The following is a 57,671-nucleotide window of genomic DNA, read 5'->3' as shown; positions in this document are numbered from 1 at the left end:
CTTCATCTTGCCCACAGCCTGACGATTTGTGATGATATACCATAAGAAGAGCAGACAGGTCTGGTTACCATTAATCAGTACCCACTCGTCAGCGCTATTCTTACAAGCCATACCTACGCGGTCAGCATCTGGGTCAGAAGCCATCAGGATATCAGCATCAAGTGCCTTTGCATCTCGCAAACCGAGTGTCAAAGCCTCAGCAATCTCTGGATTTGGACGGTCAACGGTTGGGAAATTACCATCCTTAACCATCTGTTCTTTTACACAATGAACATTGTCAAAGCCCCAAGAAGCCAATGCACGAGGAATCATTACGCGACCAGCACCATGCAATGGAGTATAAACAATCTTCAAATCGTGCTGATCCTTAATTACCTTTGGATCAATACTGATGGTTTTTACCTTCTCAAGATAAACCTTATCAATCTCCTCACCGATAATTTCAATCAGTTGCTTGTTGCCTTCAAACTTGACTTCCTCAATTTTAACCTTGTTTACTTCATCGATAATGCCCTTGTCATGTGGTGCAAGCACCTGTGCGCCATCTTCCCAGTATGCTTTGTAACCATTGTATTCACGTGGGTTATGACTTGCTGTAATGTTCACACCAGCCTGTGCCTTCAAATAACGAATAGCGAAAGAGCACTCTGGAGTAGGACGAAGATCGTCAAAAAGATATACCTTAATGCCATTTGCTGAGAAGATATTTGCAACTGTTTCAGCAAAGAGACGAGAATTATTACGGCAATCGTGGCATACGACAACACTAATCTGTTCCTTATCCTTGAAGCAAATCTTCAGATAATTTGCAAAACCCTGTGTTGCCATACCAACAGTATAGATGTTCATACGATTAGAGCCAGCGCCCATAATACCACGAAGTCCACCTGTACCGAACTCTAAATCTTTATAGAAACTTTCAATAAGGTCGGTCTTATCCTCATTGTTAATCATAGCCTCAACAGCAGAACGAGTCTCTTCATCAAAAGCAGGAGACAGCCACTGTCTTGCTTTGCCTTCGCATTGTGCGATAAGTGTTTGGTTATTGTCCATAATTTAAGCTTTTTCTTATTTACTACTTGTATTTGCAAATGTAATCAATTATTCTGAGAAATTCACTTGCAAGTAGAGTTTTTTTTGTACTTTTGCACCATTATAAATTGAGGTCTTGCTAAGAATTATTGGTTTAATGGTATATTTCTCAATATTAAGAATTAGATTTAATCTTAAAACATAATTGTAATGGAATTGAATTTTGAGGGCATATTACTTGCAGTATGCACATTTTTAATTATCGGACTTTGTCATCCCTTAGTCATAAAAACGGAGTATTATTTCGGAACAAAACCTTGGAGGATATGGTTGATAGCAGGTATTTCTTGCTGTATTGGAGCCTTGTTTGTACAAAGTATTTTTTGGTCAGAACTCCTCGGGGTGCTTGGAGCCTCATTCCTTTGGGGTATTGGCGAGCTTATCTCACAAGAGAAACGAGTTTTGAAAGGATGGTTCCCAATGAATCCAAAACGCAAAGAACATTACGAAAATATTAAAAAAGACAAGTCTGTATGCCCTACTTGTAAGGATGAGAAATAAAGCATTTCTATTTAGTAGCTTATCTGTTTTAGGCGGTTGAGATAATTATAATCTTAAAGCATATAGCGTTTATTACCTAATTAAGATCGTCCATAGCAGCGTTTTGAAGTCTACTATGGACGAATATCACAACCATAAACCATGAAAAGCAATTCCTGTCTATGGAAAAGGTTTGCTTAGATACTTACTTCACGGTCACCCGACGCTCACGAATCAACTTTATTTGACGCAGGAGGTCATTATAATGAAGGAGATTTATGCCTTCACTCTGTGCTGCCTGAGCCTTACAGAACTGCTCAATAGTATCTAACTGTTGCATAAGATAGAGCATAATGTCTGAATTACCTGCACGATCTACAGCAGTAGGTTTATCCGTCTTAACAGGATTCAGAAGGTTATTAATCTGTTCTACATAATGACGTTCAAGCAAACGACGTGTGCGTACCTGCATGTCATTAAAACCTGTCAATGGCTTCCAAACACTGTGGAACAAATCATTAAGATAATCCTTAAACTGATAAGCACCTGCAACACGCTGGTCCTTATAAATCTTATCCATAATAGTTCCGTTCATCATCACTTTCAAAATACGATCCTGATAACTGCTGATTTCATCAACAAGATCAGTACCTGCAATATCAGTCATTGATGAAGGATAAAGCCAAAGCGGTGCCTCAAAAACCTGACGACCGATATAGTCTACCGCATCTCTGCCCTTCTTAGCTGGTGCAACCTCATAAGGTTTCTGGCCAGGCATATTGTTTATGTAACGACCACCAATGTTCTTCAGTACATGATTCGTATAACGTCCATACTGACCAACAACACTTCTCCACATTTCCATGCGGTCTTCGTACTGATCATTAGGCTGACGTGTCCACTCTGGAAGTTTTGCAACGATACGTTTTAAGTTCTTAATACCATAATCACTCGCCTTCACATTGTCATCACCAAGGTCTTCCGTCTGTGCACGTGGGTCTTCATTCTTACCCTCACCACCAAACCAAAGACGTGGATTCTTAGCAAGAATGGCTGTTGTCTCAGTCATCAACTTTTCTTTCTCGTCCATCTCATCTTTGAACTCTGGACGATACTGATACCCCCAACGGATTGCCCACTTGTCGTAATCGTTCACACGTGGGAAGAGACCACGCTCTGATATACCGTCTTCTGGCTGTGCTACGTAATTGAAACGAGCATAATCCATGATGCTGGCTGTATGACCATGCTCTTCAACCCACTTCTTATCACGCAGTTTCTCCACTGGTGTAGCATGGCTGGCACCCATATTATGACGTAAGCCGAGTGTGTGTCCCACCTCATGACTTGACACAAAGCGCACCAACTCACCCATAAGTTTATCATCCATGTGTGCCGTCTGTGCTCGTTTATCCAATGGGGCGCACTGTGTGAAGTACCACTTTGTCAAGAGATTCATCACATTATGATACCAACAGATATGACTCTCGATAATTTCGCCGCTACGTGGGTCGACAATACGAGGACCGTATGCGTTTTCAATCTCAGCTGGGAGATAACGGAGTACATTAAAGCGAGCATCGTCAACACTCATGGTTGGATCGTTAGGCCATTCCTTTGCCCGAATAGCATTTTTGAAACCAGCAGCTTCAAAAGCAACGTTCCAATCCTCAATACCCTTCATCAGATATGGAACCCACTTCTTTGGTGTTGCTGGATCAATATAAAACACGATAGGCTTGATAGGCTCTACAAGTTTTCCCTTTGCGTATGCTTTCTTATCTTTAGGCTCAAGACGGAAACGAGAGATGAACTGCTCACGGTCAGTCTTGGTCTGGTCATCGCTAAAAATAGTATATCCATTTGTGAAATAACCCACACGTTTATCCCAAACACGCTTACGCATAGGAACCTTCGGAAGAAGAACCACACTCGTATTCAATCCGATAGTCATTACACCCGTCTGTGAAGCAGGTGTAGTAGAAGGTTGACTGGAGTAAGTACGTGTCGTTGCAATCTCAACATTAATAGGATAAACTTTCATCGTATCAATAAAGGTGCGGTCAGATATCAGTCCTCCTAACTTCAACTGCTTGGAATCATTTGAAGACACACTAAGGACAGCATTGTCTTTTGAGAACAATGACGTTACATCAATCAGCTGTGCCTTTGTTTCCTTGTTATGCCCAATCACCTTAAAGGAAGCTACAATAGGATCAGCCGTAGAAGCTTTCAGTGTACGCGAGATATTGCTCTTTGGATCAGCTTCCTGTGAAAGAACGTAGGCACGAAGCAACATTGTCTTATCGTCGCGCTGTTCAAAATAAACCGTTTGCTTGTTTACTGCCTCACCAGCAAACTTTCCAAAGCTTTGTGGAACAGCAGTAAAACGAGTCACAGCAAGCAGATAACGACCAATAACAGAATCTGGAACCTCAAAATACCACTGATCATCTATATGTCTTACAGTAAAGAGCCCATTCTGAACACTTCCCTTTTTCTTTATAAGCTGTTCGTAAGCTGATGGTTTTTCTTTCTCTTTCTCAGGTGCTTTCTCTTTCTGAACGTTCTGCTTTGTAGTGTCTTTACGCTGTGTAATAGTGTCGTTTACAGTACGGTAGACGAACCTGTTTCCTGCCACACCTACTCCACTTCCGAGCATAAGCGCAAACAGACAGGCTGTTGCTTTTTTGTTAATTGACATAGATTTATAAGTAACTTTATTTGATATTTATAATAGAATAAATAAAGACAACCCTATTTCAAGACGATTGCTTTACGAATACGAACATCAGCAAGTGGACGATCATTTGCATCAACTGGTTGTTTTTGAATTCTATCAACAACATCTAATCCATCCAAAACCTGTCCAAAAACAGTATATTGTCCGTCTAAATGGGGTGTACCACCCACCTCCTTATATATATTACGCACCTCTGGCGTCATCTGCACCGTACTGTCAGTATGGGCATTAAGGCGTTCTTGCGCCCAATCAAGCTGTCCGTCTGAGAACTTTATTCCCCAAACAATATAGAATTGTGAGGCAGATGACTCACGCTTTGGGTTGACATCATCGCTCTCACGTGCTGCAGCAACTGCGCCACGACGATGTAATAACTTTGGATAATCAATCTCAGCGGGGAGTGAATAGGTCTCTGGCGTATCACCTAATGCCTCTCCAGGCTTTGCATTCTTCGATCCAAGGTCGCCTGTCTGTATCATAAAATCCTTGATAACACGATGAAACAAAACACCATTATAGGCACCACTACGTACCAACTTCAAGAAATTGTCACGATGACGTGGTGTTTCATTATAAAGTTGAATACGGATGTTTCCACTATCGGTTTCCAACAAGACTTCGTGACGTAATGTGTCTGTTAATGACTGTGCTTGAACATTAGCTACGACCAAAGTTAGCAAAAGGAAATACAATAACTTCTTCATCTTTTTTATAAACTAAAAATTGTGTACAAAGATAAACAATAAAGAATAAATATCCTAATTAAACGAAGCAAAAAAACAGTTGAAAGAATAGATATATCAAGGAAAGAACGTACCTTTGCACAACGAATGCAAGTCGAAAATAGTATCACTCTTGAATTATTAGCGTGAAAAGAAAATCTTTTTTCATAGAAATAAAAGTTTCTTCTCATGTAAATAAAGTTTTTTCTTCAAATAAATAATTTGCAATAACATGCTCATCAATATTAAAGAAGAAATAGAGGATAACTTTTATTCTGACTGATATTCACATAATTAACAGCTTTTATATAATAGCATAAATAGTAAATGACACTAACAAAAAGTATATTTCAACGTCCATTATGGGTGACCATTTTTGCCCTCACAGCAGCCATTGCGTGGGGCTGGGCATACCCTTTGATTAAGTTAGGTTTTTCTGAATTTGCTATCACAACAGAGATGACAGGCTCAAAAATGCTTTTTGCAGGTATTCGTTTCTGTCTTTCAGGGCTGATTGTGTTATTGATTGCAGGTGCTAAGAAGCGTGATTTCAAAGTAAGGAAATCAATTGATTGGTGGTATATCTTGTTGTTTTGCATGATGAATACTACACTACATTACGCCTTCTTCTACTTCGGTCTTTCGCATAGTGAAGGTTCACGAGCGGCAATTCTTAACTCGTTAAGTGTTTTCTCTGTCGTTATCTTTGCTTGCATTTTCTTCAAAAGCGACCGTATGACGGTGAAGAAAATCATTGGTTGTATTGTTGGTTTTGTTGGTATTCTATCATTAAACTTAGGTGGAGAAGATAGTGGACAGTTCACTTGGTTAGGCGACGGAATGATTATTCTAAATGCTCTTTGCGGTGCATCAGCATCATTATTAACTCGCGGATTGGGGAAACGAGTAGATGTATTTGTTGGTACTGGCTACAGCTTGGCGATAGGTGGTGCACTACTGATAATCCCAGGATTGCTGATGGGTGGTAAGCTGCCACAGATAACATTCTTAGGTCTTACCTATTTATTATTACTCATCGCTATCAGTACATTAGGTTTTACGCTCTATAACAAACTGCTAACCTGTAACCCTGTCGGTAAGGTCGCAATCTACAATTCACTAATTCCTATTGTTGGTGCCGTCACTTCTTGCCTATGCCTCAACGAAACTTTTTATATTAATATATGATAGCTGGTGCTTTAGCAGCTGGTGGAATATATATTATCAATAAGATTTAAAACGATATTACCGCCAAAGAAGTTATAAAGAAAGAAGTTACTATGATAGGTGTTACTGCATATAAAAGCATTCTACATCATCAGAATGTAAAATAAAATCATAGTGATAAAAAATACTAAGGCTTAATTGCATTTGAATTAAGCACCTTTTATTATACAATTTTATAACATCCTGTTTATAAGTAAGTTATAAGCATAGTAAATATAGATCTTTTAAGAGAAAAAATATGTGATTATTCTGTCATATTTGTAATGATATTTCACAATCATCTACGACCATGATACCCCATTCCATGCTTCTCGTCATGCTTAAAACGAGTTGTAAAGTCAGGCTTATCCATCTCTATCGGGTTAGCATTCAACTCAGGTTCACCCATCCACTCTACAATCTTATCTACCCATAGAGCAGCTCCCTGACGTGTTGGATGTACGCCATCTGCACGCGAAGCAATGACAGAACTACTGTCAAAGAACCGACTTTCACCCGTACAGTCACGGATTACGTCAACGATTGTTCTATCTTTAATCTTCTTCCAAGGGAGAGGTCCAATCCATACGTATGGAATATTCCCAACACGACTCAGAATAGTCTGAATTGCGGTTTCACGTCTACTATAATCTTTATAACCTAAGTCATTGGTACCTAAGCTAATGATAATATATGTAGGGCGCAGCTTCTCTATCTGATATTGAAGGTCGGCAGCTATTGCCCAGTCACGTGTTGTACTACCATACCAAACGATAGAATGAAACTTGAAACCGTTCTTTACAGCATAATCATTGAATCGAGAACCCAAACCATCAGCCATAGAATCGCCAATGAGGAGGACAACCTGATCACGACTTTCTGCAACATGTGACACTTGAGTGGTTGATGCAGGCAGGGGTTCCAGTGAAATCTCTTCTACTGCGGCAGAACTTGTATGAGGAATTGCTGCTTCTGGCATAGCATCAGGCTCTACCGATTTAGCAAGCTTAACCTCTTGTTCACTTATTCCGTTAGCCTCCTGCGCCGAAACAGCAGGTGACAACAAGAACAGAAATAATAATACTATAAAATACTTTATTGTTTTCACAATCATTTGTTTTTGCGTTTAATGGCATGGTCATGCTGCCATATCTCAACGCTGTTAATAATATTCTGCCACAAAATGTAGCAACCTGGTCCCACTGTCGACAGTGGGTTCAGGTAAGTATAGGCTATCCAAATAGCAAAAGCAGTATTCTTCTGCCCTAAAGCTTGCCCCGCATTAATCGTACTGCAGAAGAAATGACCGATATATCTACCAATGGCAAACTGTATCAAGCAAAGCACTAACGCCAATATTGCTATCAACAAGAGGAAGCTCGAAGCGACCTCAGCATGCACGATATTCTTTACTGTTGTGCCTGAAACGATGAGTAATGAACATCCCCAAAGATAAAAACTAAGGTTATTCACATTGATTACCCACTGATAGAACTTGCATAAAGTGTGCCAATGTTTCGTTATATATGCCAAAAGCATTGGAGCAACCAATACTAAACACACCTTATAGAGAATCGCAATGAAGGCACCCCAAAAGCTTATACCTGCTCCAGACTCTATTAAAGGGAAGCAAACTGGTATCAACAGCGCACAGAGAAAATTGGAGAGGAAAGTATAAGTTGTCATTTCCTCAAGGTTTCCACCTAACTTCTGTGTGACCACTGCTGCTGCAGAGGCACAAGGACAAATGATGCTAACAAGGAGTGCTTCAAATAATATAAGCGACTCACCCGTGATATGAAAAATCAGAATTGCCCCAATAACAACCGCAACCATCAACACTTGAGAGAGAGCTATCCAAAGATGCCAACCTACAGGAATAAGCTTGCGGAAGTCTACCTTGCAGAAGGTAACATATAAGACGAGGAACATAAACAATGGAAGAGCTGCATCAAGGATAGGAGCAAAAAAGTTTGCTGCACCATCCAAGGCTGGAATAAAGGCGAAAAGCAGGTATAAAAAGCTACCTGTAGCTATTGACACTGGCAGTGTCCACTCCTTTATAAATTGAATGATTCTCCTCATCTTTAATCATCAAGTCAAACCAATTCTCTCTCCTCTCAGACAGAGAATCGGCTGCAAAGTTACGAAAAAAGACTGAAAATCAGCAATATAATTCAAAAAACGTAAATTTGATTAAGACAAATTCAGAGTTTACAATTATGAAACACGCCCTTTAAACGACAGATTATAACGACAAAAATCCCACCAACTTCGCAGTTAGTGGGACCCGTTTAAGTATATATGAAGCTATAGAAAAGCGATTAGCTTTAATTATCTCTTGCGTAGACCATTTACTGCTCCAGCGCTATTCTTCGCATAGTCGTTCTCTTTAGCAGAACCGAAAGAAGCCTTGCTTGAAGCTCTTGTCAACGCATTTTCAGCCTTTGCATTTGCTGGTTTCTGACGAGCAAGATTGAAGCTCATAACATCTGTTGTGTTTGTACTACGTGCCGTGCCAAAGAATGTATCATACCCCTTTGCCTGCTCATATCCTAAGTGGAAACCTTCATTAGTAGATTTCATATCAAGACGGAAGATTGTTCCACTATTAGTGTACTTGATGTAGATGTCTCCATTATTATCGACATTCCAAGAGAATGCAAGTGTTTGTGTGTTACCTTGTGCATCAGTATCTACCTCAACACCATTTCCCTGAAGAGAATTAGCAGACGAATTGTACTGGAAGAACTTCATATTAGCTTGGAAAGAATTACGCATACGCTGTTTCGTATTATCATCCGTATACTCAATAGTCATACTTCCAGCCCACTCACCAGTCAGTGTCTGTGCCTCCTGAACAAGGCGACTAACCTGTGTATTCTGCTCCTGACGATAGTTATTATCCCAGTTATAATATCTATTACTTCCAACAGCATCCATGAAAGCATAGAACTCTGAGGTTGTTGCTTCTGGATAATTATAATAGAACCAGTTATAAGCTGTATAATAACTTGATCCATTTGGATACTGATATAGATAATTACGTACGGCAGATGTTACCAAATTATTATAGTAATAATAATCATCTCCATCATAAAAATCATTATCACAGCTTGTCAATGTCAAGGGACTTGCAACTATTGCAAGTGCCAAGAATAATTTAGTGATTCGTTTCATATTCATATCCAATTAAGTTATTATTTTCTTTATTTACTGATGCAAAAATAGTGAATAAATAAGATGATAATTGCGTAAATACACTATTTGAAGATAGGGAAATCCCTATTAGATATGATTGACTATGAGAATTAAACCATATTGATAAGACCGCAATTATCAATTACGAGTTAATCGAATAGTAAAAATCTCCTAAACTATGAAGGTAGAAACAAATAAAATTCGTACATTTGCATCACATAAAAAAGTAAATTATACAAAGAGAAGATAAGAAAGAGAAATGAGAACAGTTTATGAATTCTCTGTCAAAGACAGAAAGGGTAAGGCATTTTCACTTAAAGAGTTTTCTAATGAAGTGCTGTTGATTGTAAACACAGCTACAAAATGTGGCTTCACACCAACCTACGATGAGTTGGAGGCACTCTATGAGAAGTACCATGCACAAGGATTTGAAGTACTTGATTTCCCTTGCAACCAGTTTGGACAGCAGGCACCCGGTACAGACGAAAGTATCCATGAGTTCTGCAAACTTACATACGGCACAAAATTTCCACGCTTCAAGAAGGTAAAGGTGAATGGTGAAGATGCTGAGCCTCTCTTCAAATTCCTTAAAGAACAGAAAGGCTTTGCTGGTTGGGACGAGTCACACGAGCTCTACTCTATCCTCGACAAGATGCTTTCTGAAGCTGACCCTAACTACAAGGAGAGCGCAGAGATTAAGTGGAACTTCACAAAATTCCTTATAAATAAGAAAGGACAGGTTGTTGCTCGCTTTGAGCCAACAGAGAAGATTGAGAATATCGCAAAACAGATTGAGGAGTTATTGTAGGATAAAGGCTTACAATTAGTTCTTTCCTAATAAGAATAAAAGCTATTTGTAAGATTACATATAACAAAACGATAAAAGGCAAAGGGTTTAGTGCTCTTTGCCTTTTATTATTTATCATACTTATTGCTATCCAGTAAACATAAGCCTACTTACTTCATACTTTGGATTTACTTGTAGCAGATATGTTTTTTCCTAATGTCTGTTTGCCTTTACTATCGTAAGATATTACAAGGTAATTAGCACTCAGCACCAATGGTGCTTACCAACAACACAACGTGTGCTGAGCAACAGCACATAAGTGAAACACACAAAGTAAGTTTTAAGCTTACTTCATTTCGCAATCCAAGCCCAGCTTTCTTGCAGGAAGAAAGAAGCATGCTAAGAATGTTATCAATCCATTTAACATCAACAGTTCATAGCCAAACTTGTAACCGGTAGTCCTTGAAACGATTGTATCTAAAGCAAAACAAAGAAGCGGACTGGCTACTGCTATGTATGGTGTCAGCCTGTCATTCACAGTTCGCTTTGTGCATAATCCAAATGCAAAGAGACCTAAAAGTGGACCGTATGTGTAAGAAGCTATGGTGTAAATAGCATCTATCAGACTCGTTGAGTTGACATAGCGGAAGATAAGAATAAACAGAATAAACACTATCGACATACCAACGTGTGCCTGCTTACGCAACTTTTCATCCTTCGGACGGTTGCAAATATCCACACAATAAGTTGTTGTCAAGGCTGTTAAGGCAGAATCTGCACTGGAGAAGCAGGCTGCTACAATACCTATCGTAAATAGAATAACAACCAAAGGACCTAACTGTCCACCTGCTACAGCCTGCAACATCAGATTATCTGGCATATCAGGCAAGGTTTGTCCTATACTATTAAAATACATCATTAGCAATACACCCAAGGATAAGAAGAGTAAGTTAGCAGGCACAAAGGCAAAACCATAGCTGCACATATCCTTCTGTGCCTCACGCAAAGTTTTACAAGTAAGATTCTTTTGCATCATGTCTTGGTCCAGTCCTGTCATAACAATAACAATAAAGATACCGCTTAAGAACTGTTTCCAAAAGTTCTGTTTTGATACCCAGTCATCGAATACAAAAATACGAGAATGACTGTCATTGGCTATTGCTTGAGCAGCTTCTGGAAGCGACATACCCAATACCTCTACAACCTTATATATAATAAGAATAAGCGCAAGGAGCATACAAAGGGTCTGAAAGGTATCTGTCAACACCAGTGTACGAATTCCTCCCCTACGCGTGTAGAGCCAAATAAGTGCCACAAGAGCAACCACTGTTACAGGAAAAGGTATGCCGTATGCATCTAAGACAAAACGCTGAAGTATCATACAAACAACATAGAAGCGCACTGCTGCACCTGTCATCTTAGACAATAGAAAGAAAGAAGCACCTGTCTTATAACTATGATTACCCAAACGTGTTTGTAGATAAGAGTAGATGGTAGTCAACTTTAACCGATAATAAACAGGAAGTAAAAGAAATGCCACTGCAAAATAACCAAGAATAAAACCTAAACAAGTCTGCATATAGGTCATATCGCTCAACATTACCATACCCGGAACGCTAACAAAAGTGACACCAGAAATACTGGCACCAATCATTCCGAAGGCTACAAGATACCAAGGCGACTGTCCATTCGCACGGAAAAAGGCTTCGTTATCAGCTTTATGTCCCGTAACTCTACTTATTAACAATAAGATGCAAAAATATGCAAGAATAGTAGCGATTATTATCATAATGGCAGCAAAATTACTAAAAATATAATCATTCCGTGCATTTAGAAAATCTTATTTTGTAACTTTGTAGAACATCATCTTTCAGATAACATTTATCCATTGTTTAATTTAGTAACAGTATGGCACAACAGAAAAGATTTATACTTGACGAGCAAGATATCCCTACACAGTGGTATAATATTCAGGCTGACATGCCCACAAAGCCCCTTCCTCCACTCCATCCAGCTACACGTAAGCCAATGACAGCAGAGGATCTTTCTGAGATTTTCAGTATGGAATGTGCTAAGCAAGAGCTTGATTGTGAGCATGCTTGGATTGATATTCCCGAAGAAGTACTGGACATGTATAAGTATTATCGCTCCACACCTCTTGTTCGTGCATATGCTTTGGAGAAAGCATTAGACACCCCAGCACATATCTATTTCAAGAATGAAAGTGTAAATCCACTGGGCTCACATAAGGTCAATTCTGCCATCCCTCAGTGTTACTATTGTAAAAAGGAAGGTGTTACGAACGTGACAACAGAGACAGGTGCGGGTCAATGGGGTGCCGCATTGTCCTACGCTGCAAAGGTATATGGACTTGAAGCAGCGGTTTATCAGGTGAAGATTTCTATGCAACAGAAACCATACCGTTCGCTGATTATGAGGACATTTGGGGCTATGGTTGAAGGTTCACCTTCAATGTCTACACGTGCAGGAAAGGACATCGTGACACGTGACCCAATGCACCCCGGATCATTGGGAACAGCTATCTCAGAGGCTATTGAGTTAGCAAAGACTACGCCTAACTGTAAATACACCTTAGGGTCAGTACTCAATCACGTTGCATTACACCAAACAATTATCGGTTTGGAGGCTGAGAAGCAGATAGAGATGGCTGGCGAATATCCTGATAAGGTCATCGCTTGCTTTGGTGGTGGTAGTAACTTCGGAGGTATTGCTTTCCCATTTATGCGCCATAATATTCTTGAAGGAAAGAAGACCGAGTTTATTGCTGCTGAACCCAACAGCTGTCCTAAGTTGACACGTGGTAAGTTTGAATATGACTTCGGTGATGAGGCAGGCTATACACCATTGTTGCCTATGTACACACTTGGGCACGATTTCAAGCCAGCAAACATCCATGCAGGTGGTTTACGCTATCATGGTGCAGGCGTCATTGTGAGTCAGCTGCTAAAAGATGGTTATATGTCTGGAATGGATATACCACAGTTGGAAAGTTTTGAAGCTGGTATCCTTTTCTCACGCACAGAAGGAATCATCCCAGCACCTGAAAGCTGTCATGCGATTGCCGCAGCTATCCGAGAAGCTAAGAAAGCAAAGGAAACAGGCAAACAAGACGTTATCCTTTTCTGCCTTTCAGGACATGGACTCATTGATATGACCGCTTACGACACTTATATCAATGGTGATTTGAGAAACTATACGCTCACTGACGAAGACATAGAGAAGAATCTTGAAACTGTTCCGAAGATATAAGAACAAAAGATAACACGCTATTATATTGTACAATAAAGCAACAGGCATTTTGTAGACAATGCTACAAAGTGCCTGTAATCTTTTATAGATAGCGACTATATCTTCTCGATGTTATCTGCTTGTAATGCAGCACCAATTGCGGTACAATACTCTGAATTCTTCGGAATGATAAAGCGAACGTCATAAATCTTCTCCATTACAGGGAAGAGAAGTTCGCATTGTGGTAACAAACTAAGGTTACCAATGAGTACAAAGTCACGGATATCGCTATTCAAAGAACTCAATATTGTTGCAGAACCAATAGACTGTAACACCAAACCAATCAAGCCTAAAGCGATATCCTCACGGCTGGCATTAGCCTGTGCATTGGCAAAGAGAGATGCCGTTGCATCCATTGGCAAACCCGGAAGTGGACTGGTTGAGATATCCTTAATCTGCAGATTGATACGAGAGATATCCCCCTTATTGGCTAAAGCAATGATTTCATTAATATTATCTGTCTGCAAAAGCAAACGAGAAAGACCGCTCAACGTACCGCCACCAATACCAATACCGCCAATATGACGTACTTCATTGCCATCACAAAGCACAAGCGAAGTACCTGTACCCATCGAAACAACTATCATACGTTGCAACTTCGACTCAAACTGAGCACCTAAGCCATCAGCTAAAAATTCATCCGCCTTAGACGTTGGAAGTCCATAAACAGGCTTATTAATATAGTGAGCACCAACGCCCGTAAGCATAACACGCTCAACATCAAACAACTCTATCCTATTGTCATATAGATACTTTCCAAAAGCTCCGTACAAGGATGTTACTGGATCAGTAGCCTTGATACGCAAAGGTTTAATAACCTTACCTTCTCTGATTCCAACAATCTTAGTTGTTGAAATGCCCACATCTATACCGATGGAAATCTTCATACACCTTATATTATTATACAGAAGTTTATGTAAACACCATTTTTAAAAAGACTATGAATTAACCGAGACTTAAAAGAATTTACACCTACATTTCCATCCATAAAGAATCCTCCCTATGCTAATGTTGGCAACAGTGTAACTCTTCATCAATTCTCTTAATCCAATACTCCAAATAAGTATGAAATACAACTTATAATGACGCAAAGGTACGAAAAACATAAGAGTTTAGAACATATACTGTGATATTTTACAAAAAAGACATAAAAAAATTTCTCTATTAAGCTGAAAATGAGTATCTTTGCATTCCGTTATAACGAGAGAATAGAAATAAACATCAATAAAGAACAAAAACAAAATGACGAAAGCAGATATCATCAATGAGATAGCAACGTCTACAGGCATCGCCAAGAAGGACGTATCAGCTGTGGTTGAGTCTTTTATGGAAACTATCAAAGACAGTTTGTTGGAGAAGAAAGAAAATGTATACCTTCGTGGTTTCGGTAGCTTCATTGTTAAGCACCGTGCAGAAAAGACAGCTCGTAACATCTCAAAGAACACGACTATCACTATCCCAGCTCACGATTTCCCAAGCTTCAAGCCAGCAAAGACCTTCATCGAAGATATGAAGAAATAAATAAAACATAAATACAATAACAATTTAAAACAATTTAAAGCTATGCCAAACGGAAAGAAGAAAAAGGGACACAAGATGGCTACGCACAAGCGTAAAAAGAGATTAAGAAAGAACAGACATAAGAGCAAGTAAGCCCCACGGCTGAAAGACTTTATAACTGACTTTCAAAATATGGCGGGGCGTGTCATCGCAATATACTTCTCTTCCCTGGAAGTGCGACGGCAGGTTCCGCATTTTTATTTTATCTATATGTATCTTTTAGCATCATTCATGATAACATATATAATAGCTAAAAGATTTGTATAACAAACGAAGAAGATGACAAGCGAAGTAATTATTGATGCCCAACCGAAAGAGATTTCGATAGCGCTGCTCGAAGACAAGCGACTGGTTGAATACCAGCGTGAGCCAAGAGAAGCCAGTTTCTCGGTTGGAAACATCTACGTGGCAAAGGTTAAGAAACTGATGCCAGGGCTTAACGCCTGCTTTGTAGATGTAGGTTATGAGCGTGACGCCTTTCTTCATTATCTTGACTTAGGGAGCCAATTCAACTCCTATGCGAAGTATCTGAAACAGGTTCAGAGCGACCGCAAAAAACTTTATCCCATTCAGAAAGCCACTCGCCTACCCGACTTGCAGAAGGACGGAACTGTTCAAAACACACTGCAGGTAGGACAAGAGGTGATGGTACAGATTGTCAAAGAACCCATTTCCACCAAAGGACCTCGCCTCACAGGCGAAATATCATTCGCTGGCAGATTCCTGGTGCTTATACCATTCGGGCATAAAGTTAGCGTATCATCTAAAATTAAAAGCGGAGAAGAACGCGCACGTCTCAAGCAACTCATACAGAGTATTACGCCAAAGAATTTCGGTGTAATTGTCCGTACAGTAGCTGAAGGTAAACGCGTTGCCGAGCTTGATGCCGAGATGAAAGTCCTATTGAGCCGATGGAATGAAGCTATCACAAAACTACAAAAGACACAGGAACGCCCTCAACTTGTTTTTGAGGAGACTGGACGTGCTGTTGCTATGTTGCGTGACCTCTTCAATCCTACATACGAAAACATCTACGTCAACGACGACGAGATTTGCACTGCCGTTCAACACTATGTCTCTCTAATAGCCCCTGAAAAGGCGGGCATCGTGAAGAAGTACACTGGTAAGGTACCAATCTTCGACAACTTTGACGTTACGAAGCAAATTAAATCCAGCTTCGGCAAGACTATCAATTATGGTCATGGATGCTACCTCATCATTGAACACACTGAGGCAATGCACGTTGTAGATGTGAATAGTGGTAACAGAACAAAGGAAAAAGCACAGGAACAGAATGCTCTTGACACCAACCTTGGTGCTGCCGACGAGTTAGCTCGCCAGCTTCGACTGCGTGATATGGGTGGAATTATTGTCGTTGACTTCATCGACATGAATCTTGCTGAAGACCGCCAGATGCTGTACGAGCGTATGTGTAAGAACATGCAAAAGGACCGTGCACGTCACAACATCCTTCCACTGAGCAAGTTCGGACTTATGCAGATTACTCGCCAGCGTGTACGCCCAGTGATGGACGTAGATGTAGATGAGAACTGCCCTACTTGTTTCGGTAGTGGTAAGATTCGCTCAAGCATTCTCTTTACTGACCAGTTGGAGCGTAAGATTGACCGATTGGTTAATAAGGTTGGAGTAAAGAAATTCTATTTGCACGTTCATCCATATGTTGCTGCTTACATCAACAAGGGTTTTATTTCCTTAAAACGTAAGTGGCAAATGAAGTATGGTTTAGGTGTGAATATCATTCCTTCACAGAAACTTGCCTTTTTGCAGTATGAATTCTATGATGCGAAACAGCAATTCATTGATATGAAGGAACAGAACGATAAGTCCTGAATGAACTACTAAGTCGTTAGATAAAACGAAAGGTTTACAACATTAGGAGTCCGCTACCTATTATATATAAGGTGGCGGATTTCTTTTTATCCTTACTTTACATATAGCATAAAAACATTGAGTACAAACCTAACCAAAAGTCTATTTGTCAACTTTTTTCGCCCCCTTGTCTTATAGCAGATTTACTTCACATCATTTTAACATTTAAAATTCAAAATGGGAAGTAAACATTCTAAACACAGAACATTCAGTGAGAACTTTATTCTCACTTTACTTCGTGAGTATTACTCATCCGAAGTGTCAATTAATTTCATCTGTCGTAAGTACGACATTAATAGTGCCAGCTTTTATCAATGGCAAAAAAAGTATGATTTAGATGAAAAAAAGCTATCTTTGTCGCATGATATTATTACTAAAGTAAAAGCTATGCGTAGTAAGAAAGCTATGGAGAAAGCCCCTCTAACGCGTGAGGAAGAGCTTGAAGAACAAGTATCCAATTTGAAGAAAGCTTTGGAGTATTCTGAACTTCGCAATCAAGGTTTGATGAAAGTCATAGAGATAAGCAGTAAGGAATACGGTGAAGATTTGCTAAAAAAAGCTGGCGCCAGGCAGTAGACAGCCTTCGAGTCAGCAACCCTCGTTTATCAATTGGGCTGCTGAGTGGACTGTTTGGCAAGACTCGTGAAGGCTATTACTCTGTGAGTAAGGAGAAGAGGGAGCACCGTAAACTTACTGAGAAAATTGTCGTACGTGCAGTAATGGATGTTCGTGCAGATGCTCCTCGAATAGGAGCACAGAAACTTTTGCACATGCTTATGGATATCTATCCAGGCTTAATGCTTGGGCGCGACAGGTTCTACCAGCTAATGCACAAGCATCACCTTATGCTGAAGCCATCCAGATGTCGCCACACCACGAACTCCAATCACAACTATTTCAAGTATAAGAACACGGCAAAAGGAATGGTTCTTACACGTCCTGCACAACTCTGGGTAGCAGACATCACGTATATAGATACTGAGGATGGTGTGGTCTATCTTCACCTCATAACCGATGCGTTCACTCATGAGATAATCGGATGGAAGCTTTCTGACAGTCTGCAGGCTGTCAATACGCTTGCTGCCCTAGACATGGCAATAGAACAGTCACAGGGTATGGATCTCTCGCTGATGACGCACCACTCTGATCGTGGGGTTCAATACTGCAGCAACGCCTACGTGGCAAGGCTGGAGAGTATACACTCAGGCATAAGCATGACTGAAGACTACAACCCTACAGATAATGCAATCGCCGAAAGAGTGAACGGAATAATAAAGCAAGAGTGGCTCTACCACATGAAACGACCGAAGAACCTCGATGATGCACGATGCACTATTGCTGGTATCATAGACTTCTACAACAATAAGAGACCCCATATGAGTAACGGCATGCTTACGCCAAGACAAATGAGAGAAAGGCACTGCAATGTGGCATAAGGCTTTCTGTGCTTTTCATAGTATTAATTTTTGTAAGTTGAAGGAAAAATATTAACTTTGAACATGTGCTACACACGTTCGGACTTCATTGTCAAAGTTTATGATTATGTAAAGCGAATCAGTAAAGTTTCCATGGGGGAGGTAAAGCTGTTCAGGAAGCAAGTAAAAAATGTGTAAACCAATTCAGTAACAATAACCAAAAAAGTGTGAAGTAAATTTAGGCATAGTCACCTTGATTTTTATTAAGGCTTAATTGCATTCAAATTAACGCCCAATTGGCTTCTAAAAGATGCCCTTTTGAAGGCTTACTAACGCCCTTTTGAAGTCCAACTAAGCACCTTTTCTTGCACTATCTTGTAACTATCTCATAACAAAACAGTTACAAAGGCAACTAAAAAGTGATTTTTTCGCATATCTTAAGAAGAAAATTCAGGAAACAATGTAAAGAAAATTCAAACCAACAATAATGCCCTCACCTGCCTAAAAGTAGACAAGTGAGGGCATCTTTTATATGAACTGATAAAACGTTTTAAGATGGAATTACCTTAAAGCGAATACGGAACGTACGCTTCTGCTCATCCCAGTTTGTACCTAACATTACAAAGCGACCTATCTGAGCCGTTGAGCGGACATGCTTACCTATACAAAGACAGACATCAAAGTCACCAATACGAACCAATCGCAACATCTCCGAAGCATCCTCTGGAAGTTTGCCAACATCAACACCTTCTGGAATATTATTACGATCAATCATTTCAAAAGTTACTGGCAAATCTTCTGCTATCAAACGATTCATCTCGTCCTCTATCGCCTTTTCTTCTTTTCGACTCGGCTTATGATCGAGAATGAAAGTCATTTTACTCTTCTTTCGTTCTATGTGAGCATTATTGCTACGCTCTGCTCCAAACATACGCATCATCACCTGATTTAGCAAATGTTCTGCTGTATGAGCAGGAGGGAATTCCTCTTTATTGTGTGCATTTAATACGTAGTCCACTGTCTTCCTCTTTATATTAAACTTGTAAATTCTACCATAGTTTGCAGCTATATCCAATGCAATTTGACCATCACGTTTCAATTCTACGACTTTCGTAAAACCAGAAAGCAAGTCGGTCATTTCTACTTCCTGCTCGGGCAGACCAAGGAAATCATACGCATGAGAGGGAACAGTTACATTGATATATACTCGCTTTTGGTCGAAGTTAGCTACAACCAATAACACTTCACTGTCCGTCTTACGTAAAAAAGCGAACTGTTTGCGAGGATTAAACTGATAGCTCTGATTATTTGCATACATAAGATCAAAAGTCTGTCCTTCCCTAACAGCTTTCTCACGATTGCAAAAACGGAGAATTCCCTGATAAACCAACGAAAGTTTCTTCTCATCTGTTGTCAAGGAATCACGATTAAAAAATCCTTTAAAAACAGCGTCACTCGTCCAGTAATCAAAGATGGTTGAACGTCCATCCTGCCCAGAGAAGCCTTCTTTATCCATTCCTATTTCACCGAACTCTTGCCCTGCATAAACCATGACTGGGTTCTGTTGGAGAAGAGCAGAAACAATCATACCCGGAACTCCCTTCCAAGGATTACCTGCGAAGAAATCAGAAGCAATACGTTGCTCATCGTGGTTTTCAAGGAAATAGAGCATGTGATCGCGAATATCATCAACCTGCTGCCACTCACGTGTGATAGAAGAGGCGGGGCGTTCGTCGCACATAACACCACGAATACAATCGTACATTCCCACCTTATCATAGAGATAGTCAAAACCTGACTCAATATACATACGATATTGATTAGGATCATATACCTCACCAATGAATATCATATTGGGGTAACGATTCTTAACCTGTTGTGTTGCGTATGCCCAAAAATCATGCGGAACCATCTCTGCCATATCGCAACGGAAACCATCAACGCCCTTTGCAGCCCAGAAAAGAAGAATATCAGTCATCTTCTTCCATGTAGAAGGGATGGGATGATAGTGATAGCTTCTGCCACCAGCATCACAATAGTCTACACCATAGTTTAACTTTATCGTTTCATACCAGTCGTTTTGCTGTGGGTGAGAGTCGAAGCGATCGTTACCTGTACACTTTGCAGGAAACTCATAATAAGCCTCAGCATCGTGAGCATAAACATTCTCAACAACTCCTGAAAGGTCAAGCTGTTCGCCCGGACAATAATAGAAATTGTTCTGAGCATCAAAATGCTTCCCTGTATCATCGCCCTCTCCAAGGTCTTCTACGCCCTCTGGCTTGGCGATACTCTTGTATTGACGAGCAACATGATTGGGTACAAAGTCAATAATCATCTTCATACCTTCTGTATGCGTACGGTCTACAAGTGCCTCAAACTCTTCCATACGAGCATCTACATTCACCGCAATATCAGGGTCGATATCATAATAATCGGTAATAGCATAAGGCGAGCCTGCACGCCCCTTTACAATGCGAGGGTTCTGCGTAGGTATACCGAAAGCTGAATAATCAGTACATGTAGCATGACGAATTACACCTGTATACCAAAGATGAGTGACACCGAAATCATGAATGCGACGCAATACATCCTCATCGAAGTCATTCATCTTCCCTGCTCCATTCTCTGCTAAAGTACCATATTCTTTCTTCGTAAGATTCTTATTACCGAAAGTACGGGTGAAGACTTGGTAGATAACTAATTTAGTTTTCATAAACAAATTTAGAAGAAAAAACCTCTTCCGTCCCCTCCCTCAAGAGGAAGGGGACGGAAGAGGGGGTCAGTTGCTTTATAATAAAGTAGGATTATACAGCGTGTGCATTAACAGTCTTGTCAATACGACCAATCATACCCTGTAAAGCTGCACCAGGTCCGCACTCTATGAACTCGGCTGCTCCATCAGCAATCATATTCTGTACGCTCTTTGTCCAACGTACGCTTGATGTGAGCTGAGCGATTAGGTTCTTCTGAATCTCAGCTGGTTCAGTGTGTGGCAGAGCATCAACATTCTGATAAACAGGGCACTTTGGTGCATTGAATGTTGTTGCCTCAATAGCTGACTGCAACTCATCCTTAGCCGGCTGCATCAATGGAGAGTGGAAAGCACCACCTACCTTCAATGGTAATGCACGTTTAGCTCCAGCTTCTTTCATCAATGTGCAAGCCTCATTGATACCCTCTGTTGAACCAGAGATAACCAATTGACCAGGGCAGTTGAAGTTGGCTGCAACACAAACCTTACCTTCCTTTGAAACAGACTCACAAATTTCTTCTACCTTCTCATCAGGCAAACCGATGATTGCAGCCATAGTACCAGGGTTCTGCTCACAAGCCTTCTGCATAGCATTAGCACGTGCAGCAACAAGTTTCAGACCATCTTCAAAACTCAATGCACCAGCAGCAACAAGTGCAGAGAATTCACCCAAAGAGTGACCTGCAACCATATCTGGCTTGAACTCATCGCCTAAGCAAAGAGCTGAAATAACGCTATGAAGGAATACGGCAGGCTGAGTTACCTTAGTTTCTTTCAGCTGCTCGTCAGTACCAGCAAACATAATCTCGGTTATCTTGAAGCCAAGAATCTCGTCAGCCTTATCGAAAAGTTCTTTTGCTAATGGGTTATTGTCATAGAGATCCTTACCCATACCAACAAACTGAGATCCCTGTCCAGGGAATACAAATGCTTTCATATTACTATTGAATTGTTTAATTATTAATATTCTACAGAGTGCAAAGGTACAGAAAAGAAAGGAGATAGAAAAGAAACTAAGTAAAAAACACAACGTGGTTTGCATCACTCTTAGCTCGTAGAAAAGAAATCTTGTTATTTCCACTATGTATTTTGCACCAACAAGACTGAATCCATTAGGTGTGTACAAGAAAAGGGGGTGGTCATAAACTGCCAACGCCAACTCGCATTGTCTGAATTCCCGACACCTTGAGTTTGCCTCTAAGAAAGCACAGATTACCCTTTATAAACTGAATAAGTCTTTTGTTCACCTATTCTTATAAAGTCTGTCACAAGTTTCGAAAGTCATCCTCTCCATCTGTGTTAAGGCTCAGCACATATGGTGCGAACGCCAAACACCATTCGTGCTGTTGGTAGATTGCTCGCTATACATAACCCTGACGGAAGAAAAGAGTTGTATTATCAAAAGGATATAACACCTACGTCATTCATATAAGTAATCATTACCTTTACATCTAAATAGGCCAAACAAGCAATACAGTTACATCATTGAAAAGACATAACAAGGTGGCGACCTGCTAATAAAGCGATAAAGCCTAATGCAAGAGAGGCAATGATGTAAAGGGAAGAAATCATAAAACCATCCCCTCCCTTTAATAACGTTGCATGCTCATTCATAAAGGTTGAGAAAGTCGTAAAACCTCCACAAAAACCTGTTGTAAGCATAAGGCGGACTGCAGGACTAATACCTCCATGATCATTAGTTAATGAAGAGAAGATACCTATAAGGAAACAGCCAAGCACATTGACAACCATTGTTCCCAAAGGGAATGAACCTGCTACGGTAAGTTGTACATATTTCGAGATAACCATTCGAAGACTGCCACCAACGAAACTCCCAATACCTACTAAGAGAATATCCTTTATCATACCGAACGAACAATTATATTTATCTATAAGGCTTAGAAAACCAGATTAAAACCAAATCTGATACCATTCTTTGATATGCCTGGTGCATTCGTATAAGTAAGTCGACGAACATAATCGACCTCCAAACACTTGAAGATATTATGTATTCCGACAACAAATTCCATGTAAGGGTCGTGCGTCATAACACGTGTATCGACAGGGAACTTATACAATTCTGCATCATTAGCATTCTGCGGTAAATATGGATTGTTCTTATCTGTCAAATGTCCCCACATTCCTTTAAATGCAACATACTCACGCCATTTAAGTTTCTTGACAAGAGGAAGACGGTTGAAAATCTTCCCCTCTAAGTCCCAAGCCAAATTAAACATCGCATATCGATCGTTAAGGAATTCAAGTCCGTTCATAAGATTGAAGGTTCCTTGATTCTCAAAATAAGAAGTATTAACAGGAGGAGTGATAAGGAACTGAAATGGTACCTTGTTCCATTGTGCACCACCTTGAATGCGTGTATCAAAATGTCCCCAGCTACCTAACCAAAAACGTTTATAAACAGAAATCTCTGTAAAATTAGTATTAAAATCACTACCCAAGAAATGCTTGATACCCATTGTATGCGTAAGTTTAAATTCTGGTGCATCAAGATTCACCATCATACGCCGTTGTTTTGAGTTAACATAAGATTGCCCAGGACGGTAATTGAGTTCAAGAATAACTTCACTCATACGTAGTTTATCGACCAATGTACCATCCATCTTCTCATATACAAGTTTTCCTGTTGGCTTGTTACTTTCCGTCCGAAGCTCAAAACTGGTAGCCAATCCATAGCTCGTCTCCCACATAAAGTTTATCTTCTGACGATTAACAAAATACATCTGCTCAACCTTTACAGGTCGAAACGTCATGAAAATATTATCCTTATTATGTTTCAGATACTTGTCTGATGGAGACTCTACATCACTTGTTGATTCTATTGAAATAGTACGAATAGGAAATTCTATTGGTTGATACTCTGGCTTATTAAACGAATAAGTTACCTTTGCATCGTAATAATTATGATGTGACTTCGTCCCATAAGCATAATAGCCCTCAAAGAACCAATGAGGATTAAGTTTGGCTGTCGTACGAGCAGAGGCACGCAAGCGAATACCATCAACAAAGTTCTTAGAGATGAAAGTATTGACAGGACCAAGATCAAACTTACTTGGCTTATCCTCAGAACCTGTTTCAATAAAGTTCTCTATCAACGCCTTTGATGCAAACATCACCCACTTAAAATGTTTGGTACTCGCCATACGTTTGATGAATGAGTCCATACCAGCCTCACTCTTCGTCAGTTTTATTGTACGATGTGATGCCCAAAAGTCATTATCACGCATCTTAGCATTAGAATCGTATATAACTTTTGCCTTACCCTTAAACAATTTGTCGTCAATTGGAGCAAAGGCATAGTTTGTCATACCTGTCGTACGGATAACGATAGCACGTTGCAGGAAATCGGTTAGCTTCAATTCAGCAATCATATTGTCTGTTGTCAATGCCCATTCCCCATTACTTAATTTCGTAAACTCCTGCTGGAATTTCATTGCATCAACAAAGTTGACACCCGTATTGGCAGGTAACTGCATGTCACACTTCTTCACATGAAGAGAGCTATCATTCAAGACATACAATTCTCCACGAAATCCGAAGTCCTGCTGATTGGCTGGCATAAACTGCAAACGAATACACTGGTCCTGATTTACATAAACCGTATCATCTATATAAAAATGATAGAAAGAGATTGCCGTTGAACCAATTGGTGAAGGAAAACGCTTCTGAAGAAGATCTATTTGGTCATCATAGAGGTCGATATCCTTAAAGAGATCCTTGACAATCGTATTCAATGCTTCACCCGTTTGTATCAGTTTTGAAATACCTTTGGTAGATTGTCCCAATACAATATCTTTTACATCACGGGGATTCTTACGATAAAGATGCTGCGTAAGCGTTTCATCTACGGAGATAGGAAGGATGAGTTTATTATTATAAGAACAAGTCTCAACTTGATCGAGAAGCCACGGTGCTTTCTTAAACATAGTGCCTTCGAGATCATCAGGTGTAAGGTTATTAAAAGCAATCGTCACCTTCTGGTACTTATCATACTGATAGTAATCATGGTTTTCCAAATGAGTTTGTTTCTTCGCAGCAATAACACGCTTCATCAACTCTACCGCAGGATTATTCTTTCGCGAATACTTATGGCGTCGCTTAGCCTTCACCACAATCCCCTGAAGTTGCTTTGAGTCTGCTATAAGCGTAACTTTCAACTCTCTTGAAGTATGTGCAGTTATCTTAATATTACGAGGCTTATATCCTATAGCAGTTATAGTAAGTTGCTCCCCCACCTTTCGTTCTATAGAGAAATGACCATTTGCATCACTTGAGACACCTAATTTCATATTACGATAGACGGCATTTGCGTAAGGAATACTATCCCCCGTCTGCCAGTCAACCACGTAACATTGTAGTAGCGTACTGTTTATTACGGCTGGTTTTACAGCAACCTTAGCCAAAGAATCCATCATTTGTAGAAGCGAGTCAGTAGCCATTGCCATAGAGTCAGTGGCTGTTAATAAAGAGTCGTTGCCTAATAATAAAGAGTCAATGCGCACAACATTAGACTTTGAGTTAATAAACAAAGTCTTAAAAGGATAAGCTTGTGTCGTAAATGAAACAAACAAGAAGAGAAGAGAGATAATCACCCTGCCCTTTATCATTTGTAGCTTTTCTTTTGCCTTATTGAAGACAAAAGATATATGTTTGTGTTTATTGAGTCTTAATAACTTATTCATATCTTACTTTATTTTAGGCAATGCAGAACAGCCTACCATAGCCGCTCTGCATCCAAGAAGTCTTCTGCTGCTTTGAGAATTGATAAGACTTCTAATCAATCTCTTCATCAGCTTCGTATCCACCCATCTCACGAATCGCATTCTTCAACATTGTGTACTGTTCAAATAGGTTGTTGACAGCTTCCTCACCACGTGTAAAATCGTGCATTGGACTCTTGAGGAAGATACTCAAGAAACGCTGAATACCATAACGACCAGCACGTGCAGCAAGATCAGAGAGCAACGTAAGGTCAAGAAGCAATGGTGCAGCAAGGATGGAATCACGACAAAGGAAATTAATCTTTATCTGCATTGGATAACCCATCCAGCCAAAGATGTCAATATTGTCCCATCCTTCTTTATCATCATTACGAGGTGGGTAATAATTAATACGCACTTTATGATAGATATTACCATAAAGATCGGGCTGTTCATCACCCCTACAAATGGTCTCAAGAGTCGACAGTTTACTTACTTCCTTTGTATGGAAATTAGCGGGTTCATCAAGCACTAAGCCGTCGCGATTACCCAAGATATTGGTAGAGAACCAACCAGCAAGTCCAAGATTGCGTGTCTTAATAATTGGGGCAAAACCCGATTTAACCAATGTCTGTCCTGTCTTGAAGTCCTTGCCAGCAATAGGCATATGTGTTTTCTCAGCCAACTCCCACATGGCAGGTATGTCAACCGTAGTGTTAGGAGCACCCATGATAAACGGACAGCCTTCTGTCAATGCTGCGTATGCGTAACACATAGATGGGGCGATGTGCTCTCTATCGTCCGTCTTCATAGCCGACTCTAACTGCTCAAGCGTCTTGTGATACTGCTCATCGTAAGGAACATAAATCTCTGTTGATGCAGCCCAGATAACAACAATGCGCTGACAACCATTCTCTTTCTTAAAGTTCTGAATGTCTTTCTGCAATTCAAGCACCATATCCCAGCGTGTCTTGCAGTCTTTTACGTTGTCACCATCCAATCGCTTAGCATAGTTTCTATCGAAAGCTGCCTTCAGAGGCTTAATAGCCATCAGTTCCTCACGAACCGGTTCAATATCCTTTGCTTTCAACACTTCAGCATATACAGCAGCCTGATAAGCATTCTGAGGATAGACATCCCAAGTACCAAAGATAATATCGTCTAAGTTTGCCAATGGAACAATATCTTTATAATGAAGATATTTCTTATCAGTTCCGCGTCCCACACGAATTTTATCGTATTGAGTCATAGAGCCAATAGGCTTCGTAAGACCCTTGCGTGTCATTAACACTCCAGTCATGAAGGTCGTAGCAACAGCGCCGCAACCAACGACCATTATACCCAATTTGCCTTCTGCAGGCTTTACGTTTGTTTGCTTCATGATTATTACTACAATATTCAATTAACGCATTAAAGCGTCGTTTATTGTCTTAATATAGGTTGTAGTTCTCTTAAATCTTTGATTACATAATCAGCCACACACGATGTTGGCTCTTCTATTGTCCATCCCTCGCCTTTCAACCAAACGGTTTTACACCCTATTTCATGAGAAGGAAGTATGTCTTTTGTATAACTGTCACCAATCACAACAACTTCATCAGCCTTTACCTTCAGACTTTTCACCGCCAAACTAAATATCAGAGGATCAGGTTTCCGAACTCCTACAACAGCACTCTCCGTAACAGTTTCAAAGAGTGAGGACAAGTCAAACTCATCAAGAACAACCGACATATTCCCATAGAAGTTTGTAACTAATCCCATTCTATGCTTCTTCTTTAGACCAGTCAGCACACTCTTACTATCAGAGATATTGGCTTTCACCCTCTCATAAATATCATTCAGCAGAACTCTTTGCATCCGTTCAGCCTCAACCCTATCTACCGCTAACCAGCCACAACTAAGTAAGTATTCAAACTCTATTCTTAACTTATTCGTTAACATTGAGAGGAATGTGTCATGTGACTGTATAATAGGCAGCTTCCCTAAGGAACGCTCTGCATGTACATAGGCTTCACGGAACTGCTCTTCTGACACATGAATTTCGTTCCTTTTGTATGCATACCAAAGAAACCTTCCCCAGTGACAACCTGCGGTATCAAGCGTTCCACCAAAGTCAAAAAGAAGAGTTAACTCTCCCTGCTCACTATCTTGAGAAGAAAGTATCGTTTCTTCATCTGCTAAAATATTATTTAACTCCTTGTTCATTCTGAACTATTTAAGTAATATTATATTGTATAACACTGTTCTTCAAGGATTAAAACAGACTACATAAAGTCTTTCTTTAACCGCAAACTCCATTTTAATCAACCTGAAGAAACATGCCTTGATTACTCCTTTAGCATAAGACGTTTACATAAATCTTCATGCTTCTTGTGCATATAGATATACAGCAAGTTATATAAAGTGATTTCAAACAGTAAATAAATCCACGGACAATTTAGCAAGCAAGTGATATAGATAAGAAAAGCACGACTATTAAAAGATAAGAAATTTGTAAAAGGCATCAGCGGTCTACTCCCTACCAAGAAGCGAGCTTTAAGTTCCTGAGAAACTTTATCCACACTTCCATACTTTTCTATCAACGCTGCATGAAACTCTTGAAAGGCTGGCGTTCTGCGCTCCTGACTCTTACAATAACGCTGATAATTACTATGAAAAGCACGGTCCCAAAAGACCCCTTTCTTTCCTTTCAGACTTTCAGTAATAGCATGTTCACGCTCGTAGGAATCCAATTCTGAACCTTCCTTACCTTTTAAGAAATAAAGGTGGACCTGTCGATAGTAATCGCTTAACGAACTTTGCGGAGAATGGCATAACAAACTTGCAACGACTGTCAAAGCTAATCCCCAAAAGCCCCACACCATTGATGTACCTGGTATGGGTTGATGCCAAAGTCGGAAGACAATAGCAAGATAAATTGAAAAGAACCAAACGTCACCTGCGAACCCATCTAAACAGCGCCCCTTCATAGATTTCTGATTCGTTAGTCGTGCTAACTGTCCGTCAGTTGAATCACAGAAGTTGGCTAACATCAAAAGGATTATACCTAAAATGTTATGCAAGGTATCTGTAAAGAAGAACATCACTCCCGCACCAATACCAAGAAAGATAGACAAAATGGTTATACTATTTGGACTTACACCCAAACGATGCCAAAACAAAGCAAACGCTAATCCTATAGGACGAGTAAAATAGATATCAAGCCATTCTTCTGTGTCCATTGATTTGAAAGAAGCACGAAGAAGATTCAAAAAACCCGCTCTTCTTTCTTCCCCATCACCTAAATAAGGGGAAGAGGATTGTGCGGATAAATGAGGATTATCCGATGTTTGTTGAGAAGTTGTTCTATTATTTTGTTGTTCTTTTGTCATTATATTCTAATTGTTATAGGCGAAACGGAATGAAAGACAGGAGGTTATCAGTTTACTATAATCATTCACTTAAACTTAATACTTTTCTCCAGAGGAAGAAACATGACGAGAAACAGATTTCTCATTCATCAGCTCAACGATTGCTCGGGCTGCCTCCTTTCTACATCTTGAGAAACTGGGGAAGTCGTTAAAGTCAATAATCACATAACTACCGTCTTCCCGCACAATTGCATCACCTCCATAAATAGGCGTCTGTAACAAATATGATAACCTCTCTGCATCAGCTTGCAAAGCAGATGATGAGAAAGGATAATACTGCGGTCTACCATTCTTTTCTTCATCTCCAAATTTTGTTTCTGTTTCATCACCAGAATAATAAAAACGGAAAAAGTCCGTACCTTCAACACCATAAAACTTCACTACATCACCTTTCACGTGTGCTTGTACAATAACATCAACGATACCACGCACTATAAAAGCAGACTTTGCTTGTTCTACTTCATCCTTATTATGACAGAAACATATATCTTCTTTGCTTTGCGCTGCAGCATCAGCACGTTTTACCCAATAGCCGTCAAGCCCTTCTCTGGGTGGTAACGGAAGGTTGCTTTCCCTCATTATTTTGTCTACATAACTTCTCTTACAAGCCCGTACACCAGCCGATGGATTAAGAACGCAGACACCTTTTTGTTCCAGCTTTTCAAGGTAATCCAAAGCTATTGAGCTACGAGCCATAGAAAACACCTGACAATATTCTTCGTAAAAGTTTAACGGATTAGAATAAAATGATTGATTATGAGTATTATAACAATTCACCAACTCTTCCTCGAATATCATCCGTACATTCTTCAAGAGGGAAGCAACTTCTTGTAAAACAGCCAAGTCTTTTTCCACAGAATTAGGAGAATAGCATGCTGCCCGCTGTACTAATAAAGTCTTACTCTTATAACAGGAAGCAATCAATGTTGCTCCTTCATTAGCCTTTTTTATATCCTCTATATGGTCAATATCAAACACCTTTGTCAGCGGATAAGCTTCTATTCGCAAGCCAGAAGTAACCAAAGCTCGTTGAAAATTACGCATTCTGTGTTCGCCTTTCGCTATACAATTCTCAAGAATAGCAAGTGAAGAAAATGTCAAGCCATATATACCTGCGGAAATAAAGTGAGAGTCAGCTTGGGCACTATCGTAATAGCCATGAATACACATAGCATCATCAACATCGACATAAAGTGGTTTTTCATCATCAATATAATCAGTAACACCCATCAAAGCGTCTATGCCATGCGCTATCTTGTCTTGGAAAGACAAAACATAATCATAAAACTCACGCTCGTCAAAGATGGTGTCAACTGTTGTCAGGATAAAAGGTTCATCACGAAGAAAATTACGCAATTCATAGAAACTATGCATTGAACTGGGTGTTGACTTAACAACAAAACGTAGCGGAACTGTCAAACCATTCAGTCCTTTGCTTTGAATATCGTTCAAATGGCTTGTAACATCAGTCATTTGCTCATTACAGACAACAACAATTTCCGTGGCATTATTTTCCATGAAAATCCTTATTAATCTGTCTATAAGCCGTTCTCCCCTCACCCTTACCAATGGCTTGGGTTCGGTGACACCTTCTTGAGCCAGTCGCGAACCATCACCAGCTGCAATTATTGCAAATTTCATCTCTGCAAAGATACATAATTATAAGGAGATTAAACCTTCCTCAACAATGTTTTTCAACCCAAATAAAACAATTTATAGAAGAAATTCTCAATTCCGCAACCCTGTTAAATATTTTAGGGCATTGCAGATAGAGCTTGTCAGATGTGGGATTTTTCTTCACCAAACTGTTTTTTGACATCATAAAGTTAGTAAAAACTCTGCAAACGGCAAAACTCTGAGGAATGGAGGTTCCTCTGAGACTTATAAAATATATTAACAAGAAATCGCACATCTGGTTGTGGAATTAAGGTTATAAAGAATAAAGTAAATCGGAGAGAGTATCTCGCCTCATTTTAAGAGTACCTTTATCAAACTAAATACAACGCCAGCAAAAGCCTATTAAAAGCAAAGAGTACGCAGTAAAATATTACAACAAAAAGAAGAAAATAAAGCTCTTAAAACCATCAAAAAACATGCATTTTAAACACATTCATAACCGACTTGTTTTCAAATAGTTACAAATTCACAAAGTAAAAGATGCCCAATTGGACTTCAAAAGGGCGTTAGTAAGGTCCTTAAAGGGCATCTTTAACAAGTCAATTGGGCGTCTTTTAGAAGCCAAAAGAGCATCTTTATTTTTTCAATATTTGAATTTTTATTACAAAACCAACGTAAACATCCAAAATTAGCAATCTTTCATTTATCTCACATAGTTCCTACCTTTTTGCAAAAAGACATTCTTCATATATCGCTTTTGAGTTCACACAACTTCTCTATCTGTGCGCAAAGCTATCCAAGAAAAATCTACAAAAGGACAAGATTTACTTTAATACTTCTCTATGCAGCACACTTCCATTTGCCTGATGTGTAGCAAGAACAAGTACTTCTGCAATCTGAACATGGGCAGGAGCAGAAGCTGCATAGAAAACAACCTCAGCAATATCGACACCTGTGAGTGGCTTAACGCCCTCATAAACCTTATCGGCACGAGCATCATCACCATGAAAACGTACGTTAGAGAAGTGAGTTTCAACCAATCCTGGTTTTATGTTTGTTACACGAACAGAAGTGTGTGCGAGATCAATACGGAGTCCATCGGTGATAGTTTTCACAGCAGCCTTTGTGCCACAATAGACATTACCACCAGCATAAGCAGCATCACCTGCCACTGAACCGATATTAATAACATGTCCACTATCACGCTTTACCATTCTTGGTACAACAAGACGTGTCATTGTCAGGAGTCCTTTGATGTTGGTATCTATCATCGTATCCCAATCATCAAAACTTCCTTCATACTCTGGTTCTAAACCAAGAGCCAATCCAGCATTATTAATCAAGACATCTATCTGTTGCCATCCAAGTGGTAAACTATTGATAGCCGCAGTTGCTGCGTTGCGGTTTCTTACGTCGAAAGCAAGTGCCAAGACCCTTACATTCTCTGCTTCAAGTTCTTTCTTTAGGTCTGCAAGAAGCTTTGCTCTACGACCAGTAATGATGACATCATAACCCCCTTGTGCAAACTTACGTGCACAAGCCTTGCCAATTCCACTGGTAGCACCAGTTATTAATGCTATTTTCTTCATATTACGATTTAGTTATTATTATAAGACAATAAAGTTCAAAATGGAGTAAAATAAATAAGATCTTACGTTCCCATCAACTGAATTGGATAATATTGAGATATGCTAAAAGCAAATATTATTTATTAGACACAGCGACACCAAGCAATATCAAGGCACTTCCCACATAGGCAATAGCTGTCATTGGCTCATCGAGGAAAATAGCACTGGTAACAACTGTGCTGATAGGATTAAGATATAGATAATTAGATGATGTCATTGCCCCAATCTTTGCAATGACCAATGTCCATAGAACAAAGCAAAGAAAAGATGCAACAAGACCAAGGAACAATAGATTTAGAAGCACTTTCGGAGTAAGAAGCATGGAGGTAGTTGCGGTCCATGGGTCGAAAATAAAGACTGGTAGCACTGTTATAAGACCATAAAAGAAAATCTTACGTGTAATAAAGACAGCTGAATAGCTGTTTGATATCTTCTTCATCAACAGAGAATAAACGGCCCAGCACAACGATGCCAATAGTGTAAGAAGGTCTCCCCAAGGGTTCAAATGAAGGACAAAACTACCATTAAAGATAACGATTGCAACACCCAGTAAAGCAATTAGCGAACCGACAATCAGCGACCAGCTTGCTTTGATACTCTTTACAAAGGTTATACCAAGTAGTACGGTCAGTAGCGGTGCTGTACAAACAATGAAACTAACGTTATTGACATAAGTAAGTCCTACTGCATAGTTTTCCGCAAGGAAAAAGACAGAGCCTCCCGTAATACCTAATAAGACCATAATTAGTTCATCACGCCATGTGCGGGAAAGAAGTTGACGTGGCGAGATAAACCATATACAGATATAGGCAATAACAAACCGAAGGAAGAAATTCTCTAACGGTGTCAATCCACTGTTATAAAGCACTTTTGTGTTTACGAAGGTTGTGCCCCAAATGACAACGATGGCAATGGCAAGGAGGTGCCAAAGTATGTTTTTATTCTTGGTGTTCGGCATATTTCCGAAGAGGATTAGCTAAGGTTTTACCCTTTGTGATAAGTATTATTACAGAAGAAATGATAAGTACACAACCAGTGATGATAGATGTCGTAAGGGGTTCGCCCATGAGTGTAATACCAATCGTCATTGCTGTGAGTGGCTCAAAGGCTCCCAGAATTGCCACACTGGCAGAATCAACCAGTGTGAGGGAGCGTACCAAAGTAACATTGCTAATAGTGGTTGGTATCAAACCGAGGAGAACCAGTGACAGGAATGAGTCTGCGGTTGTGATACGTTCAACGCCTCCTGTCGTAAATGTTGCATAGAGAATTAGTAGCAACATTGCCATAAAGAAAATATAGAAATTAACCTTCAATGCAGGCAACTTACGAATACGCATGTGAGGGAATAGCACCATATAGATGGCATAAAGCAATCCAGACGACATTGCAAGTATAACGCCCCACATGGACTTGATACCATCAATACCATCAGACTGCCCTATTCCACCAAGAAATGCAACACCTGCAATAGCAAGCAATATAGCTAAGGATATACGAATTGTAAGTTTTTCATTAAAGAAAAGGATAAGCAATATCTCTGTCCATACAGGATAAGAGAACAACAGCGTTGTTGCTATACCACCTGGCATATATTCATAACTACTGAATAGACATACTGCTGATACTGCATATAAAATCGATAGGAACATAATCCTGAGTCCATCTCCCCATCGGATATGCAGGTTTTGTTTCCGCCATAGTAAGATTGTCATCATAAAAAGACAACCGAAGGCGAAACGATAGATTAATACTGACGGCAGTGACATTCCCGATTCCATTACAGGAATGGAGAAAAGCGGGATAGTACCGAACGTAATTGCAGAAAGGCTGGCATAGCCATAACCTTTTATAGTGGATGGATTATTCACGATTAATTTGTGTGTTGATAATCTTTAAATATGAATGCAAAATTACATATTTTTCTGCAATATTAGTAACGAAAACGCCTATAAATAAGTCAAGAGCAAGGAATAATCAGTACATCATGATGTTAGACTACTATAAGTTGCTTTCTTCTTAACCACCTATTGCGAGCGTGTTAGTACTCAACATCATTGCTGTTTACTCACAATACCACATGTGCTGAGTACAAACACGGTGTTGGAACATAGCAAGATAAGGTGTATGCATTTTATGATTCAATTTGTAAGAAGAGACAATTATTGTGCATCACTCAATTAACTTCTTCATTTTCAAGGAATATGAAGGAGAACAGAAGAAATATATTACAGCATGGGAAACGTTAAATATAAGTTAAATTAATTGTATTTATATCGGCTCTATAACGAATCGTGTGGGTTGTTTGCCCCGATTAGAATAATATCTGTTGTATTCATAAAAAGAAGTTATTTATTCAGTTTAGTTTTACTCTTTAACACTTTAGCCAACGGAAAAGAATGTTTTAAGGTCTTATTTCATACAATATTCGTGAATGTTTACCATCATTTGCTGTGGTGCTGATACTCCGCACATGTGGTGCGGAGGCTTAACACCACATGTGCGGAGGGCTAATTTCACTATGATATAAGGATGGCAGGGGATGAATTGTGAGCAAAATGTTGTAATACTAAAAATAAAAGGAGGTTGTGTAGAAGCTTGTTTAGCGAAAACTCCTTTATACTTTGTAGATTAATTCGTCTTCATCTGTTCAGCCATAAAGCCATTAAACATAGGAATGCTGGCAAGGAAAAACTATTTACCCACACGATTCGTTATAGAACCAGAATCTTAGTGGTGGGCTTTATTAGGAGATGTATGGAAACATATGTTAGATCCGCGAGTAGACCCAATATCTCAAACAAATACGCTGTCTTCTCCATCAGTAATAAATAAAAAATGGATTGATCAGATGCTAATTATAAAGGACCAATACTCTATCTTTATGTTTGATGTAACGAGAGAATTGTCTAAATACAATCCTGTAAAAGGTAAATATTTGCAAGTATTACAATTTATATGTACCTTTGCAAAGTCTTAAGTGATATAAATAAAACAACCTGAGATTTGAGATAACGAGACATGCTCTCTTATAAGTTTATATATAAAGAAGAAATATTTAAAGCACTTATAATTATTAAAACATTTTATACAAATGGCAATAAGGATAGCATTTTTCGACGCAAAGTCGTATGACATTGAGTCTTTCAACGCAGTAAACAAAGATTATAATTTTGATATTCGCTATTATCAAGAGCGTCTCAGTATTAGTACAGTACCTTTGGCTAAAGGTGCAGATGTGGTATGTATTTTCGTAAATGCTGAGTGTGACGCAAGAGTTATTGATGAGTTGGTGAATAATGGTGTTAAGCTCGTTGCACTTCGTTGTGCAGGTTTCAATAACGTTGACCTTAAGGCGGCAGAAGGTCGTATTAAGGTAACACATGTACCAGCCTACTCTCCACATGCTGTTGCTGAGTATGCTGTTACATTGATGCTGAGTTTGAACCGTAAGATATACCGTGCTGTAAACCGTACGCGTGAAGGAAACTTTACCCTACATGGCTTGTTAGGTTTTGATATGTATAGTAAGACAGCAGGTATTGTTGGTATGGGGCGTATTGCAAAAGAACTTATTAAGATTCTTCATGGCTTTGGTATGAACATCATGGCATACGACCTTTATCCTGATCAAGAATTTGCAAAACAATATGGTGTAAAGATTGTACAGCTTGATGAACTTTATGCTAATAGTGATATTATCTCGCTTCACTGCCCATTGACTCCTGATACGAAGTTCCTTATTAATAAGGAAAGCATTGCAAAGATGAAGAAGGGTGTCATGATTATCAATACTGGTCGTGGTCAGCTTATTCATACGGAAGACCTTATTGAAGGTCTGCGTACAAAGCAGGTTGGTTCTGCGGGTCTTGACGTTTATGAAGAGGAGAAAGAATACTTCTATGAGGATAAGAGTGATAAGATGATTGATGATGACGTATTGGCTCGTTTGTTGATGGTTCCAAACGTTGTTTTGACTTCTCATCAAGCTTTCTTTACAAAGGAAGCACTCTACAACATTGCAGTTTCAACCCTTAGCAGTGTAAGAGAACTCTCTGAGGGCGAGGAACTGAGTTGTGAGGTAAAATAAAAACATTGAGCTTCTTATATTAAAGAAGATTGTAGAATAAATAACAAGGTGGTTAGAGAAAACATTCCTTCCTCTAATCACCTTTTTGTTTGAAATTCATTTGTTATAACATTAGATAAATACAATTTAACACGAAACGCTTTGCTGATACATGAGTTTCCTCTATCTTTGCACACACTAAATATGAGAAAAATGATTCTATTTCTTTGAAAGTGTATTTACACTAAGTACAATATGATAAGGATAAAAGGATAATACATTGAATACATTTATACCAAATTATCAACAAAAGAGTTATGAAAAAAGTTTTATTCGTAGCAGCATTGATGCTTTCATCAGTAGCTACATTCGCACAACATGCAGTAGGTTCTTTCAATTTGCAGCCAAAGGTTGGTGTTAGTATTGCAAACGTTACAGAGTTTAAAGATTCTGACCCACGCATCGGTCTCGTTGCTGGTATTGAAGGTGAATATCAGGTTAGTGACATTTTCTCTTTAAGCGCAGGCGCACTTTACTCTATGCAGGGTACAAAGTACAACTTCGGTAAATATACCGATGCTACTAATCGCCTTGATTATATAAATGTTCCAATTATGGCAAACGTTTATGTAGTAAAGGGACTCGCAGTAAAACTTGGTGTTCAGCCAGGCTTTAATATTAGCAACAAAATAAAGCTAAACAACTTGGATGCATTTGAAAATCCGTTTAAGGCAGAGTCTGTAGACGTTTCTATTCCAGTAGGTGTTTCTTACGAATACAACAATATTCAGCTTGATGCTCGTTACAATTGGGGTATTAGCAAAGCATACAAAAACTTTGATGCTAAGAACAGCGTATTCCAGATTACTTTGGGCTACAAGTTTGACTTGTAAATCATTAGAACATATACTATATTATTTAGAGGAGACCGCTTGGTCTCCTTTTTTATTGTTACCCTCCCCCTTCTCAAATTATAATATCTCAAGCATAGAAAGAAGTAAGTAAATTAAAACTATGTATGAAAATACAACATTTTTTCGTACCTTTGCAGCACACTTAGGATAATAAATAGCAAAAACAGTTATGTCATATCAATTTACAAAGTACGAAACACACTATAAAAATCTTACTTATTTAGGTGTTCCAATCATCATCGGACAATTAGGAAACCTCATTCTTAATTTTGCCGATACGCTTATGATAGGTCATCATAGTACAGAGGAATTAGCAGCAGCGGCTTTTGTCAACAATATGTTTACACTGGTTATAATTTTTGCTATTGGTTTTACGTACGCAGTTACTGCACTTGTTGGAATTCTATATGGACAAGAAAATACACATCGCATTGGTGAGTTGATGAAGAGTGCTACGGCTGCGAATACATGTATGGCGTTGTTCTTGTCATTCATCATGATTGTTCTTTATCTGAATGTTCACCGATTAGGACAACCAGAAGAATTATTACCCCTCATTCGTCCTTATTTTCTTATTCAACTTGTTTCTTTACCTTTTGTCTGTTGGTTCAATACTTTCCGCCAGTTTACAGATGGTATCACAGATACTAAAGTCGCAATGTGGATACTTATAGGTGGCAACGTAATGAATATCTTTGGTAATTGGATACTTATTTATGGTAATTTGGGAATGCCAGAGATGGGATTGTTAGGTGCTGGACTCTCCACGATGATTTCACGTATCATGATGACTATAGTCATGGTTGGCATCTTCTTCGTTAGTAAGAAATATAGAGAATATAAGGAAGGGTGGAACACTGGAAAAGTTCATTATGCAGATTTTAAGAAGATTACAGTTCTTGGATTTCCTTTGGCATTGCAGATGGGTATGGAGACTGCTGCCTTTAGCCTTTCAAGTTTGATGGTGGGCTGGTTTGGCACAGAGTCTTTGGCTGCTCATCAAGTTATGCTGACAATCTCACAGTTGGGATATATGATTTACTACGGATTAGCAGCAGCGGTAGCTGTGCGCATCAGCAATTTTATGGGTCAGCGTGATTTCCTTGCTGTAAGACGAACAGCAACAGCTGGTATTCATCTGGTTTTCTTGCTTGCATTAGTAACTTCTGTACCAGTCTTTATCTTCCGCCATATTATTGGTGGACTCTTTACTGATAATGTAAACGTTATTTCGATGGTTTCTATGACGATTATTCCATTTATGATTTATCAATTTGGAGATGGTATGCAGTGTAATTATGCTAACGCAATGCGAGGTACAGCCAACGTACGCCCACTGATTTGGATTGCCTTTATATCTTACTTCGTTGTATCATTACCCTTAGGCTATATCTTCGGCGTTATAATGAATTACAAACTTTTAGGTGTATGGTATGCTTTCCCATTTGGCTTAACACTCTCTGGAATACTCTATTATATCTATTATCAGAAGGGATTGAAGAGGATAGAAGCCTCCACTCCTTCAAAATAAAATAATGTAAAACGGTAAAAGGCGGTAATAGGTGATGAAAGAATCATCAACTTATTACCGCCTTTTGTTTATTGTCCTTCTTTCGATACAAATAAATCAAACGGAATGTTTATTCTGTGTAATGTATAGCTTCCATAAATCGTTTTATAACCTCAGGCTTACCTGTATGTTTTCCCTTATCTTCAGAAATCTTACAAGTATCATTATAGAATGGCCACGACTCCGTTATCTTTACGGCAACCAACTTTATCACAATGTTCATTGGCTTTACATGTGGGAAATCATTGGTAAAGTGCGTACCAATACCAAATGATGGTTTTACACGACTCTCAGCATAACGTTGAATTTCAATAGCCTTATCGGTATCTAAAGCATTTGAGAATAAAACCTGCTTATCGCGTGCATCAATACCAAAAGACTTATATTTAGCTATGATTTTCTCTAATTGTTCGAAATTATCTCCTGAATCAATACGCAACCCCTTAAACTGATTAGCAAAGTCTTCAGAGAAATTGTAAGAGAAGATATCCCAACCAAAGGAGTCATAGAGGTATGTTCCTAACGCACCACGATAGGTTCTGCGCCATGCTTCCATTGCCATATAGTTTGCCATTTGAGGACCGAACATACCACCAATAGCACAGATGAACTCGTGTGCCATAGTTCCAACAGGAGTAAGATCATACTTCATCGCAAGGTGGATATTGCTTGTTCCTACAAAACGACCTTTCCAATCACGACTATCATAACAATCCTTCATGGCACGCACAGCCGTATCTTCTGCCGTAAGGCTGGCACGACGACGTGTGCCAAAATCAGAGAATACGCAGCCTGCCTCAAGTAATCGCTCTGTCTTATGATAAGTCTTGTCATAAAGTTCTTGGTAATCAAATTCTTGAGCCTGGTCGTTAAACATATAGAATAATTCTGAAATAATGGCAAGCATCTTCACTTCTAACAGAATTGTATCAGCCCATAGCCCTTCAAATTCTATATGAAGGTGTCCATCTTCATTCTGCCATACCTTAACCCACTCTCGTGAAAAGCGAAAGCCACGGAGGTAAGTTAAGAACCACTCTGGCAAATAATAACACTTTTTGCGAAGGAAATTTATTTCTTCATCAGTAATAATAACCGACTCCAATAACTCTACCTGATGTTCCACTTCACGTGCGAAACCTTCTGGATAAACTGTGTCATCGCGGTCAACAAAATGGTAGCAAACATGTGCACGTGGATAGTTGTCAATGACGGCACAGCACATTGTAAGCTTGTAAAGGTCATCATCAGTAAAATGATTAATGATTTGTCTCATCTTTATATCGTTGAATTCAATTGCCAAAAGTATAAAAAAGATATGGAAGAACAAAGGATTTTATCAAAAATATGGCTTAACATATGTTTCTGTGTTGCTCGTAAGCACTAATGGATGCTGAGTTTAAGAGGTAAGCGAAAGATGTCAGCTAAAAGAAAAAAGACCGTGAAGAGCAATACAAAAAAAACAATTGAATGTTAGTGGGAAATCATTAGAGCAAATCTCAAAAGACAATTGAACAAAAAAGACTGATAGAACAACTTCTATTCATAACCATATTTTTTGTCTTCTAAAATCATTTTGTGTCTTTGTTTATTAGAGTATGTAAATTATTTTCTCACCTCTTAAAGTCTATATAGGGTCTTTTAGCTTTGAAAAGATGCCTAATTGACTTGCAAAAGATGCCCTTTTGAAGTCTTACTAACGCCCTTTTGAAAGCTTACTAAGCACCTTCTCACTATTAACTTTGCAACATGTTGATATACAAAAAGTTACAGACTCTATTTTTTGAGTTACTATTTGTGTTTTTTATAGCAAATCAGCAACAGACTTGTAAGTATTTTTCAAAGTTATATTTTGAACATAATCATCACTTATTCTAAGTAAAAACAAACAGCGCATACAATTAAGCTAATATTTAGTTTAACAGTATGCGCAGTCTTAAATTCAAAGTTCCAATTAGAACTGGAAGTAAATAAATGGCTGTATGTCAGAACTCTTCACTTGCATGATAATAAAGATAACAATAGTTATCGCAATGGCAGAGAAAAAGACGCCACCCTTTTCAAGTACTCGTACACATCGATTCTGCCAAGAATCTGGTATCCAATGTGTAATAAGAGCAAATATCATCAGCATGAATACATACTTATAACCCATGAACACATCAGGAAGGACAGAAGGATTGAACTTAGTAAACATCTGCTTAACCATAACCCATACCGCATCAAAGTCTTTACAACGGAAGAAAAGCCATGTAAAACAAAGGACATGGAAGGTGATGAATACTGACACAAAACGGCGAATACCAGAAGGATGATAACGGCGGTCATGTTTCAGAACCGTCTGTGACCAGAACTTATGCACGCAGACCAATGCACCATGTAGTACACCCCAAACAACAAAGTTCAACGATGCACCATGCCAGAGTCCACAAGCCGTCATAGCAAACATCTGATTAAAATACATACGAAGTGTTCCTTTCTGATTTCCACCAAGTGATATATATACATAATCACGAATCCAAGTAGAGAGCGAGATATGCCAACGACGCCAGAAGTCAGTCATCGAATCGGCTGTAAGAGGTGCATTGAAGTTCATTGGAATCTTAAATCCAAGAAGCAAAGCAATACCGATTGCCATATCAGAATATCCCGAGAAATCACAGTAAATCTGGATGCAATAGCCATAAAGACCAAGAAGAACCTCTCCACCTGAGAAGAGTGTTGGGTTATCAAAGATACGATCCACAAAGTTCTGTGAGATATAATCAGAAATAACAGCTTTCTTAAAAAGACCAATAATAATAAAGAATACTCCTTGAGCAAACATCTCACGGCTGATATGCAATGGTTTACGAATCTGTGGACCGAAGTCGGTTGCACGGGTAATCGGACCAGCAAGGAGTGTTGGGAAGAAGCTGACGTAGAAAGCATAATCAAGAAGTGACTCCATTGGTTCAAGCTTCTTTCTGTATACATCTATAACATATGAAATAGTTTTAAAGGTGTAGAAGCTAATTCCTACAGGTAAGAAGATGTCCCAAGGCTGGAAATTACCACCAATCATCTGTGCTACCATTCCTGCAAAGAAGTTGGTGTACTTGAAATAAGCCAAAAGACCAAGGTCTATCAGCAGCGTCAAGCCCAACCACAGCTTAGGATGCTTACCTTTCGCAACTCGTCGAGCAATATAGAAATCGCTGAGAGTAACGATGATCAACAACAAAAAATAGAAGCCACTACTCTTGTAGAAGAAATAGTAAGAGAAAAGCGTAACAAAGAGAAGTCTTCCATCTACCTTGTTCCGCAGGCAGTAATAACCTATCATGAAGACAAGGAAAATAAAGAGAAACGCTCCTGAAGAGAAAAGCAGCGGTTCACGCGGATTGTAGAGCAGAATATCAGCTACCTTCGTAAAATCAAGGCTTGAGACATACGAGTCTATATTATGTAGGAAGACTTTTAATATAGCCATAAACTGGCTGAATAAATTACTTATTTCCATCTGATTCTATATTATACTAATAGATTTTATTGTTCAGCCAACTGTTCACGTCTCGCATAATTCTTTTGTCCTGCTACAATTGACTTGAAGATGCGTTCGCTGACATATTTACCACCCTTATAATTAATATGTACATAATCCTTAGTTCCCATACCCTGTTCGTCAACAATACGCATCATTGTACCAGGACCGCCCATAGCACGGAACAGATTATAGAAACCAACATGACAATCGGCAGCAAGTTGCTCTTGATAACCAACCAACATCTCAACACCTTTCATTGTACCATCGGGTGAAGTCTTTGAACCACGGTCTGGACTACCTACAATAAGAATACTTGTTTGTGGGAAACATTTGTGGAAAAGGTCTACAACAAGTTTCATTTCACTCATGTACTTTTTCAATCTTTCTGGAGTTGTTTCTGCATCAATTGCATTAACACCGAATTGGAAGACAATGAGATCATACGGACGAACATGAGCAAACTCTTTCAACATCTGTTCAGGAAGTTTCGCCAATGTTGTGCCAGAAGAACCACGCATACTAAAGTTATCAAGAACAATACCTTCGCGCCCCTCTTGTGAAGTGCCAAAAAGTATCGTGTTTGAACCATCTACCTTAATTGTTGCATGAGAAGTAACACCATCCAGCTTCACAGCTTGTACAGTTGCAGAAGGGTTTACACGTTGTGTTGACGTTTTACCACCATCAATTGAAAAGGTTATATTAGCACCACCCTTTGAACGCAGGTATAGCCATGTACTTGTCCACTTTTCTGTTAGCGAATAGTCATGCGAGAGTGAAAAAGGTGCAAATGACATGGAAACTTGACCATTCATCGTGTAATAACGCTCAGCAATACCAGCTTGATTGACATCATAGCTTGCTGGCTTTTTAACCATGTGTTCGGTAAGTCCTGTAAATTTATTCTCTACAGTGTGTTTATATTGATCAAGATCGTTACCCGCATCAATCCACCCTACTCCGTAACCTCCATAATGTTTTTGAAGGGCTTCACGTAAGTCAGCTAACAGGATATCTCCCTCAATAAATGAATCACCAAAATAGGCAATACGTACAGGGCGACCAACCGCCTGCTTCTGAGCCAAGAGATTCAGCTGACTATAGAAATGATCCAGTCCTCCTGGTTTACCTGCAGAATAGTCAACAATACGTTCTGTACCCTTAGGCCATTCTTCCTTGAAGTTAATTACATTTCCATCTTTATCGTATGCTACTACAGCTGAAGGCTTCTTAGGAGATGGTATAACGTCTTCAAGCACTTTCTTTTTTTGCGCAAGATCACTCAAAATATCTATCTCACGTAGCTTTGTATCACCTATTTTGAAAGTTGGAATGAAGTGAAGCAGAAAAAGGAACACTACTACTAACAATATTAGCAGCAATGTCTTATATGTATTATCTTTCATCTATTAATTATCTTTTATCAGAATACATTTCTATTGAAAATGCATAAAAACAGAATATGCTTTATCAACTTTAAGACAAGGAAAGAGAGTTTAGTTCTTCATCCAATAGCTTGACACCTTTCAACGTACAATAAGCGCGAATAAAGAATAATATGCCAACGTGTGCAAGCTCCTTCACATCATACTTTTTATAAAGGTATTGATTCATAATTGAATGTTGTAATGCAACCGTCAACGTACGTACAATATCGTAGTTTACATTAGAAAAGAACAAACCTTCATCTATACCACGTTGTATAAAGGAATGAACATCGCATTCTCTTTCTTCATGCAGATTACGTACATAAGTAAGCAACTCTGGATACTTGTGTATTTCCTCAAAGAAAAGGGGATTAATCCGACTAAACTCCTCAATACGAAAACGACAGATTTCGATAACAATATTGATTACATTCAATCCTGTTTTGGCTATTTCATCCATCCTTCGTCTCTCTCTCTGCTTATCATGACGAACGACTTCAAATAATAATTCTTCCTTATTGCTGTATATCTCGTAGAGTGTACGCTTTGATATTTTGAGTTCGTTGGCAATATCATCCATCTTAACACATCTTATTCCATTTTTATGGAAAAGGTTTATCGCAGCAATGAGAATTCTCTCTTTCAGTTCTTGCCGATAAGTGGTTTCTGTAGCTGTATTATACATTAATCTTTATTTTTGCGACAAAATTACAAAAAACTTTCATAATGGCATCTGTTTTAGAGTGGATTTTACTAACTTTGTAAGTCAAATATACATTTTTGTAATATTAAAAGTAAAAGATTAATTATGGTCAAGGTAACAAAAGAAGTCGCTTTGGAATATCATAGCAACGGTCGTCCTGGCAAAATTGAAGTAACGCCTACAAAACCTTATAGTACACAAACAGACCTCAGTCTGGCATATTCGCCTGGTGTGGCATATCCATGCTTAGAAATCCAACAGAATCCTGACGATGTATATAAATACACAGACAAAGGTAATTTAGTTGCTGTAATCAGTAATGGTACAGCTGTTTTAGGATTAGGTAACATCGGTGCTATGAGCGGAAAGCCTGTTATGGAAGGTAAAGGCTTGCTGTTCAAGATATATGGTGGCATTGATGTATTTGATATAGAAGTAGACGAACAGGATCCGGACAAGTTCTGTGAGGCTGTAGAAAAGATTGCACCAACCTTTGGTGGTATCAACCTTGAGGATATCAAGGCACCAGAGTGTTTTGCTATTGAGGAACGATTAAAGCGAACACTTGACATCCCTGTTATGCACGATGATCAGCACGGAACGGCTATTATCTCTGCTGCAGGATTGAAGAATGCTTTGGAAGTAGCGGGCAAAAATATTGCTGACGTGAAGTTAGTTGTCAACGGTGCAGGTGCTGCCGCAATCTCATGTACGAAATTATACATGGCTTTGGGTCTGAAGAAAGAGAATATCATAATGCTTGATTCAAAGGGGGTCATCACTTCTGACTCAAAGAATCTCACACCACAAAAAGCCCTATTTGCTACCGAACGTCGTGACATTCATACCTTAGAGGAAGCAATTAAAGGTGCTGACGTATTCGTAGGATTATCTAAGGGTAACATTCTTACACAGGACATGATTCGTTCAATGAATGAGAATCCAATCGTCTTCGCTTTGGCTAACCCAGTTCCTGAGATCTCGTACGATGATGCTATTGCTGCACGTCCTGACGTAATTATGTCTACTGGACGTTCTGACTACCCTAACCAGATTAATAATGTAATCGGTTTCCCATATATTTTCCGCGGTGCATTGGATGTTCACGCCAAGGCTATCAATGAAGAAATGAAGATGGCTGCAGTGCTGGCTATTGCTGATTTGGCAAAGCAGACAGTACCAGACGTAGTAAATGAGGTTTATCATGTAAATGATCTTACATTCGGTCCTAAGTACTTTATCCCAAAACCAGTTGACCCACGACTGATAACTGAAGTTAGTGCTGCTGTGGCTAAGGCTGCTATGGATAGCGGAGTTGCTCGCACACCTATCAAAGATTTCAAGGCGTATAAGGGGAAGCTGCTCCAGATGTTGGGTCAAGAAACAAAGCTCAATCATACCCTTCATGCTACTGCTGCACAACACCCACAACGTATTGTATTTGCAGAGGGCGGACACCAGACTATGATGAAGGCTGCTGTACAAGCAAAGCAGGAAGGTATCTGTATACCTATTCTTTTAGGAAATCCAGACCGTTTGAATCGTGTTGCCAATCGTTTGAAGCTTGATATTTCAGACATTGAAATCGTTGATATGCGTGCTGACAAAGAACAGGGACGTCGTGCTACCTATGCGAAGCACTTAGCTGAAAAGCGTGCACGTGAAGGCTACACATTTGATGAGGCTTACGATAAGATGTATGAACGCAACTATTTTGGTATGTCTATGGTTGAGAATGGTGATGCTGATGCATTTATCACAGGTCTTTATACCAAATATAGCAATACGATTAAAGTTGCAAAAGATGTCATAGGAATTCGACCAGAATATAACCATTTTGGTACTATGCACATTTTAAACACCAAGAAAGGTGTGTTCTACATAGCTGACACGCTGATTAATCGTCACCCTGATGCTGACGTTTTAGCTGATATTGCTAAATTATCTGCTAATTCAGTAAACTTCTTCAATGATAAACCTGTCATTGCAATGCTCTCCTACTCTAACTTTGGGTCAGATAAGGAAGGCTCTCCTTCAAAAGTACATACAGCTGTTGAGAAGCTACAAAAGCAATATCCTGACTTAGCCATTGATGGTGAGATGCAGGTTAATTTTGCACTAAATAAAGAACTACGTGACGAAAAGTACCCATTCACTCGCTTAAAGGGGTTAGACGTCAACACTCTCATCTTCCCTGACTTATCTTCAGCCAATAGTGGTTATAAACTATTGCAAGCTTTAAGTCCTGAAGCAGAGGTTATTGGTCCTATTCAGATGGGTCTAAATAAGCCAATTCACTTTACTGACTTTGAATGCTCCGTACGTGACATTGTAAACATCACAGCAGTTGCTGCTATTGATGCTTATGTAGAGAAAGTAAAGAAGAATTCACTATAAATAATAAAAAGGGATGCCACTTGGCATCCTGCTTTATTATAGTATATGTAACATTAGACATCTAACCTATTTGCTCCTAATCTATAATTCGTTTATATATAGACATATTCAAAGAGTAAAATATAAATAAATGCACATAGATTAAAGTGTTTGATAATCACGAGAATAGCGCAACATCTGTTCTGTGTATGACTCAGAATAATCAACAGTAACATCCGTCATCTCACCAAATTCATTGTAAACTGGTTTTAGAATAGGATTAATAAATCCTTTATAAGGAGCAATATTCAAGCTTTCATAGCGGCGGAGAACTTCCGCATGAAGGACTGGATCAAGTTTGATGGCATACTTCTCTACTAAGGTTCGTGCAGCCTCAAAGTCACCTTCACTCTTAATACGTTGGATCTCGGCAAGTTGATGAGCAAAAATATCACGTAAAGCTTCGTAATCATTGATACGAACATAAGTTTTAGCTTCACTTGTTGATTTGTCTACACAGGAAATCAATTCTATAACATTAAATTCCTTACCCATTTCCATTGCCCACTGTGCTATAAGTGCACGATTCTGCATGTGCGATTCTTCTATCTGCTTACCAGGTTTTATGCGAACCTGCTGAGTAAGCAAACCATTCATTATATAGTTGTAATACTGTGCTTTATAAGCCACCGAACTATCTAAAAGTCCAAGTTCTAAAAGTTTCTGATCTGCTATATAATATAATCCAAAGAGATCTGCACGAGCCTCTTCGATTGTATTACCATAGTTCTTCAGTGCATCTGGGTCTGTACCAGGTAGTAAGCGTCCACTACCATGACCTAAGCACTCATGAAGGTCTGTATGTAGATTATCTGTTTTATCAGCATATAAGTCTAATAGCTTTCTCGTGTCAGTATCAATGACAAACTCTTCACGAAATCCATTACCTTTGGCAGCCATATCGTATGCATGCGTAAGATTAGAAATCGTTACACTCTTTGAACCATGTTCAGCACGAATCCAATCTGCATTTGGCAAATTAATTCCTATAGCTGAAGCAGGATACTCATCTCCGCCTAACATTGCCGCACATATAACATTAGCGGTAACACCTTTCACAACCTTTTTGCGAAATAGTGGATTTACAGGTGAGTGGTCTTCAAACCATTGTGCATTAGCAGATATAGCCTGTGTATGATGGGTAGCATCAAGGTCTTTATACTCAACAATACCTTCCCAAGAACCCTTCAATCCCATTGGGTCACCATAAACTTCAATAAAACCATTAATAAAGTCTATGCGACCTTCTTGTTCACGCAACCATTCTATAGAATAAATATCGAAATCATGTAAATCACCTGTCTCATAATAACGAATTAACAGGTTAATCACATGCAGTTGCTGATCGTTTTCAACATAGTCTTTAGCACGAGTCAGCCAATATACAATCTTTTTAATAGCAGCACCGTATTTGCCGTCTATCTTCCATATATCTTCGCGAATAGTGTCTCCCTCTTTTATAAGCGTAGAGTTTAATCCGTAAGATGGAACTTCATTTACAGGTCCTTCTTGCTTCAATTTTGCATAGAATTCTTCAACTTCATGTTGAGAAACTCCATCATAATAATTACACGCAGAAGAACGCACGATATCCTTTCCATCCGACTTGTCAACTCTCTTTGGAAATATGGCTGGATCAAAGATTATTGGACAAAGTGAATCAAGTAATGAGGTAACTGTCTCCCCATTATTAAGAGGAAGATGCTTAGAATCAATCGTTAAAACTGCATTGCGGAAAAAATCTTCAGTAAATAACGGAGTGAATTTATCGCAAGCATAATGATGATAAATACCATTAGCAAACCAAACGTGCTTCAGATATTTTTCTAAAGCACGAAAATTATTATCTAATCGATCACCATTATAGTTCAAATAGACAGCCTCTAATGTCTTTCTAATACGGAGGTTGTATTTTCCAAACTGGTCGAATGTAATATCACGTCCAAATAGCGTTGCCTCTGACAAGCAATAAATTAGTTGTTTTTGACGAGTTGTCAGTGCTTCGAAATCTGGAAGCCGATATCGTAACATTTGTATATCGGCAAACCGTTCATCCTGAAAATTAAAAGTTTCTTCTCCTATTGATTCTATCATATTATTACTATTTCTTAAGTGGTTTTTTCAAACGCACTTCTTCAGAAGAGGGTTGTGCCAAGTGGCGCATTCTGTAGTCACGCGGGGTGACACCATTCAATTTATAGAAAGAAGCATAGAAAGACTGCCTATTTGAAAAGCCTACCATATCGCTGATATCTTCCATATTCAGTTCTTGATAACGCTTGTCAACCAAAAGAGCCATTGCTTCCTCTATTCGGAATTTGTTAACAAAAGACGTGTAGTTCATGTGGAATCTCACATTAACTACAGCCGAGATGTAGCGCGTATTCGTTCCTAAGTCCTCAGCAAGTTGCTTGGCAGAGTAATTCTTGTCTTTATAACGTTGCTGAATAAGAATGATATTAAGGATTTTTTCCTTTAATTCATCCATTAATTGCGGACTGACCAAACTACGGTAGGCTGCTACCTTCTCTTTTTTTTCTATTAAATTGTACTTAGCCATAATCCGTGAATTTTTAGTTACCTATTTTGTTATTACACTGCAAATATAACATAATTAATTAAGAATGTCAAGTTTATCGCAAGTTTTTTAATATCTATTAGTTATTAAATTTCGTAAATATTTTATTACATTCCTATATATTCACGTAGAAATTATTCACAAATATGCCCTTAACCTCTATTAATACAAAGCGTTTTCGATTTATATTACTTACACTCTTCTTTACATAGAAGATGTTTTACACAATGCAAATCTCACTCATCTTTATTTATTATTTTTTAACTTTAAGCCGTCACAAATGTTACCTATTCGGCTTTAATTTATCTATAATTTTGCGACGAAAATAACATTATTGAAATAAAAAAAATAGAACTACGAAACATGAAAGAGAACAAAATGTTCTGTTTCCAATGTCAGGAAACAGCAAAGGGTACTGGATGTACAATTCAAGGTGTCTGCGGTAAAAAAGCAGAAACAAGCCGTTGGCAAGATTTGTTACTTGGCGTAGTAAGGGGTGTAGCAACGATTTCTGACTCCCTCCGTAATGCTGGCATAAAATCAAGTCAAGAGGTCGGTGATTATATTGTTGATGCACTTTTCGCAACGATTACCAATGCAAACTTCGACGATCAGGCTATATTAAATAAGGTAGACAATGGACTTCGCATTAAGCGTAAATTGATAGTACTTGCAAAGGAACATAATGTAACATTACCAAACTATCAGGAAGTAAACTGGGGTGGTGAGAAATCTGACTACGAAGCAGAGGGTGAACGTGAAGGAGTCCTTCGTACTGAGAACGAAGACCTCCGTTCATTGAAGGAGTTGACTGTATTGGGCTTAAAGGGTATGGCTGCCTACTACGAGCATGCTTCACGTCTTAACGAGCGCAACGAGAATATTATTGCCTTTATAGAGAAATCCCTTGCAATTGTTTCTAACCCAGAAGCAGACATGGACACACTATTGGCAACAGTAATGGAGACAGGTAAATTTGGTGTTGATGCAATGGCATTGCTCGATAAAGCTAATACTCAGGCATACGGTAATCCTGAACTTACAAAAGTAAATATTGGTACTGGTAGCCGTCCTGGTATTCTTATCTCAGGTCACGACTTGAAAGATATCGAACAGCTTTTGGAGCAGACTGAAGGTGCAGGAGTAGATGTTTACACCCACGGAGAGATGCTTCCAGCTCACTATTACCCACAGTTGAAGAAATACAAGCACCTTGTTGGAAACTATGGTAACGCATGGTGGAAGCAGAAGGAAGAGTTTGAGACATTCAATGGTCCTATCATCTTCACAACCAATTGTATTGTACCACCTTCACCAAAGGCAAGCTATAAAGACCGTGTATTCACTACAAACGCAACAGGTTTCCCAGGCTGGAAGCATATTCTTGCAGATGAGAATGGACACAAAGACTTCTCTGAGGTAATTGAAATTGCCAAAACTTGTAAGGCACCAACCGCTATTGAACAGGGTGAGATTATCGGTGGATTTGCTCATGCTCAAGTATTCGCCTTGGCTGATCAGGTAGTTGAAGCCGTAAAGAGTGGTGCTATCCGTAAGTTCGTAGTTATGAGTGGCTGCGATGGTCGTATGAAGAGCCGCGACTACTACACAGAGTTTGCTACTCAGTTACCAAAGGATACTGTCATTTTGACCAGCGGTTGTGCTAAGTTTAAGTATAACAAATTAAACCTTGGAGACATCAACGGTATCCCACGTGTATTGGATGCTGGTCAATGTAACGATTCATATTCATGGGCAGTTGTAGCCTTGAAACTGAAAGAAATCTTTGGTGCTAATGATATCAATGACCTTCCTATCGAGTTTAATATAGCATGGTATGAGCAGAAGGCTGTCATCGTCCTACTTGCACTACTCTACCTTGGCATAAAGAATATTCATATTGGTCCGACATTACCAGCATTTGTTTCACCAAACGTATTGAACGTATTGGTAGAAAACTTTGGTCTTGGAGGTATTACTTCTGTAGAGGAAGACCTCAAGAACATGGTAGGATAAATAAGTTAATCACATAAATAAAACTTAAAGCCCATTCTGTAATGAGTGGGCTTTTCTTTTTTTTCAACTATGCAAATCAAACTTTGAAACAAAAATCAGTTTAAATTAGCTATATCTCTGAAACAAACAAATAGTAAGGCACCATGATTTATACAGAAATAGACATACAAGAAAACTAATATTAAATTAGGCTGGGTTCTATTAATTAGCATTGTCATATTTCGAGACTATCTTTGAGGGCAAAATGATAGTGAACGAAGACATTATGCGGGCATCACGAATGAGTAAACTGGCAATTTGAGCCGAAGGGAGTCTGAAAGATGACAAAACGTAATCCATAATTTAATGATTTGAGTTCGGTGGTAATTAATAGAACCCACCTTAGATAAATGTTGAATTCTAATAAATAAATTGAAGCTATGACAAAGTTTTATAAATAAAAGAGAGCAGGCTTTGTAAATAATTTTCCAACACTTATTTTCTAACTAATGCTTAAAAGCAATTGAATTAAGGCTTACTTGATCTCCAAAAGATGCCCTTTTGGCTTGTCACTAACGCCCTTTAAGACCCTTACTAACGCCCTTTTTAAATATTGTTTTCCAACTGTCTGATTATTAGCAACTTGCATTGTTGCTAAAAAAGCTCTTTTTTTGATGATTTTAAGGCATTTGATGTGATTATTTTGTAATAATATTTCATGATATTTGAATGATTTTTCAAGCATAAGAAAGAAAAGTTTTTATTCTTTTATACCTAACGAGTACCCATGTGTTTGGGGATAACCATATTCTTTTTTCCTCTTTTAATATTACTTCTACTCGTAATCATTTGCAACATATAAAAAATCCTCACTTACCTGAAAACATATACCAACCCATGATGGTTGTGAAAGTGAAAAAGCACAAACTGATAACTAAGAAGGTTAGTCCTAATTCTCCAAATGCTATTCTAAATGCCTCTTGAGTGATAGCAACAGATTGTAAGCTGCCATCTTTATAGGCTCCTGTAACCATGATAATCAAAGCCGTTGATGTATGAATTTGCATTTATTACATTTGAATTATCAAACTTCAGATGAACTGAGCAACAGTTTTATCTAATCGTTCTAATATGATTTGAAGTTAGTCAAATAGTATATGTAAAAGCAGGTAGAGCTATGATTTTGTTAGTGACCTACCTGTATCCCACAACAAACGTTTTGCCCAGCGAAGAACAACCAATGCGCTAACGACAGCTACTGCAGAGTCAATCCATGTAATGTTCCAAAACATAGCACAAAGTATCCCTATGATAGCACCAATCTCTGTTAAGGCATCAGAAAGGACGTGTAGATAGGCGGCATGGCTATTGTAATCTGTTGTTCCATGATGACCATGAAGAACTGAAGCACTGATAGTATTAGCAATCAAACCTATTCCTGCTGTTGTCAAAGCAAGTTCATAGTTGAGGATTTCTCCATGATTTGCGAAACGCTCTACTGCTTCTACAATAATAAAGATCGCTGTGAGTATCAAAAAAATACCACTTGTAAAAGCTGCTAAGTTTAATATCTTTTCGGAATTGTAAGGTGTCGTACCCTTGCTTTGTAAGTAACGAACTAAAATGTATGCAGCCCAGTTAAGTCCGATAACCAATACGTGTGAACCCATGTGGACGCCATCAGCGAAGAGTGCCATCGAATGAGAAGATAGTCCCACGATAATCTCGGATAGCATTACAAAGAATGCAAAGATAACCACAAAGGCTGTACGCTTTTCTTGTGAAGAACGTTCTATATTATTTGACATTATTTTCTTTAATTCCTAATTGATGATTTCGTCCTGTCTTGAATTAAGTTTCAAAGGTTATAACCTTTAATCATCAGTTGTTGATAATTCCAAAATGAATGAAAGCATTGCGTATGCCATCATCGTCTACACTTGAAGTTACATAATCGGCTACAGCCTTTACGCCTTCATAAGCATTTCCCATAGCTACGCCAATACCAGCTGTTTGGAGAATTGACATGTCATTTCCGCCATCACCAAAAGCTATACACTCATCTAAACTGATACCAAGATACTTTGTTAACTGACGTAAGGCGTTCCCTTTATCAGCTCCTTGTACGGTGATATCGGTAAAACATGGATTCCATCGTGCAGATATGCAATGTGGCATTAAAGGAACAATCTCTTGCTCTGCCGCTTCACTAAAAAATGGAGTAAGTTGGAGGACTGGTTGGCTAAGCAATGGTTCTATAGGGTTGTTTATATCGATATTGTTAACGCCCAGATTATGAACGAAGATTTCATCAAAGATGGGTTTATGATTGTGAAGTGCAACATCGTCTCTACCACAAACTAAAACGGCATAGTCGCGACGGATGGCATCATCAATCATTGCTCGGACTTCGTTTTCGGGAATAGGCATCAAAGTGATATCTTTGTCGTCAATAAAGGTACGAGCACCATTAAATGTGATATATCCATCAACGAGATGACGGATGGCGTCAATGTTGTTGATGATGGCAACAGGGCGTCCCGTGGAGATAAAAATCTTCACTCCTTGTTCTTTAGCCTGTTCGATAGCCTTTATTGTAGATGCAGGAATCTGGTGTGTCTGAAAGGAAACCAAAGTTCCGTCTATGTCGAAGAATGCAGCTTTAATTGCCATGATAAATCTCTTTTAGAGTACAAAGGTACAAAAATATCTTGTAATCAGGTAAAATATAGTTATGCAGTCTGTCTAAATAAATTAAATACTACTCTTTACAGCTTGTTCCTTATTTTGTTGTACCTTTGCACTATGAGTAAAGGTAAGTTACAGAAATTTGCAGAGATGGAGACGTTTAAGAACGTCTTTCAGTATCCTTACGGTGTAATCAGTGAAGTACCGTTTGAGATGAAGGGACATTGGCGTGAACAGTATTTCCATAATAATAACCCCATCGTACTTGAATTGGGCTGCGGTAAGGGTGAATATACTGTTGGTTTAGCACGTGTTTATCCGAATATTAACTTTATTGGCGTTGACATTAAGGGTGCTCGTATCTATACAGGAGCTAAGCAGGCTTTGGAAGAAGGATTGGAGAATGTAGCTTTTTTGCGTACAAGTATTGAGATTATCGACCATTTTTTTAGTGAAGATGAAGTGCAGGAAATATGGCTTACTTTCTCAGATCCGCAGATGAAGAACGTTCATAAGCGTTTGACTTCTACTTTCTTTATGAACCGTTATCGTCATTTTTTGATAGATGGTGGTGTTGTACATCTTAAAACGGATTCAAACTTCCTCTTTACATACACCACGTATATGGTTAATGTGAATAAATTGCCAGTACTTTTCCGCACAGAAGACCTTTATGGTAATGAGTTAGGAGAGGAGAGTGTTGCAGAGGCTCAGATGGATGATAAGACACGTGAGATTCTTGGTATTCATACTTATTATGAGAATCAATGGATAGAACGTGGTTTGAATATCAAATACATGAAGTTCCAGTTGCCAAGAGTTGGTGAGTTAGCAGAGCCAGACATTGAGATAGAACTCGATGACTATCGTTCATTTAAGCGCACGAAGCGTAGTGGACTGACTACGAGTAAGTAGTTCGATATAAGGTTAATGCATAAAAAAGACACTAACCTCTTATTTCTTTCAAAAATAAGAGGTTAGTGTCTTTAATATTTTGAGTGGGTTATAATCAAGTTTATAACGTATGACCATCAAGGTAATCTTGAAGAACAGTCTTATAACTATCTGAAATAGGCAGTATTGCATCACCTATGACAATACGGAAACGATCAATTCCGTCAATCTTCTTCATGTGCACGATATAGGAACGATGAATACGCATGAATTCAGGTTTCGGAAGTGATTCTTCAATCTTTTTCATGTTCATCAGACTCATGACAGGGTTATGGTCGTTAGCAAGATAAATCTTAACATAGTCCTTTAATCCTTCAATGTAGAGGATCTCATCAAACATGATTTTAACCAGTTTGTACTCGCTCTTGACAAAGATAAAGCGATCGTTTGATGCATTCTCTGTCTGACGTGTACTTTGAAACCAGTCTAATGCTCTGTTTGCACCAGCTAAGAAGTCATCGTAGCTGATAGGCTTCATAAGGTAATCAATTGCATTTGCCTTATAACCATCAATAGCATACTGACTGAATGCTGTTGTGAAAATAATCTTAGTTTCTTTTGGTAAGATCTTAGCAAATTCCAATCCGCTAAGTTCAGGCATCTGTATATCTAAGAATATGAGGTCAACCCTATTCTCACGGATGGCTTTTATGCCTTCAACAGCACTATTGAAAACGCCGATTAGATTTAAAAAGAGTGTTTTCTTTGCGTAACTTGCAAGCAAGTCTGCTGCCAAAGGCTCATCGTCAATGATTATACAGTTTAGTGTCATAAATGATTATTTTTGTTGAATATGTGTTTCTATTACTATCAAATCCTTTCTCCCACTTGTACTTACCTGGATAAGCAAGTTCAAGACGACGCTCTACTTGTTTGAGACCTATTCCATGACCATTCCTTTTAGCTTCTCCCTTAGGGTAGTTGCTGTTCTGAATGGAGAAGACAATGTTCTCACTGTTTGCATCTAACTTTATGTGTATAAAGTTCTTTTGCTCTGGACTAATACCATGTTTAAAGGCATTTTCCAGCAATGAGATAAATATCATTGGAGCAACATGGATGTCGCAATTAGCTGGGATGTTACACTCGCGTTTGATTTCCACATTCTCGGGTATGCGTATCATCATCAAGTCGACATAGTTGTGTAAGAACTCTACTTCTTCCTTCAGGCACACGTAAGGTTGCTGGTTGTCATAGAGGATATGACGTAACATCTTTGATAGGTCTATAATTGCTTTCTGTGCCTTTTCGGTGTCAAATGCCGTGAGTGCATAGATGTTATTCATGGTGTTGAGTAGGAAATGAGGGTTGACTTGCTGACGTAAGTTTACTAACTCAGCTTTCGTCATTGCAGTTTCTGCCTCTCGCTTCTCCTTCTCAGCCTTTGACCATCGTTGCGCCATCAGTATGGATGTTGCAACGCCAGCACAGATACTGAGATTAAAGATATTACGAACAATGAAAAAGACGTGTGGGTATAGGTACTTATTCCCTGCAAATATTTGATAAGGATAAGTCATTAGATTTTGCTCAGCTGATATATAATACAACCATTCGTGTTGTATAACAGATAAAAAGATGATGAGCAATGTGTTTATTCCCCAAAACTTTTTCTTACTTCCCTTAAGCAACATGGGTGCAAGTATAAAATAATTTATATATGCAACAGCCATCATTGACAGTGGAATAATATATATAGACAAGTCATTTTTCCATGATGTATGTCCATGGGGAGCATACAAAATGGGTATGAGGAAGAGTGGAAGCCAAATGATAATTTGGTTCCAAAACCCTTTAAGAATGTTTGCTTGTTTCCTCATTTATTACTTTTATTTGTCTGTACAATATATATCTGCAAACAAAGGTAATAAAACTTTCTGTAAAATAAAATGTATTGACTAATTATGTGAGATTTTTTTACATTAACCCACTGTTATGTCTATACAAAATATTTATATTTAACTTACTTTTGTAATAAAACAACCCTAAAAGGCACTGAAAAGGCTTTCTAACCCATTTTGATGCCGTTTAAGGTTATTTGTTGTTTTGATAATAAATATTTACAATGCTATTGCACTAAACTATTCAAACGTGCAATGTATTTGCCTAAAATGTCAAACTCGAGGTTCACAATCGTACCAACATTTATGTCAGCAAAATTAGTATTCTCACGTGTGTAAGGAATGATTGCTACTTTAAAGCTGTTTTCTGTTGGTTCGCAAACTGTCAACGACACGCCATTGACCGTAACTGACCCTTTATCAACAGTGAAATAGCC

At 38.8% G+C, this 57,671-nt stretch carries 45 protein-coding genes and 1 pseudogene (2 of these 46 only partly in view); 14 read left to right on the top strand and 32 right to left on the bottom strand.

Translation table 11 applies throughout. From position 1 onward, the window contains the following. Window positions 1-1,053, bottom strand: partial view of a phospho-sugar mutase gene (locus J5A56_RS05350; protein ID WP_021671532.1) — the 5' portion only. 693 nt of this gene lie to the left of the window's left edge; the window shows 1,053 of its 1,746 coding nt (coding positions 1-1,053); its start codon is at window positions 1,051-1,053; the stop codon falls past the left edge of the window. Between the two features lie 189 nt (window positions 1,054-1,242). On the opposite strand from J5A56_RS05350, the gene J5A56_RS05345 reads away from it, so the two are divergent. After that, complete coding sequence (locus tag J5A56_RS05345) at window positions 1,243-1,593, top strand: DUF4491 family protein (RefSeq protein WP_021671531.1); 351 nt, start codon at window positions 1,243-1,245, stop codon at window positions 1,591-1,593. Window positions 1,594-1,777: 184 nt separating this feature from the next. On the opposite strand, the gene J5A56_RS05340 is transcribed toward J5A56_RS05345, so the two are convergent. Both J5A56_RS05340 and J5A56_RS05335 read right to left on the bottom strand, forming a co-directional pair. Further along, window positions 1,778-4,276 (bottom strand): zinc-dependent metalloprotease, encoded by a 2,499-nt coding sequence (locus J5A56_RS05340; protein ID WP_021671530.1) that lies wholly within the window; start codon window positions 4,274-4,276, stop codon window positions 1,778-1,780. A gap of 53 nt (window positions 4,277-4,329) precedes the next feature. Then, window positions 4,330-5,019 (bottom strand): peptidylprolyl isomerase, encoded by a 690-nt coding sequence (locus tag J5A56_RS05335; protein WP_021671529.1) that lies wholly within the window; start codon window positions 5,017-5,019, stop codon window positions 4,330-4,332. 345 nt (window positions 5,020-5,364) lie between these two features. Here J5A56_RS05335 and J5A56_RS05330 point away from each other — a divergent pair. Then, window positions 5,365-6,275: pseudogene (locus tag J5A56_RS05330) on the top strand (DMT family transporter). Between the two features lie 266 nt (window positions 6,276-6,541). Here J5A56_RS05330 and J5A56_RS05325 read toward each other — a convergent pair. The 3 genes from J5A56_RS05325 to J5A56_RS05315 all read right to left on the bottom strand — a co-directional run bounded on the left by J5A56_RS05325 (window position 6,542) and on the right by J5A56_RS05315 (window position 9,423). Continuing rightward, window positions 6,542-7,351 carry an SGNH/GDSL hydrolase family protein gene (locus J5A56_RS05325; protein WP_036919520.1) on the bottom strand — a complete coding sequence of 270 codons (810 nt, stop codon included), beginning with the start codon at window positions 7,349-7,351 and terminating at the stop codon, window positions 6,542-6,544. A 2-nt stretch (window positions 7,352-7,353) separates the two neighbouring features. Then, window positions 7,354-8,328, bottom strand: coding sequence for a sodium bile acid symporter family protein (locus tag J5A56_RS05320; RefSeq protein WP_021671526.1), 975 nt, complete (start codon window positions 8,326-8,328; stop codon window positions 7,354-7,356). A gap of 249 nt (window positions 8,329-8,577) precedes the next feature. Next, the gene (locus J5A56_RS05315; RefSeq protein WP_036919516.1) at window positions 8,578-9,423 is read right to left on the bottom strand and encodes a hypothetical protein; all 846 of its coding nucleotides are present in this window, start codon (window positions 9,421-9,423) and stop codon (window positions 8,578-8,580) included. A 280-nt stretch (window positions 9,424-9,703) separates the two neighbouring features. Between J5A56_RS05315 and J5A56_RS05310 the strand changes: the two genes are divergently transcribed. Further along, a complete protein-coding gene (locus tag J5A56_RS05310) occupies window positions 9,704-10,252 on the top strand; it encodes a glutathione peroxidase (RefSeq protein ID WP_021671524.1) in 549 nt (182 codons plus the stop codon). A gap of 325 nt (window positions 10,253-10,577) precedes the next feature. Here J5A56_RS05310 and J5A56_RS05305 read toward each other — a convergent pair whose 3' ends face one another. Continuing rightward, window positions 10,578-12,020: a sodium:solute symporter gene (locus J5A56_RS05305; RefSeq protein WP_021671523.1), complete on the bottom strand. Its 1,443-nt coding sequence runs from the start codon at window positions 12,018-12,020 to the stop codon at window positions 10,578-10,580. 119 nt (window positions 12,021-12,139) lie between these two features. On the opposite strand from J5A56_RS05305, the gene J5A56_RS05300 reads away from it, so the two are divergent. Continuing rightward, a complete protein-coding gene (locus J5A56_RS05300) occupies window positions 12,140-13,501 on the top strand; it encodes a TrpB-like pyridoxal phosphate-dependent enzyme (protein ID WP_021671522.1) in 1,362 nt (453 codons plus the stop codon). A 95-nt stretch (window positions 13,502-13,596) separates the two neighbouring features. Here the strand turns inward: J5A56_RS05300 and coaW are convergent, their stop codons facing one another. Next, window positions 13,597-14,427 (bottom strand): type II pantothenate kinase, encoded by an 831-nt coding sequence (gene coaW / locus J5A56_RS05295; RefSeq protein ID WP_021671521.1) that lies wholly within the window; start codon window positions 14,425-14,427, stop codon window positions 13,597-13,599. 355 nt (window positions 14,428-14,782) lie between these two features. On the opposite strand from coaW, the gene J5A56_RS05290 reads away from it, so the two are divergent. The 4 genes from J5A56_RS05290 (at window position 14,783) to J5A56_RS05275 (ending at window position 18,426) form a co-directional block, all read left to right on the top strand. Continuing rightward, window positions 14,783-15,061, top strand: coding sequence for an HU family DNA-binding protein (locus tag J5A56_RS05290; protein ID WP_004359523.1), 279 nt, complete (start codon window positions 14,783-14,785; stop codon window positions 15,059-15,061). 318 nt (window positions 15,062-15,379) lie between these two features. Further along, window positions 15,380-16,951, top strand: a complete 1,572-nt coding sequence (locus J5A56_RS05285) for an Rne/Rng family ribonuclease (RefSeq protein ID WP_021671520.1) — start codon at window positions 15,380-15,382, stop codon at window positions 16,949-16,951. Between the two features lie 216 nt (window positions 16,952-17,167). Then, window positions 17,168-17,566, top strand: coding sequence for a transposase (locus J5A56_RS05280; RefSeq protein ID WP_021670644.1), 399 nt, complete (start codon window positions 17,168-17,170; stop codon window positions 17,564-17,566). Window positions 17,567-17,598: 32 nt separating this feature from the next. After that, window positions 17,599-18,426: an IS3 family transposase gene (locus tag J5A56_RS05275; protein WP_211815499.1), complete on the top strand. Its 828-nt coding sequence runs from the start codon at window positions 17,599-17,601 to the stop codon at window positions 18,424-18,426. A gap of 529 nt (window positions 18,427-18,955) precedes the next feature. Here J5A56_RS05275 and J5A56_RS05270 read toward each other — a convergent pair. The 11 genes from J5A56_RS05270 to J5A56_RS05220 form a co-directional block, all read right to left on the bottom strand. Beyond that, the gene (locus tag J5A56_RS05270) at window positions 18,956-21,121 is read right to left on the bottom strand and encodes an alpha-amylase family glycosyl hydrolase (RefSeq protein WP_021672195.1); all 2,166 of its coding nucleotides are present in this window, start codon (window positions 21,119-21,121) and stop codon (window positions 18,956-18,958) included. Between the two features lie 91 nt (window positions 21,122-21,212). Further along, on the bottom strand, window positions 21,213-22,097 hold the full coding sequence (gene fabD / locus J5A56_RS05265) for an ACP S-malonyltransferase (protein ID WP_021672194.1): 885 nt from the start codon (window positions 22,095-22,097) through the stop codon (window positions 21,213-21,215). 545 nt (window positions 22,098-22,642) lie between these two features. Next, window positions 22,643-23,026 carry a fluoride efflux transporter CrcB gene (gene crcB, locus J5A56_RS05260; protein ID WP_021672193.1) on the bottom strand — a complete coding sequence of 128 codons (384 nt, stop codon included), beginning with the start codon at window positions 23,024-23,026 and terminating at the stop codon, window positions 22,643-22,645. A gap of 32 nt (window positions 23,027-23,058) precedes the next feature. After that, window positions 23,059-25,860: a DUF5686 family protein gene (locus J5A56_RS05255; RefSeq protein WP_021672192.1), complete on the bottom strand. Its 2,802-nt coding sequence runs from the start codon at window positions 25,858-25,860 to the stop codon at window positions 23,059-23,061. 91 nt (window positions 25,861-25,951) lie between these two features. Then, the gene (locus J5A56_RS05250) at window positions 25,952-27,259 is read right to left on the bottom strand and encodes an inositol-3-phosphate synthase (RefSeq protein ID WP_021672191.1); all 1,308 of its coding nucleotides are present in this window, start codon (window positions 27,257-27,259) and stop codon (window positions 25,952-25,954) included. Window positions 27,260-27,300: 41 nt separating this feature from the next. After that, the gene (locus tag J5A56_RS05245; protein ID WP_021672190.1) at window positions 27,301-28,083 is read right to left on the bottom strand and encodes an HAD family hydrolase; all 783 of its coding nucleotides are present in this window, start codon (window positions 28,081-28,083) and stop codon (window positions 27,301-27,303) included. A gap of 122 nt (window positions 28,084-28,205) precedes the next feature. Beyond that, a complete protein-coding gene (locus J5A56_RS05240) occupies window positions 28,206-29,249 on the bottom strand; it encodes a CDP-alcohol phosphatidyltransferase family protein (protein WP_021672189.1) in 1,044 nt (347 codons plus the stop codon). Between the two features lie 75 nt (window positions 29,250-29,324). Further along, the gene (locus J5A56_RS05235; RefSeq protein WP_021672188.1) at window positions 29,325-30,929 is read right to left on the bottom strand and encodes an NTP transferase domain-containing protein; all 1,605 of its coding nucleotides are present in this window, start codon (window positions 30,927-30,929) and stop codon (window positions 29,325-29,327) included. Between the two features lie 800 nt (window positions 30,930-31,729). Next, on the bottom strand, window positions 31,730-32,494 hold the full coding sequence (locus J5A56_RS05230) for an SDR family oxidoreductase (protein ID WP_021672187.1): 765 nt from the start codon (window positions 32,492-32,494) through the stop codon (window positions 31,730-31,732). A 115-nt stretch (window positions 32,495-32,609) separates the two neighbouring features. Beyond that, complete coding sequence (locus tag J5A56_RS05225) at window positions 32,610-33,491, bottom strand: DMT family transporter (RefSeq protein ID WP_021672186.1); 882 nt, start codon at window positions 33,489-33,491, stop codon at window positions 32,610-32,612. After that, window positions 33,472-34,404 (bottom strand): DMT family transporter, encoded by a 933-nt coding sequence (locus tag J5A56_RS05220; RefSeq protein ID WP_036920013.1) that lies wholly within the window; start codon window positions 34,402-34,404, stop codon window positions 33,472-33,474. The genes J5A56_RS05225 and J5A56_RS05220 overlap by 20 nt, the downstream gene beginning before the upstream one ends. A gap of 1,223 nt (window positions 34,405-35,627) precedes the next feature. Between J5A56_RS05220 and J5A56_RS05215 the strand changes: the two genes are divergently transcribed. The 3 genes from J5A56_RS05215 (at window position 35,628) to J5A56_RS05205 (ending at window position 39,047) form a co-directional block, all read left to right on the top strand. Further along, window positions 35,628-36,623, top strand: coding sequence for a 2-hydroxyacid dehydrogenase (locus J5A56_RS05215; protein ID WP_021672184.1), 996 nt, complete (start codon window positions 35,628-35,630; stop codon window positions 36,621-36,623). Window positions 36,624-36,919: 296 nt separating this feature from the next. Next, window positions 36,920-37,495 carry a porin family protein gene (locus J5A56_RS05210; protein WP_021672183.1) on the top strand — a complete coding sequence of 192 codons (576 nt, stop codon included), beginning with the start codon at window positions 36,920-36,922 and terminating at the stop codon, window positions 37,493-37,495. A 190-nt stretch (window positions 37,496-37,685) separates the two neighbouring features. Further along, window positions 37,686-39,047, top strand: a complete 1,362-nt coding sequence (locus J5A56_RS05205) for an MATE family efflux transporter (protein ID WP_021672182.1) — start codon at window positions 37,686-37,688, stop codon at window positions 39,045-39,047. 109 nt (window positions 39,048-39,156) lie between these two features. Here the strand turns inward: J5A56_RS05205 and pncB are convergent, their stop codons facing one another. From pncB to J5A56_RS05185, 4 genes are all read right to left on the bottom strand, one after another. After that, window positions 39,157-40,362: a nicotinate phosphoribosyltransferase gene (gene pncB / locus J5A56_RS05200; RefSeq protein WP_021672181.1), complete on the bottom strand. Its 1,206-nt coding sequence runs from the start codon at window positions 40,360-40,362 to the stop codon at window positions 39,157-39,159. A gap of 678 nt (window positions 40,363-41,040) precedes the next feature. Then, a complete protein-coding gene (locus J5A56_RS05195; protein WP_021672180.1) occupies window positions 41,041-42,588 on the bottom strand; it encodes an MBOAT family O-acyltransferase in 1,548 nt (515 codons plus the stop codon). Window positions 42,589-42,614: 26 nt separating this feature from the next. After that, complete coding sequence (locus J5A56_RS05190; protein ID WP_021672179.1) at window positions 42,615-44,018, bottom strand: hypothetical protein; 1,404 nt, start codon at window positions 44,016-44,018, stop codon at window positions 42,615-42,617. Window positions 44,019-44,088: 70 nt separating this feature from the next. Beyond that, the gene (locus J5A56_RS05185) at window positions 44,089-44,724 is read right to left on the bottom strand and encodes a TetR/AcrR family transcriptional regulator (protein ID WP_021672178.1); all 636 of its coding nucleotides are present in this window, start codon (window positions 44,722-44,724) and stop codon (window positions 44,089-44,091) included. A 123-nt stretch (window positions 44,725-44,847) separates the two neighbouring features. Here J5A56_RS05185 and J5A56_RS05180 point away from each other — a divergent pair, with 123 nt between their 5' ends. Then, window positions 44,848-47,139 carry an NADP-dependent malic enzyme gene (locus J5A56_RS05180; protein ID WP_021672177.1) on the top strand — a complete coding sequence of 764 codons (2,292 nt, stop codon included), beginning with the start codon at window positions 44,848-44,850 and terminating at the stop codon, window positions 47,137-47,139. Between the two features lie 141 nt (window positions 47,140-47,280). Here the strand turns inward: J5A56_RS05180 and J5A56_RS05175 are convergent, their stop codons facing one another. Both J5A56_RS05175 and J5A56_RS05170 read right to left on the bottom strand, forming a co-directional pair. After that, window positions 47,281-49,272 (bottom strand): dipeptidyl-peptidase 3 family protein, encoded by a 1,992-nt coding sequence (locus J5A56_RS05175; RefSeq protein ID WP_021672176.1) that lies wholly within the window; start codon window positions 49,270-49,272, stop codon window positions 47,281-47,283. Window positions 49,273-49,279: 7 nt separating this feature from the next. Continuing rightward, window positions 49,280-49,738: a helix-turn-helix domain-containing protein gene (locus tag J5A56_RS05170; RefSeq protein WP_021672175.1), complete on the bottom strand. Its 459-nt coding sequence runs from the start codon at window positions 49,736-49,738 to the stop codon at window positions 49,280-49,282. Window positions 49,739-50,119: 381 nt separating this feature from the next. Between J5A56_RS05170 and hcp the strand changes: the two genes are divergently transcribed. Further along, entirely contained in the window at window positions 50,120-51,772 is a 1,653-nt protein-coding gene (gene hcp / locus J5A56_RS05165; protein WP_021672174.1) for a hydroxylamine reductase, read from the top strand. A gap of 514 nt (window positions 51,773-52,286) precedes the next feature. Here hcp and J5A56_RS05160 read toward each other — a convergent pair. The 4 genes from J5A56_RS05160 to J5A56_RS05145 all read right to left on the bottom strand — a co-directional run bounded on the left by J5A56_RS05160 (window position 52,287) and on the right by J5A56_RS05145 (window position 54,424). Next, window positions 52,287-52,496 carry a hypothetical protein gene (locus tag J5A56_RS05160; RefSeq protein ID WP_021672172.1) on the bottom strand — a complete coding sequence of 70 codons (210 nt, stop codon included), beginning with the start codon at window positions 52,494-52,496 and terminating at the stop codon, window positions 52,287-52,289. Between the two features lie 124 nt (window positions 52,497-52,620). Continuing rightward, complete coding sequence (locus tag J5A56_RS05155) at window positions 52,621-52,818, bottom strand: alanine:cation symporter family protein (RefSeq protein ID WP_021672171.1); 198 nt, start codon at window positions 52,816-52,818, stop codon at window positions 52,621-52,623. 108 nt (window positions 52,819-52,926) lie between these two features. Further along, window positions 52,927-53,559 carry a cation diffusion facilitator family transporter gene (locus J5A56_RS05150; protein ID WP_021672170.1) on the bottom strand — a complete coding sequence of 211 codons (633 nt, stop codon included), beginning with the start codon at window positions 53,557-53,559 and terminating at the stop codon, window positions 52,927-52,929. Window positions 53,560-53,632: 73 nt separating this feature from the next. Continuing rightward, entirely contained in the window at window positions 53,633-54,424 is a 792-nt protein-coding gene (locus J5A56_RS05145) for a Cof-type HAD-IIB family hydrolase (protein WP_021672169.1), read from the bottom strand. A 132-nt stretch (window positions 54,425-54,556) separates the two neighbouring features. Here J5A56_RS05145 and trmB point away from each other — a divergent pair, with 132 nt between their 5' ends. Next, window positions 54,557-55,354, top strand: coding sequence for a tRNA (guanosine(46)-N7)-methyltransferase TrmB (trmB, locus tag J5A56_RS05140; RefSeq protein WP_021672168.1), 798 nt, complete (start codon window positions 54,557-54,559; stop codon window positions 55,352-55,354). 100 nt (window positions 55,355-55,454) lie between these two features. Here the strand turns inward: trmB and J5A56_RS05135 are convergent, their stop codons facing one another. The 3 genes from J5A56_RS05135 to J5A56_RS05125 all read right to left on the bottom strand — a co-directional run. After that, a complete protein-coding gene (locus J5A56_RS05135) occupies window positions 55,455-56,165 on the bottom strand; it encodes a LytR/AlgR family response regulator transcription factor (protein ID WP_021672167.1) in 711 nt (236 codons plus the stop codon). After that, window positions 56,140-57,213: a sensor histidine kinase gene (locus J5A56_RS05130; RefSeq protein ID WP_021672166.1), complete on the bottom strand. Its 1,074-nt coding sequence runs from the start codon at window positions 57,211-57,213 to the stop codon at window positions 56,140-56,142. Before J5A56_RS05130 ends, J5A56_RS05135 begins: the two co-directional genes overlap by 26 nt. A gap of 248 nt (window positions 57,214-57,461) precedes the next feature. After that, window positions 57,462-57,671, bottom strand: the final stretch of a protein-coding gene (locus J5A56_RS05125; protein WP_021672165.1) for a riboflavin synthase. It continues 396 nt past the right edge of the window; the window shows 210 of its 606 coding nt (coding positions 397-606); the start codon falls outside the window, past its right edge — the gene reads right to left on this strand; it ends in the stop codon at window positions 57,462-57,464.

This window comes from Prevotella melaninogenica (assembly GCF_018128065.1).
GTDB lineage: Bacteria > Bacteroidota > Bacteroidia > Bacteroidales > Bacteroidaceae > Prevotella.
Note: the sequence above shows the minus strand (reverse complement) of the source record. Positions and strands in the feature narration are given on the sequence as shown.

Bases quoted from the DNA above. Each gene is read 5' to 3' on its own strand.
- J5A56_RS05205 (WP_021672182.1), top strand. From the start codon at position 37,686: ATGTCATATCAATTTACAAAGTACGAAACACACTATAAAAATCTTACT.
- J5A56_RS05270 (WP_021672195.1), bottom strand. From the start codon at position 21,121: ATGAAAACTAAATTAGTTATCTACCAAGTCTTCACCCGTACTTTCGGT.
- J5A56_RS05190 (WP_021672179.1), bottom strand. From the start codon at position 44,018: ATGAAAGATAATACATATAAGACATTGCTGCTAATATTGTTAGTAGTA.
- J5A56_RS05310 (WP_021671524.1), top strand. From the start codon at position 9,704: ATGAGAACAGTTTATGAATTCTCTGTCAAAGACAGAAAGGGTAAGGCA.
- J5A56_RS05230 (WP_021672187.1), bottom strand. From the start codon at position 32,494: ATGAAGAAAATAGCATTAATAACTGGTGCTACCAGTGGAATTGGCAAG.
- coaW (WP_021671521.1), bottom strand. From the start codon at position 14,427: ATGAAGATTTCCATCGGTATAGATGTGGGCATTTCAACAACTAAGATT.
- J5A56_RS05145 (WP_021672169.1), bottom strand. From the start codon at position 54,424: ATGGCAATTAAAGCTGCATTCTTCGACATAGACGGAACTTTGGTTTCC.
- J5A56_RS05135 (WP_021672167.1), bottom strand. From the start codon at position 56,165: ATGACACTAAACTGTATAATCATTGACGATGAGCCTTTGGCAGCAGAC.
- J5A56_RS05130 (WP_021672166.1), bottom strand. From the start codon at position 57,213: ATGAGGAAACAAGCAAACATTCTTAAAGGGTTTTGGAACCAAATTATC.
- J5A56_RS05340 (WP_021671530.1), bottom strand. From the start codon at position 4,276: ATGTCAATTAACAAAAAAGCAACAGCCTGTCTGTTTGCGCTTATGCTC.
- crcB (WP_021672193.1), bottom strand. From the start codon at position 23,026: ATGATAAAGGATATTCTCTTAGTAGGTATTGGGAGTTTCGTTGGTGGC.
- J5A56_RS05300 (WP_021671522.1), top strand. From the start codon at position 12,140: ATGGCACAACAGAAAAGATTTATACTTGACGAGCAAGATATCCCTACA.
- J5A56_RS05285 (WP_021671520.1), top strand. From the start codon at position 15,380: ATGACAAGCGAAGTAATTATTGATGCCCAACCGAAAGAGATTTCGATA.
- pncB (WP_021672181.1), bottom strand. From the start codon at position 40,362: ATGAGACAAATCATTAATCATTTTACTGATGATGACCTTTACAAGCTT.
- hcp (WP_021672174.1), top strand. From the start codon at position 50,120: ATGAAAGAGAACAAAATGTTCTGTTTCCAATGTCAGGAAACAGCAAAG.
- J5A56_RS05245 (WP_021672190.1), bottom strand. From the start codon at position 28,083: ATGAACAAGGAGTTAAATAATATTTTAGCAGATGAAGAAACGATACTT.
- J5A56_RS05180 (WP_021672177.1), top strand. From the start codon at position 44,848: ATGGTCAAGGTAACAAAAGAAGTCGCTTTGGAATATCATAGCAACGGT.
- J5A56_RS05345 (WP_021671531.1), top strand. From the start codon at position 1,243: ATGGAATTGAATTTTGAGGGCATATTACTTGCAGTATGCACATTTTTA.
- J5A56_RS05170 (WP_021672175.1), bottom strand. From the start codon at position 49,738: ATGGCTAAGTACAATTTAATAGAAAAAAAAGAGAAGGTAGCAGCCTAC.
- trmB (WP_021672168.1), top strand. From the start codon at position 54,557: ATGAGTAAAGGTAAGTTACAGAAATTTGCAGAGATGGAGACGTTTAAG.
- J5A56_RS05235 (WP_021672188.1), bottom strand. From the start codon at position 30,929: ATGAAATTTGCAATAATTGCAGCTGGTGATGGTTCGCGACTGGCTCAA.
- J5A56_RS05160 (WP_021672172.1), bottom strand. From the start codon at position 52,496: ATGCTTGAAAAATCATTCAAATATCATGAAATATTATTACAAAATAAT.
- J5A56_RS05210 (WP_021672183.1), top strand. From the start codon at position 36,920: ATGAAAAAAGTTTTATTCGTAGCAGCATTGATGCTTTCATCAGTAGCT.
- J5A56_RS05315 (WP_036919516.1), bottom strand. From the start codon at position 9,423: ATGAAACGAATCACTAAATTATTCTTGGCACTTGCAATAGTTGCAAGT.
- fabD (WP_021672194.1), bottom strand. From the start codon at position 22,097: ATGAAAGCATTTGTATTCCCTGGACAGGGATCTCAGTTTGTTGGTATG.
- J5A56_RS05215 (WP_021672184.1), top strand. From the start codon at position 35,628: ATGGCAATAAGGATAGCATTTTTCGACGCAAAGTCGTATGACATTGAG.
- J5A56_RS05290 (WP_004359523.1), top strand. From the start codon at position 14,783: ATGACGAAAGCAGATATCATCAATGAGATAGCAACGTCTACAGGCATC.
- J5A56_RS05240 (WP_021672189.1), bottom strand. From the start codon at position 29,249: ATGACAAAAGAACAACAAAATAATAGAACAACTTCTCAACAAACATCG.
- J5A56_RS05320 (WP_021671526.1), bottom strand. From the start codon at position 8,328: ATGAGGAGAATCATTCAATTTATAAAGGAGTGGACACTGCCAGTGTCA.
- J5A56_RS05185 (WP_021672178.1), bottom strand. From the start codon at position 44,724: ATGTATAATACAGCTACAGAAACCACTTATCGGCAAGAACTGAAAGAG.
- J5A56_RS05150 (WP_021672170.1), bottom strand. From the start codon at position 53,559: ATGTCAAATAATATAGAACGTTCTTCACAAGAAAAGCGTACAGCCTTT.
- J5A56_RS05255 (WP_021672192.1), bottom strand. From the start codon at position 25,860: ATGAATAAGTTATTAAGACTCAATAAACACAAACATATATCTTTTGTC.
- J5A56_RS05155 (WP_021672171.1), bottom strand. From the start codon at position 52,818: ATGCAAATTCATACATCAACGGCTTTGATTATCATGGTTACAGGAGCC.
- J5A56_RS05175 (WP_021672176.1), bottom strand. From the start codon at position 49,272: ATGATAGAATCAATAGGAGAAGAAACTTTTAATTTTCAGGATGAACGG.
- J5A56_RS05195 (WP_021672180.1), bottom strand. From the start codon at position 42,588: ATGGAAATAAGTAATTTATTCAGCCAGTTTATGGCTATATTAAAAGTC.
- J5A56_RS05305 (WP_021671523.1), bottom strand. From the start codon at position 12,020: ATGATAATAATCGCTACTATTCTTGCATATTTTTGCATCTTATTGTTA.
- J5A56_RS05335 (WP_021671529.1), bottom strand. From the start codon at position 5,019: ATGAAGAAGTTATTGTATTTCCTTTTGCTAACTTTGGTCGTAGCTAAT.
- J5A56_RS05250 (WP_021672191.1), bottom strand. From the start codon at position 27,259: ATGAAGCAAACAAACGTAAAGCCTGCAGAAGGCAAATTGGGTATAATG.
- J5A56_RS05225 (WP_021672186.1), bottom strand. From the start codon at position 33,491: ATGCCGAACACCAAGAATAAAAACATACTTTGGCACCTCCTTGCCATT.
- J5A56_RS05280 (WP_021670644.1), top strand. From the start codon at position 17,168: ATGGGAAGTAAACATTCTAAACACAGAACATTCAGTGAGAACTTTATT.